53 protein-coding genes and 2 pseudogenes (2 of these 55 cut by a window edge) are annotated in these 57,671 nt (G+C 56.1%); 23 read left to right on the top strand and 32 right to left on the bottom strand.

Translation table 11 applies throughout. The annotated features are described in order from the left end of the window. The 4 genes from OKC43_RS03830 to OKC43_RS03845 form a co-directional block, all read left to right on the top strand. On the top strand, positions 1–8 hold the end of the coding sequence (locus tag OKC43_RS03830) for an efflux RND transporter permease subunit (protein WP_270803938.1). The gene continues 3,055 nt to the left of window position 1, outside the view; 8 of the gene's 3,063 nt are visible here — the last part of the coding sequence; its start codon lies beyond the left edge, outside the window; it ends in the stop codon at positions 6–8. A 15-nt stretch (positions 9–23) separates the two neighbouring features. Beyond that, positions 24–1,073, top strand: a complete 1,050-nt coding sequence (locus OKC43_RS03835) for an efflux RND transporter periplasmic adaptor subunit (protein ID WP_270803939.1) — start codon at positions 24–26, stop codon at positions 1,071–1,073. A 115-nt stretch (positions 1,074–1,188) separates the two neighbouring features. Then, positions 1,189–1,710 (top strand): crossover junction endodeoxyribonuclease RuvC, encoded by a 522-nt coding sequence (ruvC, locus tag OKC43_RS03840; protein ID WP_005334512.1) that lies wholly within the window; start codon positions 1,189–1,191, stop codon positions 1,708–1,710. Positions 1,711–2,025: 315 nt separating this feature from the next. After that, positions 2,026–2,634: a hypothetical protein gene (locus tag OKC43_RS03845; RefSeq protein ID WP_270803940.1), complete on the top strand. Its 609-nt coding sequence runs from the start codon at positions 2,026–2,028 to the stop codon at positions 2,632–2,634. Between the two features lie 53 nt (positions 2,635–2,687). On the opposite strand, the gene OKC43_RS03850 is transcribed toward OKC43_RS03845, so the two are convergent. Together OKC43_RS03850 and malX are read right to left on the bottom strand one after the other, a co-directional pair. Next, positions 2,688–3,878: a MalY/PatB family protein gene (locus OKC43_RS03850; RefSeq protein WP_270803941.1), complete on the bottom strand. Its 1,191-nt coding sequence runs from the start codon at positions 3,876–3,878 to the stop codon at positions 2,688–2,690. A gap of 87 nt (positions 3,879–3,965) precedes the next feature. Then, positions 3,966–5,537 (bottom strand): maltose/glucose-specific PTS transporter subunit IIBC, encoded by a 1,572-nt coding sequence (gene malX / locus OKC43_RS03855; RefSeq protein ID WP_065017917.1) that lies wholly within the window; start codon positions 5,535–5,537, stop codon positions 3,966–3,968. A gap of 291 nt (positions 5,538–5,828) precedes the next feature. Here malX and OKC43_RS03860 point away from each other — a divergent pair, with 291 nt between their 5' ends. From OKC43_RS03860 to OKC43_RS03935, 16 genes and pseudogenes are all read left to right on the top strand, one after another. Then, on the top strand, positions 5,829–6,866 hold the full coding sequence (locus OKC43_RS03860; RefSeq protein ID WP_005344074.1) for a Mal regulon transcriptional regulator MalI: 1,038 nt from the start codon (positions 5,829–5,831) through the stop codon (positions 6,864–6,866). A gap of 240 nt (positions 6,867–7,106) precedes the next feature. Further along, entirely contained in the window at positions 7,107–8,018 is a 912-nt protein-coding gene (locus tag OKC43_RS03865) for a BRCT domain-containing protein (protein WP_270803942.1), read from the top strand. Between the two features lie 166 nt (positions 8,019–8,184). Further along, positions 8,185–8,448 (top strand): hypothetical protein, encoded by a 264-nt coding sequence (locus OKC43_RS03870; protein ID WP_270803943.1) that lies wholly within the window; start codon positions 8,185–8,187, stop codon positions 8,446–8,448. Positions 8,449–8,831: 383 nt separating this feature from the next. After that, entirely contained in the window at positions 8,832–10,574 is a 1,743-nt protein-coding gene (locus OKC43_RS03875) for an AIPR family protein (RefSeq protein ID WP_270803944.1), read from the top strand. 711 nt (positions 10,575–11,285) lie between these two features. Further along, a pseudogene (locus OKC43_RS03880) lies at positions 11,286–13,197 on the top strand (PTS fructose transporter subunit IIABC). Positions 13,198–13,773: 576 nt separating this feature from the next. Next, positions 13,774–15,180: a hexose-6-phosphate:phosphate antiporter gene (gene uhpT, locus OKC43_RS03885; RefSeq protein ID WP_005334609.1), complete on the top strand. Its 1,407-nt coding sequence runs from the start codon at positions 13,774–13,776 to the stop codon at positions 15,178–15,180. 218 nt (positions 15,181–15,398) lie between these two features. Next, the gene (locus tag OKC43_RS03890; protein ID WP_005334611.1) at positions 15,399–15,704 is read left to right on the top strand and encodes a PTS fructose transporter subunit IIB; all 306 of its coding nucleotides are present in this window, start codon (positions 15,399–15,401) and stop codon (positions 15,702–15,704) included. Further along, positions 15,704–16,471, top strand: coding sequence for a PTS sugar transporter subunit IIA (locus OKC43_RS03895; RefSeq protein WP_270803945.1), 768 nt, complete (start codon positions 15,704–15,706; stop codon positions 16,469–16,471). The genes OKC43_RS03890 and OKC43_RS03895 overlap by 1 nt, the downstream gene beginning before the upstream one ends. A gap of 104 nt (positions 16,472–16,575) precedes the next feature. Continuing rightward, positions 16,576–17,499 carry a pseudouridine synthase gene (locus tag OKC43_RS03900; protein ID WP_270803946.1) on the top strand — a complete coding sequence of 308 codons (924 nt, stop codon included), beginning with the start codon at positions 16,576–16,578 and terminating at the stop codon, positions 17,497–17,499. Next, positions 17,499–17,990, top strand: coding sequence for an NUDIX hydrolase (locus OKC43_RS03905; protein ID WP_042082454.1), 492 nt, complete (start codon positions 17,499–17,501; stop codon positions 17,988–17,990). The genes OKC43_RS03900 and OKC43_RS03905 overlap by 1 nt, the downstream gene beginning before the upstream one ends. Before the next feature lie 157 nt (positions 17,991–18,147). Further along, on the top strand, positions 18,148–19,254 hold the full coding sequence (gene mnmA / locus OKC43_RS03910; protein WP_005353619.1) for a tRNA 2-thiouridine(34) synthase MnmA: 1,107 nt from the start codon (positions 18,148–18,150) through the stop codon (positions 19,252–19,254). A 23-nt stretch (positions 19,255–19,277) separates the two neighbouring features. Then, entirely contained in the window at positions 19,278–19,892 is a 615-nt protein-coding gene (hflD, locus tag OKC43_RS03915; protein WP_005334622.1) for a high frequency lysogenization protein HflD, read from the top strand. Positions 19,893–20,021: 129 nt separating this feature from the next. Then, positions 20,022–21,392 carry an adenylosuccinate lyase gene (purB, locus tag OKC43_RS03920; protein WP_047434256.1) on the top strand — a complete coding sequence of 457 codons (1,371 nt, stop codon included), beginning with the start codon at positions 20,022–20,024 and terminating at the stop codon, positions 21,390–21,392. Between the two features lie 56 nt (positions 21,393–21,448). Then, complete coding sequence (locus tag OKC43_RS03925) at positions 21,449–22,228, top strand: DUF2971 domain-containing protein (protein WP_216989187.1); 780 nt, start codon at positions 21,449–21,451, stop codon at positions 22,226–22,228. A gap of 2 nt (positions 22,229–22,230) precedes the next feature. Next, positions 22,231–23,361 carry a ribosomal protein uL16 3-hydroxylase gene (locus tag OKC43_RS03930; protein WP_005353621.1) on the top strand — a complete coding sequence of 377 codons (1,131 nt, stop codon included), beginning with the start codon at positions 22,231–22,233 and terminating at the stop codon, positions 23,359–23,361. Between the two features lie 183 nt (positions 23,362–23,544). Continuing rightward, on the top strand, positions 23,545–23,958 hold the full coding sequence (locus OKC43_RS03935) for a hypothetical protein (protein ID WP_270803947.1): 414 nt from the start codon (positions 23,545–23,547) through the stop codon (positions 23,956–23,958). Positions 23,959–24,055: 97 nt separating this feature from the next. Here the strand turns inward: OKC43_RS03935 and OKC43_RS03940 are convergent, their stop codons facing one another. From OKC43_RS03940 to OKC43_RS03960, 5 genes are all read right to left on the bottom strand, one after another. Next, positions 24,056–24,595: a GNAT family N-acetyltransferase gene (locus OKC43_RS03940; RefSeq protein ID WP_005344037.1), complete on the bottom strand. Its 540-nt coding sequence runs from the start codon at positions 24,593–24,595 to the stop codon at positions 24,056–24,058. Between the two features lie 6 nt (positions 24,596–24,601). Continuing rightward, the gene (locus OKC43_RS03945) at positions 24,602–26,242 is read right to left on the bottom strand and encodes a GNAT family N-acetyltransferase (protein ID WP_129503559.1); all 1,641 of its coding nucleotides are present in this window, start codon (positions 26,240–26,242) and stop codon (positions 24,602–24,604) included. Further along, positions 26,242–26,856 carry a glutathione S-transferase family protein gene (locus OKC43_RS03950; RefSeq protein ID WP_236358679.1) on the bottom strand — a complete coding sequence of 205 codons (615 nt, stop codon included), beginning with the start codon at positions 26,854–26,856 and terminating at the stop codon, positions 26,242–26,244. The genes OKC43_RS03945 and OKC43_RS03950 overlap by 1 nt, the downstream gene beginning before the upstream one ends. Before the next feature lie 36 nt (positions 26,857–26,892). Then, complete coding sequence (gene pdxH / locus OKC43_RS03955; RefSeq protein WP_270803948.1) at positions 26,893–27,531, bottom strand: pyridoxamine 5'-phosphate oxidase; 639 nt, start codon at positions 27,529–27,531, stop codon at positions 26,893–26,895. A 177-nt stretch (positions 27,532–27,708) separates the two neighbouring features. After that, the gene (locus OKC43_RS03960; RefSeq protein WP_333563047.1) at positions 27,709–29,682 is read right to left on the bottom strand and encodes a reprolysin-like metallopeptidase; all 1,974 of its coding nucleotides are present in this window, start codon (positions 29,680–29,682) and stop codon (positions 27,709–27,711) included. A gap of 163 nt (positions 29,683–29,845) precedes the next feature. Between OKC43_RS03960 and OKC43_RS03965 the strand changes: the two genes are divergently transcribed. Beyond that, positions 29,846–30,826, top strand: a complete 981-nt coding sequence (locus tag OKC43_RS03965) for an IS5-like element IS5 family transposase (protein WP_270803949.1) — start codon at positions 29,846–29,848, stop codon at positions 30,824–30,826. 587 nt (positions 30,827–31,413) lie between these two features. Here the strand turns inward: OKC43_RS03965 and OKC43_RS03970 are convergent. The 4 genes from OKC43_RS03970 to OKC43_RS03985 form a co-directional block, all read right to left on the bottom strand. Next, positions 31,414–31,752, bottom strand: coding sequence for a hypothetical protein (locus OKC43_RS03970; RefSeq protein ID WP_080768659.1), 339 nt, complete (start codon positions 31,750–31,752; stop codon positions 31,414–31,416). Further along, positions 31,731–33,695 (bottom strand): reprolysin-like metallopeptidase, encoded by a 1,965-nt coding sequence (locus tag OKC43_RS03975; protein WP_270803950.1) that lies wholly within the window; start codon positions 33,693–33,695, stop codon positions 31,731–31,733. Before OKC43_RS03975 ends, OKC43_RS03970 begins: the two co-directional genes overlap by 22 nt. A gap of 253 nt (positions 33,696–33,948) precedes the next feature. Further along, positions 33,949–34,278 (bottom strand): hypothetical protein, encoded by a 330-nt coding sequence (locus tag OKC43_RS03980; protein WP_005362007.1) that lies wholly within the window; start codon positions 34,276–34,278, stop codon positions 33,949–33,951. Beyond that, entirely contained in the window at positions 34,275–36,251 is a 1,977-nt protein-coding gene (locus OKC43_RS03985; protein WP_270803951.1) for a reprolysin-like metallopeptidase, read from the bottom strand. Before OKC43_RS03985 ends, OKC43_RS03980 begins: the two co-directional genes overlap by 4 nt. 215 nt (positions 36,252–36,466) lie before the next feature. Between OKC43_RS03985 and OKC43_RS03990 the strand changes: the two genes are divergently transcribed. Beyond that, positions 36,467–37,678, top strand: a complete 1,212-nt coding sequence (locus OKC43_RS03990) for an RsmB/NOP family class I SAM-dependent RNA methyltransferase (RefSeq protein WP_139398667.1) — start codon at positions 36,467–36,469, stop codon at positions 37,676–37,678. An 81-nt stretch (positions 37,679–37,759) separates the two neighbouring features. On the opposite strand, the gene OKC43_RS03995 is transcribed toward OKC43_RS03990, so the two are convergent. The 6 genes and pseudogenes from OKC43_RS03995 to OKC43_RS04025 all read right to left on the bottom strand — a co-directional run bounded on the left by OKC43_RS03995 (position 37,760) and on the right by OKC43_RS04025 (position 45,010). Continuing rightward, positions 37,760–38,143 carry a RidA family protein gene (locus OKC43_RS03995; RefSeq protein ID WP_270803953.1) on the bottom strand — a complete coding sequence of 128 codons (384 nt, stop codon included), beginning with the start codon at positions 38,141–38,143 and terminating at the stop codon, positions 37,760–37,762. Positions 38,144–38,212: 69 nt separating this feature from the next. Next, positions 38,213–40,507, bottom strand: coding sequence for a formate C-acetyltransferase (pflB, locus tag OKC43_RS04000; protein ID WP_270803954.1), 2,295 nt, complete (start codon positions 40,505–40,507; stop codon positions 38,213–38,215). Between the two features lie 44 nt (positions 40,508–40,551). After that, entirely contained in the window at positions 40,552–41,871 is a 1,320-nt protein-coding gene (tdcD, locus tag OKC43_RS04005) for a propionate kinase (protein ID WP_270803955.1), read from the bottom strand. 88 nt (positions 41,872–41,959) lie between these two features. Continuing rightward, a complete protein-coding gene (gene tdcC, locus OKC43_RS04010) occupies positions 41,960–43,291 on the bottom strand; it encodes a threonine/serine transporter TdcC (RefSeq protein WP_019444738.1) in 1,332 nt (443 codons plus the stop codon). An 11-nt stretch (positions 43,292–43,302) separates the two neighbouring features. Then, positions 43,303–44,306: pseudogene (gene tdcB / locus OKC43_RS21730) on the bottom strand (bifunctional threonine ammonia-lyase/L-serine ammonia-lyase TdcB). Positions 44,307–44,665: 359 nt separating this feature from the next. After that, entirely contained in the window at positions 44,666–45,010 is a 345-nt protein-coding gene (locus OKC43_RS04025) for a Grx4 family monothiol glutaredoxin (RefSeq protein WP_005353650.1), read from the bottom strand. Positions 45,011–45,298: 288 nt separating this feature from the next. Between OKC43_RS04025 and sodB the strand changes: the two genes are divergently transcribed. Further along, positions 45,299–45,883, top strand: a complete 585-nt coding sequence (gene sodB, locus OKC43_RS04030; protein ID WP_019444736.1) for a superoxide dismutase [Fe] — start codon at positions 45,299–45,301, stop codon at positions 45,881–45,883. 112 nt (positions 45,884–45,995) lie between these two features. Here the strand turns inward: sodB and OKC43_RS04035 are convergent, their stop codons facing one another. The 15 genes from OKC43_RS04035 to OKC43_RS04105 form a co-directional block, all read right to left on the bottom strand. Continuing rightward, positions 45,996–46,808 carry an MlaA family lipoprotein gene (locus tag OKC43_RS04035; RefSeq protein ID WP_005334673.1) on the bottom strand — a complete coding sequence of 271 codons (813 nt, stop codon included), beginning with the start codon at positions 46,806–46,808 and terminating at the stop codon, positions 45,996–45,998. Positions 46,809–46,893: 85 nt separating this feature from the next. Further along, positions 46,894–48,162: a c-type cytochrome biogenesis protein CcmI gene (gene ccmI, locus OKC43_RS04040; RefSeq protein ID WP_019444735.1), complete on the bottom strand. Its 1,269-nt coding sequence runs from the start codon at positions 48,160–48,162 to the stop codon at positions 46,894–46,896. Next, the gene (locus OKC43_RS04045) at positions 48,159–48,638 is read right to left on the bottom strand and encodes a cytochrome c-type biogenesis protein (protein WP_040065315.1); all 480 of its coding nucleotides are present in this window, start codon (positions 48,636–48,638) and stop codon (positions 48,159–48,161) included. The genes ccmI and OKC43_RS04045 overlap by 4 nt, the downstream gene beginning before the upstream one ends. 11 nt (positions 48,639–48,649) lie before the next feature. Beyond that, positions 48,650–49,180, bottom strand: a complete 531-nt coding sequence (locus OKC43_RS04050) for a DsbE family thiol:disulfide interchange protein (RefSeq protein WP_005362026.1) — start codon at positions 49,178–49,180, stop codon at positions 48,650–48,652. Next, a complete protein-coding gene (locus OKC43_RS04055; RefSeq protein ID WP_193860087.1) occupies positions 49,177–51,132 on the bottom strand; it encodes a heme lyase CcmF/NrfE family subunit in 1,956 nt (651 codons plus the stop codon). The genes OKC43_RS04050 and OKC43_RS04055 overlap by 4 nt, the downstream gene beginning before the upstream one ends. 82 nt (positions 51,133–51,214) lie before the next feature. After that, complete coding sequence (gene ccmE / locus OKC43_RS04060; protein WP_005334685.1) at positions 51,215–51,706, bottom strand: cytochrome c maturation protein CcmE; 492 nt, start codon at positions 51,704–51,706, stop codon at positions 51,215–51,217. Continuing rightward, positions 51,703–51,909, bottom strand: coding sequence for a heme exporter protein CcmD (ccmD, locus tag OKC43_RS04065; RefSeq protein WP_005353657.1), 207 nt, complete (start codon positions 51,907–51,909; stop codon positions 51,703–51,705). Before ccmD ends, ccmE begins: the two co-directional genes overlap by 4 nt. A gap of 2 nt (positions 51,910–51,911) precedes the next feature. Next, positions 51,912–52,652 (bottom strand): heme ABC transporter permease, encoded by a 741-nt coding sequence (locus OKC43_RS04070; protein ID WP_021229891.1) that lies wholly within the window; start codon positions 52,650–52,652, stop codon positions 51,912–51,914. A 170-nt stretch (positions 52,653–52,822) separates the two neighbouring features. Then, entirely contained in the window at positions 52,823–53,491 is a 669-nt protein-coding gene (gene ccmB, locus OKC43_RS04075; protein ID WP_150389464.1) for a heme exporter protein CcmB, read from the bottom strand. A gap of 4 nt (positions 53,492–53,495) precedes the next feature. Beyond that, a complete protein-coding gene (gene ccmA / locus OKC43_RS04080; protein ID WP_270803958.1) occupies positions 53,496–54,140 on the bottom strand; it encodes a cytochrome c biogenesis heme-transporting ATPase CcmA in 645 nt (214 codons plus the stop codon). Between the two features lie 198 nt (positions 54,141–54,338). Then, positions 54,339–54,716 carry a DUF2802 domain-containing protein gene (locus tag OKC43_RS04085; RefSeq protein WP_005334692.1) on the bottom strand — a complete coding sequence of 126 codons (378 nt, stop codon included), beginning with the start codon at positions 54,714–54,716 and terminating at the stop codon, positions 54,339–54,341. 28 nt (positions 54,717–54,744) lie between these two features. Next, complete coding sequence (locus OKC43_RS04090) at positions 54,745–55,233, bottom strand: chemotaxis protein CheW (RefSeq protein ID WP_005298836.1); 489 nt, start codon at positions 55,231–55,233, stop codon at positions 54,745–54,747. Between the two features lie 69 nt (positions 55,234–55,302). Continuing rightward, positions 55,303–56,175 carry a chemotaxis protein CheW gene (locus tag OKC43_RS04095; RefSeq protein ID WP_270803959.1) on the bottom strand — a complete coding sequence of 291 codons (873 nt, stop codon included), beginning with the start codon at positions 56,173–56,175 and terminating at the stop codon, positions 55,303–55,305. Beyond that, positions 56,172–56,966 (bottom strand): ParA family protein, encoded by a 795-nt coding sequence (locus OKC43_RS04100; RefSeq protein ID WP_005334696.1) that lies wholly within the window; start codon positions 56,964–56,966, stop codon positions 56,172–56,174. The genes OKC43_RS04095 and OKC43_RS04100 overlap by 4 nt, the downstream gene beginning before the upstream one ends. Positions 56,967–56,970: 4 nt before the next feature. Then, a protein-coding gene (locus OKC43_RS04105; protein WP_267511606.1) for a flagellar motor protein MotB crosses the window boundary here: on the bottom strand, positions 56,971–57,671 show its 3' portion. Its footprint extends 220 nt past the window's final position; 701 of the gene's 921 nt are visible here — the last part of the coding sequence; its start codon lies off the right edge, out of view; the stop codon is at positions 56,971–56,973.

The following is a 57,671-nucleotide window of genomic DNA, read 5'->3' on the forward strand; positions in this document are numbered from 1 at the left end:
GGGCCTGAGCAAGGAGCTCATCGATGACACATATGATTACCCGAATGTTGGCTGGCGCTGCGCTGATTGCAGGCAGTGCGCTACCGGTATTGGCCGATCAGGGCAAGATGGTGACCCTGGCGGATGTGACCCAAGGGGATGCGGCCGCCAATATCTGGGTCAGCGGCACGGTGGCGAGTCGCCAGCAAGCGGCGCTCAGCGCCGAAGTGAGCGGCCGGGTGGAGTGGATCGCCGAATTTGGCAGCCGGGTCAAAAAAGGAGATGAGCTGCTGCGCCTCGACAGTACGGCGCTGCGCCTCTCGCTGGAGCAGGCTCGCGCCGAGCAGGCGAAATGGCAGAGCAACCTGCGCTTCGCTCGCGCCGAATCCCAGCGGATCACCCGGCTGCACCAGCAAAAGAGCGCCTCCCAGAGCCAGTACGACAAGGCCAGCTACGATGTGGAGCAGGCCGCGCTGGCCGAGCGACTAGCCGCCATACAGGTGAACCAGATTGAAGAACAGCTGCGCCGCAGCCACATCTATGCCCCGTTCGACGGGGTGGTGAACAACCACTTCATCCAGCCCGGCGAGCATGTGGACGCGGGCGAGCAGGCGCTGGAGCTGGTCAACCCGGATCAGCCGGATATCCGCCTGCAAGCCCCCATTCTATGGGCCCAGCAGCTGGCACCACAAACCCGGCTGCGGGTGGAGGGGGAGCAGCTGAGCGGTCACGGCGTCTATTACCAGCGAGCCGCCAGCGCCGATCCCAAATCGCGGCTGATCGAGCTGCGCCTCAAACCGGAAGCGGGCACCTTCATCATCGGCTCGCCGGTACGGGTTGCCCTGCCGCTGGGGGATCAGCAGAGCATGCTGCTGCCCCGGGACGCTCTGGTGCTCGGCACCGATGGCAGCGTGGTCTATCAGGTGGCGCGAAGCGGCAAGGCGCTCAAGGTGAATAGGGTGCCGGTCACCGTGCTGTTTGGCGACAGCCAGCAGGTGGCGGTGAGCGGCGCCCTCAAGCAGGGGGATCGGGTGGTGGTGCGTGGCGCGGGCAGCCTGCAGGATGGCGACACCATAGAATTGTTCAAGGGCTAGCCAGGCCCGACGCAGGCTGTCCAATCTTTACCCGCTTGGCCCGGGACATACAGCCAAACGGGCCACAGTTTGCTATCTTGGCGGCCATCACTCGCGTTTAGAGCAATCAACACCCATGAGCATTATTTTGGGCATCGATCCGGGTTCGCGGATCACCGGCTACGGGGTTATCCGGGTCGTGGGCGGCAAGGCCGAATATCTTGGCTCTGGCTGCATCCGCACCGATTGCGGCGAGCTGCCGGAGCGCCTCAAGCAGGTCTATGACGGGGTATGCGAGATCATCACCCAGTTCAAACCCACCGAATTTGCCATCGAGCGGGTCTTTATGGCCCGCAACGCCGACTCGGCCCTGAAACTGGGGCAGGCCCGGGGCAGCGCCATCGTCGCCGCGGTCAACGCCTATCTGCCGGTGAGCGAATACTCTGCCACCCAGATCAAGCAGGCAGTGGTGGGCACCGGCGGCGCCGCCAAGGAGCAGGTGCAACATATGGTGACCCATCTGCTGAAACTCTCCGCCACCCCGCAGGCGGATGCAGCAGATGCCCTTGGCGTCGCGCTCTGCCACCTGCACACCCGCCAGAGCCTGATCAAGATGGCCGGCCGTGCCAGCAGCTCGGTACGTGGCCGCTATCGCTGAGCCCTTGTGTCGTCCACGACTCATCTCAGTATCGCTAAATAAAAAAACCGCCCCGGATCTCCGGGGCGGTTTTGTTTTGGGCGCGGAATAGAGAGCAATCCGGAGAGCAAGGTCATGCACGCCAGCTCCATCAAAAGTTGCAATCGAGCGACACGTGCGCCGACGTGACGAGCAACTCGATTATCATCGTAAACCCGTACCGTATTGCCATCAGACACAACGCGAAAGAGGCTTATAAATCACACTCTTGGCAATAGATACTTGCTTTCAATTAGTCGTGTCCGCAAACAATACAACCTCGAGTTACAAACTGATATGAATCATGCCAAGGAAGAATTAGATATGGAAAAAATCGGACTTTCCGCTATCGCCCTTCTGCTATGTGGTTGTTCTGCTGCTGGCGTCGTAAAAAGCAACGACCCTTGGCAAAATCTGGCCCAAGCAGATGTGCTGATTGAACATGGGCGGGCAACCGCTGCAGAAAAACTTATCGTCGAAGCCAGAAACCTTTGCAAGGAAGACGCGGTTTGCCATGCCATGGCAGATAGAGAATATGCCCTGCTACTCCTATCTTCTTCCGTTGGTTCTACTTGGGCAGAACACTATAAAGAACAAGGATTTATAGATCAGACAGTCAACCTGCAAAACAGGACAATCAAGGCTGCAGCATATCTGGATCAGGCCGCCACTCAGCTAAATACAACAACCGCTTACGACAAGCTGAGCAATGTGCAGCTACTAAAAGCCTCTGTCTATCAGGAACTGCAGGATCAAAAAAGTACTTGTTCATCCCTGGCTCAAGCGCTGACAGCCTACCAAGATAATCTGCGCCATAACCCAGGCGCAGCCCCGCAGGGGGTGGATGGTTACGCCTCGCTGGGAGACTATATCATCGCACGGCAGAAAGCCGTTCGCTGTATGTAAACAGGTATCTTATGGTTCAGTGCCCCTTGCCAGCATTGGCAAGGGGCACTGTGTTAAACCACCTCCCCCAGCGCGCCGATCAGGGCGTCGAGCCCCTGGTCAACCTTCGAGCGCGGGCAGCCGACGTTGAGGCGGATATAGCCTGTGCCTTCGGGGCCGTAGGTGTCGCCGCGCATGATGGCGACCCGGTATTTCTCCACCAGCAAGGTTTGCAGTGCATCCATCCGTTCGGTGGAGTCGATGCCAAGGCCGTTCAAATCAATCCAGGCGAGATAGGTTCCCTCGGGCACCCGATAGTCAATGGCGGGGAAAGCGGCGTTGAGCCGCGCCGCCACATGGGTGAGGTTGCCGTGCAAATAGGATTTGAGCGCATCGAGCCAGGCAGAGCCGTCCCGATAGGCGCTGATATGGGCCAGCACCCCGAGAATGGGCGGCGATGATAGGCCATGGGCCGCCTTGAGCCGCTGCAGATAGGCGGTCCGCGCCGCTGCGTTGGCAATAAAGGCGTAGGCGCCGCCAAGGGCGGGAATATTGAAGGATTTGGAGCCCGAGCTTACCAGCGCCCAGTGATCGTCCGGCGCTACTTCGCTCCACGGCAGGTAGCGGGCAAAACTCACATCCATATGGATGTCGTCCGAGATGACCTTGACCCCGTGGCGCTGGCAGATGGCGGCCATCCGGCCGAGTTCATCGCGCGTCCAGACCCGGCCGGTGGGGTTGTGGGGGCTGCAGAGCAGCAAAATCCGGCAATCGGGGCGAGCAGCCTGTTGCTCGAAGCAGGCCCAGTCGATCTGGTAACTCCCCTCCTCTTTTTTAAGCGGGCAGGGCAGCAGCACCCTGTCGTTGGCAACCAGCATATTGCCGAAGGCGTCGTAGGCGGGGGTATGCACCAGCACCCCCTCCCCCGGCGCCGACCAGAGGCTCACCAGCTGGGCAATCACATAGATGACCGAGGGGCCGTAGACCAGCGTCTCGGGGTCGAGGCTCGCCCCGTAACGGCTGGCAAACCAGTTGCTCACCGCCCCCTTGAAGTCGTCGTGATTCCAGCGGCTATAGCCAAATACCCCGTGCTCAAGGCGGGTTGCCAGGGTCTGGCGAATGCAGGGGGCGGTCTCGAAATCCATGTCGGAGATGGTAAAGGGGAGCAGGTCGGCATGGCCAAAACGGTCGGCTACATAGTCCCACTGGGTGCAGTAGGTGCCGTGGCGGTCGACCACGCGGTCGAAATCATAAATATCGTGCATGAAGTTTCTCCCTCCATAAACAGGAGACATATTGGGAGAGGCAAACAAGGGGGGCTTGCGCCCCCCGTTCGGATCTTATTGGCCGGTTCAGGCCCCCATCAGGCTCTGCAGCTGGTTTTTCACCAGATGCACCTGCGGGCCGATCACCACCTGCAGGTTGTGCTCATCGAGCTTGATCACCCCGATGGCACCGTTCGCTTTCAATACCTTGTCATCGACCCGGCTCATGTCCTGCACCGACATCCGCAGGCGGGTGATGCAGTTATCGAGCGCGAGGATGTTATCAGCGCCGCCCAGCGCATTGAGGATGATTTCACCGTTGTAACCGCTGTTGCCTGCCTTCTTGCCTGCGGGCTGGGCAGCCTCGCTGGTCTCGATTTCGCGACCCGGCGTTTTCAGGTTAAAGCGCACGATGGCGAAGCGGAACACGCTGTAGTAGATGGCAAACCAGATGGCGGCCGCGACCGGCACCAGATACCACTTGGTGGCGGTGCCCTGCAGCACGCCGAACACCAGAAAATCGATGAGGTTACCGTCAGTGTTGCCGATGGTAACGCCGAGCAGCCCCATGGTCATAAAGCCCAAACCGGTCAGGATGGCGTGAATGACGTAGAGCACCGGTGCCACGAACAGGAACAGGAACTCCAGTGGCTCTGTGATGCCGCCGATGACGCAGGCCACCACGCCGGAGACCAGCAGCGCCTTGATCTTGCCGCGATTTTCCGGGCGGGCGCAGTGATACATGGCGAGCGCCGCACCCGGCAGGCCGCCGAGGAAGGCAGGCATCTTGCCCTGAGAGAGGAAGGAGGTGGCAGAAACAGAGAAGCCGGTGGTGTCGGCGCAGGAGAGCTCGGCGTAGAAGATATTGAGGGCGCCGCTCACCTCGTGACCGCATACCAGCTGGGTGCCGCCCGCTTCGGTAAAGCGGATCAACGCCACCAGAATGTGGTGCAGGCCGAGCGGTAGCAGCAGACGCTCACCGGTACCGAACAGGAAGGGGCCGAAGGGACCAGCGTGGGAGATGAGCGCCCCGATACCGTTGATACCGGCCGCAAACCAGGGCCAGACGAACGGCACGACCAGACCGACCACACCCAGCACCAGCGCAGTGATGATGGGCACGAAGCGGGCACCGCCGAAGAAGGCGAGCGCATCGGGCATCTTGTAGGTGTAGAAACGGGCGTGGAGCTTCGCGACGATCACCCCGACGATGATAGCCCCCAGAATCCCGGTGTCGATGGAGCTGATGCCGAGGATCGATTTCACCCCGTAGGCCTTCTCCGCCGCCGCGTCACCGATGACGTTGGCCACGGTCAGGTAGAAGTTGATGGAGAGGTTGAGCGCCGCATAGCCGACGAAACCGGCAAAGGCTGCGACCCCCTTCTCTTCTCGCGCCAGCCCGAGCGGAATGGCCACCGCAAACATCACCGGCAGGTAGATAAAGGCCACCAGCCCCACCTTGGTCATCCAGAGGAACAGCAGTTGCAGCACGGTATTGTCGAGGAAGGGCATGCTCTGCTTGACCGCATCGCTGGTGAGCGAGCTGCCGACACCGAGCAGGATGCCCGAGAAGGCCAGCAGGGCGACCGGCAACATAAAGGTCTTGCCGAGGCTCTGCAGGAACTCCCAGATAGTGGATTTGGCTTGAGGCTTGGCCATGAAACGGCTCCTTGTGAATAGACAGCAATGTCTGCGGCTGCCCTTCCCCGCTCGAGGCAATCTCGAAGCAATCTCGAAGCAAAAGGCGCGGGTCAGCATCAGGTTTTGCTGGATGATAAAACGTTTTATCAACTTGCAAGTGCCGACAGGATCACAGAATAAGGGGGCTGGCTGGCAGCAGGATCCAAATTTGTGAACCGGATCGGCCCAATGGTGATGTAACGTTTCACTTGAGCATCTGAGCAGGTATGCTGGGGCCTCGCTTTCAACTGTCCGTCGTCCGTTCGCCCTATGTCGCCCAAATCCCTCTCTGCCAAAGCCACCAAGATCACCGATGTCGCCCAGCGGGCGGGAGTGTCGGTCACCACCGTCTCCATGGTGCTCAACGGCAAGGGGCGCATCTCCCCGGCCACCGCCGAGCGGGTGCAGCAGGCGATAAAAGAGCTCGACTACGTACCCAACAGCGCCGCCGCCAACCTGCGCAGCCAGCAGTCCAATCTGGTGGGGCTGATCCTGCGCGACATCACCGACCCCTTCTATACCGAGGTGACCGCCGGGGTGAGCGAGGTGCTGGAGCAGCAGGGCTATCTGCTGTTTCTGACCCAGTGCGGCCACAGCCCGGAGCGGCTGCAGCAGAGCATCCACTCCCTGTCACGGCAGGGGGTGGCGGGCATCATCTTCAATCCGGTGCGCGGCGCGGCGGCCAAAACCCTGGAGACCCTGCTCGACTCCGAGCTGCCGGTGGTGTGCGCCGCCCGCTCCTACTATCGCGATGACGTGGACTTTATCGGCCCCGACAACACCCACGCCGCCAAGCAGGCCACCACCTATCTTATCGAGCAGGGCCACCGCCATATCGCCTATGTCGGCGGGCGGGCCGACTCCCTCACCCGCGCCGAGCGCATCGGCGGTTACTGCGCCAGCCTGCTGCAATATGGCCTCCCCTTCAAACCTGAGTGGGTACTGGAGTGCGAGCGCACCCAGCGCAGCGCCGCCGATACCATCGCCCAGCTGCTGCACCAGCACCCCAAGGTGACCGCAGTGCTCTGCCACTACCCCGAGGTGGCGCTCGGCGCCATCTATGGCGTCGAGGCGAGCGGCCGCACCGTGGGCAAGGACAACTACATCGGCCAGCAGGTAGCCCTGCTCGGTTTTGACGACGTGGCGGAGGCCGAACTGACCTCCCCCGCTCTCACCTTTGTAAGCTCACCGGCCCGCGAAATCGGCCGTCAGGCGGCAAGACGGCTGCTGACCCGGATGCAGCAACCCGAGCTCGCCCCCAACCGCCATATCATCACCCCCAATCTACAAAAGCGGGAGTCGGCCTGAGTTCCCGCCATTTACTAGATGAACATGAGTTGGCCCGCCAACCGGCAAGCATGGACATTTCTCTCCAATCTGCTTGGGAACCATTTCTCGACAAAGCTCACATGCGTGACGAATGGCAGACAAGTCTTCTGGCCTGATTGAAGCCATCTTTTATATGATGAGGTCATTAGGTTCACCCGCAGCGAGCCATCTCTCTACGGGTAGTTCCCACTCTCTTTGTAACCAGCAAGGGATCATGCAATGGGTGAAATGAATCGTCATGGCCAGCCAGTCGCTAACTACAATGCCGCACGCAACCGCGACAAGCAGTTGAATAATCTGATGGGGATCCTGGATGGCATAGTCGCTGACAGTGTCATCGATGAGCAGGAGATCCTTTATCTGGATACTTGGCTCAAAGAGAGTGCCAGCCTCAACGGCTGGATCTTTCGTGAGCTACGAGAAATGGTCGCTAATGTGCTGCAAGACGGTAAGTTGTGTGAAGAAGAAAAAGTCCACCTTATGAGTGCGCTTCCCCGTCTGATGGAAACATATCGTCATCTACCGGGTGTCGACTTCTATTCAGAGGAATCAGACAAGCTATTACTCGAGGGGCTCTGTCAGGGGTTGATGGGAGATCAACAGCTGTCCGATGACGAGATCCATTACCTGAGTTGGTGGATGAAACAAAACAGCATGCTGAGGGCCCACTATCCCGGAAAACAGCTGTATCAGACGGTGGAGCGTATCCTTTTGGATGGCATTATTACTGCCGAAGAGAGAGAGGAGTTGCAGCAACAATTGATGTTGTTTATCGGCAATCCCTTCGAGCAGGGGGCTGTCACGGGTATGGCAACCAAGTTGGCCATCAGTGACTCCGAAATAGATACCCTATATGACTGTACTGTTTGCTTCACCGGCATGTTTCTTTCCGGTACACGCCGACAGTGCGAGGAAACAGCCTTGCTATTGGGGGCAACTCCCCAAGATTCTGTCACCCAGAAACTTGATTACCTCATCATCGGTGAGCTCAGTTCGCGGGATTGGCGCTTCTCCTCATACGGCAGAAAAATCGAAAAGGCCATGTTGTTGCAGGAGAAAGGACACTCGGTACGTATCGTCACCGAAGAAGCCTGGCTTGCCCATGCCAACACTCTGCACGAGTCGGCTTGAACCTTACATCACGGCGGGGGCTCACGCCCGCGCCTTGATAATTCACTCCTTCTGCTAGCCAACAGCACGCCAAAACGTGAGGCCGCTCACTGCGCCGGCAAGGAGAGATTGAGAGCCAAGTGAAGAGGAATATGATGGGCGCCTGCCTCACTTCACGAGCCCCTTTATGAACAACCCGCACGACCAGAACCCGCCGAGTGAAATCCATCGCTGTGACAAATGCAGGGAGCGTACCCGCCATATCGTGGTGCTGGTCGCACGCGATCACAGCCAGGACATCATGCCCAAGGACCCGCGCAAAGCCTTCTGGCAAGCCTTTACTTCCAGCAGCATCACCAACTGGGCGTTTGGTGAAACACTGGCCTACCAGACCACCCATGTAAAACATCTTATTTGTGAGCGGTGCGGGGAGAAGTTTCTGGAGTATTGAGTAGCGGTAGTACCCGACAAGAGGTGAAGCACAGCTTGCGGTCGCCGTGCCAAGTGGTCAGATAACACCCTCTTAGTGAGCAATTTATTGATCTCTGGCAGGTTTTTGCCCGACTGCGGTTTTACCCTGCCTCTATCTCGATTAATATGCCCCACTTGGCAACCACTCTTGCAGAGATAACCCTGTGCAGCCGTTTCGCCATCCACCACATCGCCGGATAACCGCAGCAGGCTGAGGGGAGTAACGTGCCAGCAAGTAATTGAAAATACGGGAATATGCATGCCATTGTTGCGCGGGTTAATACTCACTTATGACGATATTTAAATTTACATCCCGAACAGCATAAAAATTCGCCTTCATATTAACAAAAACAAGAGAGATATATGGCTATCAACCCAATAATAAGAGCTCAAATAAAAACATTTAGGGAAATGAATCCACATGAAGAAATGAATGATTCAGAGCTTTTTGAAGTAATGTCTATATTTTCAATTGAAAATGGAGTTCTCGGTGAAAATATTGATCCATTTAAAGCTCACCTAAAAGGTGATGAATTTGGGATTGATGGTGTTGCAATATCGATTCAAGGTAAGCTTTGTACTGATGTTGATGAAGCTGCAGAAATTCTCTCTATCGGTAAAAACCACTCTTCTGAATTCCATTTCTATCAGTCCAAAATATCAGACAACCTAGATTATGGTGAAATTTCAAAATTCCTTGATGCTGTTTATGATTTCTTTACTGAACAAAAGCTCATAAAAGGCGACCAAATAGAATGCCTGTTCGATGTAAAGGAAGAAATATATAATGCGGCAGCAAAAACCAGTCCAGCACTAAAATGCTACTACTGTACCACGGGTTCAGGCTCTATTTCTGAGTTAATCAATAGGCTAATTCAAACAAATAAAATTCGTCTAAATGAATTGAATATATTTAGTAGTGTACTTATTGAGTGTGTCGGAGCAAAAGTTATTCAGAATGGATTTCGCTCAGCGACAAACTCTACATCTGCAAGTATAAATTTCCAAAAAGCAATAACAATGCCTCTTCATGAAAGTGTAGATGAGGCATATATTGGCTATGTGCCCGCATCAGAAATTTTAAAAATAGCGCTTGGTGAGCCAGATCAAGACGGAATAAGACATATAAATCGTTCTATATTTTATGATAATGTAAGAGACTTCAATCCTGATTCTGATATCAATAAATCAATAATTGCAGAATTGGAAGCAGGAGGCCATGAATCTTTTGTTTTTAAAAATAATGGCATTACCGTCGTATCAAAAAGCATAGATAGAAAGGGTGATATTTTTAATCTTGAAGATTATCAGATCGTCAATGGATGCCAAACAACCAATATTCTTTCACATATCCACGATAACGTGGATAAGATATCTGTCCCCTTAGGATTAATCGGTTGCAGTAATACAGACTTTATTTCTAGCATTATTATTGGAACTAATCGTCAAAATGAAGTAAGAGAAGATCAATTTTGGGCACTACTACCATTCATGAAGGATTTGGAAGAATACTGTGCAGCTCAAAGTGGCGAAGATAGAATATTTATAGAAAGAAGAGACAATCAATATCGTGATATTTCTGTTGAGCGCACAAGGATTCTTCGCCCTTCTGACTTGATGAAAGTAGCTGCAGCGATGTTCTTCTTCCAACCACATAGAGCAGCAAGAGACCACAGAGGTATTAGAAAAGAGTTTAGATATAAAATCTTCTCTAAAAGCCATAACGTTGAATTATATCACGTTGCCGCCTTGGCGTTATATAAATTCGATTTTCTTTTAAGAACATCTAAGATTGAACGGTCACGCGGGATTTTTAGATTTTATATATTATATGCATTAGTAAGAAAACATTGGGATCAACCAACTTTACTTGAAGCTCCCCCCAAAAGTCAAAGAGCATTAAAAGATAAAGTATCTGCTGTTTTAAATGATAATGAAAAGTTTGTAGAGCATATTGAAGAGGTGGCAATTAAACTTGAGAGTATATTATCAAGGTATAGTGTAAGTACTCGAGAAAAAATTCGAGACTTTATCAGAACTGAAACTATGGTTGACGAATTTAACAAAGGCTTGCTAAATAAAAAACGTAAGAGTCAACCCGCATAAACAAATTTTATAATAAACATATAAGGAGTCTTTCTGACTCCTTATATGTTGGCAATTAAGAACGTCAAATTTCAATATTATTTTCATAGGTTCGAATAGCGGAGCGTATTCGGACGTTCGCGTTATCACCTCTATCTTTTCAGCCATCCCCGCTCTTCCCCCCTGCCTGTACAAACAGGCGGTGCAATTCACTTTGTTCATTGCACCCTACGGTGCGTCTATGGCTGTGGTTTTTCTTGCCCGTTGTGGTGAGCTGTCTGGCACCGATGGTGCAACCCATTTATCCAGCTTGTTCTGCTCACGCCTCCCCTGCGCCCCCTCTCGCTTCCCGCCAGCGGGGCCATTTCTGTGCGTTGGCTCACATCCAGCAGCCGTTTTTCACCTCACAAATTTACAGAAAGAGCACTCCCATCCGCTGAGTAAAAACTCACCGCACGGCCAAAGCGCTGAACCACAAATAAACACAACCAATTGATTTTAATCATTAATAAAAATATGAGCGATTCAATCCGCCCCCATTTCAGCAGCTGTTCAGCTTTGCGATCAGGGTCACACTCAAGGTAATAGCGCACAAAAATCCAGTTATTCGCACATTTGTCCGATAGGGTGACCTCTCCCCCGGCGCGATAATAGTCGGGTCAATTTTGTCTGCATGCCGGCCTGCAAGGGCGGCATGCCAACAGGCTCCGGCAACGGAGCGGGGAGAGCGCCATGATAACCACCTTGATCAATGAACATCTGATCAACCTCGATTTGAAAGCGACGCGTAAGGAAGAGGTCTTCACCGAGATGGCCCGCCTGCTGGCGTCGCAAGGCAAAGTCAGCAACGAGCAGGCCTTTATCAAGGATCTGTGGGCCCGCGAAGAGCTGGGTAACACCGGCTTTGAAGAGGGCGTGGCCCTGCCCCACGCCAAGAGTGCGGCTGTGTGCAATCCGGCGGTCGCCATCGGCATCAGCCGCAACGGCATCGAGTACGGCGCCGAAGATGGCAAGCCGTCCCACATTTTCTTTATGATCGCCTCCCCCGATGGCGGCGCCAACCACCATATCGAAGTGCTGGCCGAGCTCTCCGGCAAGCTGATTGAAGAGGGCTTTATCGATGCCCTGCTGGCAGCCAAAACCCCGGCCGATGCGCTGGCACTGCTGCTGGCCAAGAAAGAGGAAGCGGCTGCCGCTCCTGCGGCCAACAAGGGGCTGATCATCGGTGTCACCGGCTGCCCGGCCGGTATCGCCCACACCTATCTGGCGGCCGAGTCGCTGGAGCGCGCCGCCAAGGAGCTGGGTTATGAGGTGAAGGTGGAGACCAACGGCTCCATCGGCGTCAAGAACAGCCCGACTGCGGACGAGATCGCCCGCGCCACCGCCATCGTGGTGGCCTGTGACAAGCAGGTGGACATGGCCCGCTTTGCCGGCAAACCCCTCATCAAGACCGGCGTAAAAGCCCCCATCAAGGATGGCAAGGGTCTGATTGAGCAGGCGCTGAAAGCCCCCGCCTATGTGGCAGACAAGGATGAGAAGAAGGGTGACGAGAAGCGCGCCAGCGGCGGCAGCTCGGATCTCTATCGCTACCTGATGAACGGCGTATCGCACATGATCCCGTTCGTGGTGACCGGTGGTCTGCTGATCGCCCTGTCACTGGCCATCGGCGGCAACCCGACCCCAAGCGGCATGCAGATCCCGGAAGGAAGCATGTGGAACCAGATCCTCAATGTGGGCGTGGCCGCCTTCACCCTGATGATCCCCATTCTGGCGGGCTATATCGCCTACGCCATCGGTGACCGTCCGGCACTGGCACCGGGCTTTATCGGCGGCTGGATCGCCAACAACGGCAGCTTCTACGGCGCTGACGCCGGTACCGGCTTTATCGGGGCCATCATTGCGGGCCTGTTGGTCGGCTATCTGGTGCGCTGGATTGTCACCCGTCAGTACCACAAGATGGTGCAACCGCTGGTGCCGATCCTGATCGCCCCCATCGTCGGGTCGCTCTTTATCGCTGCGGTATTCATCTTCATCATCGGCGCCCCCATTGCCGACATGATGACTGGCCTCAACGCCATGCTGCTCTCCATGAGTGGTGGCAGTCTGGTGCTGCTGGGTATCGTGCTGGGTGGTATGGCCGGCTTTGATATGGGTGGCCCGGTCAACAAAGTGGCCTTCCTCTTCTCCGTCGGCATGATCGCCTCCGGCCAGACCCAGTTTATGGGTGCCATGGCCTGCGCCATCCCGGCTGCGCCCCTTGGCATGTCGCTGGCTACTGTGCTCGGTCGCAAGCTCGGCATCTTTGACGAGTCCGAGATCGAAGCAGGCAAAGCCGCCGGTGCCATGGGTCTGGTGGGTATCTCCGAAGGTGCGATTCCGTTCGCCGCCCGTGACCCGCTGGCCGTCATTCCGGCCAACGTGCTGGGCAGCATGACCGCAGCTGTGATGGCCTTCCTGCTGGGCATCACCAACAGCGTTGCCCACGGTGGCCCTATCGTGGCCCTGCTGGGTGCCGTCAACAAGCCGCTGCTGGCCCTGCTCTGCATGATCTGCGGTGCCATCGTCACCGGCGTGGTCGCGGTTGCCCTGAAAAAGCTGCGGGTAAAAAAAGAGTGACGAGGTGACCCTGGCCAAGGCGGCCTGAGAGCCCCTCGCCATCGCGGCTCGTAGAGCATAAAAGAGGCCACCCCACGGGGTGGCCTCTTGTTTTTGGGATGGCTGGCGAGCCGTATTTCCCAATATCGCCCCCCGAGAAATAGTGGTCGATAAGCACTCTTCCTCGTCTCTCCCTTCACCTCTCTCCTTGCCTTTCCCTTGCTCCCTTCTGGCCTATCCATCCCATCAGCCCAGCACTCACACAGAGCGCCAAACTGGCTGAAATGGCAGCAATCCGGCGTCAGCGGTGTGATGTTTCTCACGCTTTGTCCGCGAAAGCGCAAAAACTAGGAAAATTTCCTAGCCCCACTAGGGATGGCTCTCAAGCCATTTTTTGCCCCTCTTATTAGAGTCACCTCACCTGATGTCGTGACCCGCACCGCGACGGGCAATGTGCCCCGTCATCCCGTGCCGGGCCCGGGTTTATATGGATGGAGCGTCGAGCGCAGCAACGGCTGACAGCCCCGACGTTCCGTTCCCCCTTCCGTGGCGTGACCTCGAACAACCTATCTACAAATGAGGGGCGCGGCGGAAATACCGTCTATCTCGCAGAGGATGAACGAAGATGTTGAAATTGCTCCAACAGGTCCGGGTCCCCACCCTCGACCTGCCGGTCGAAGCCCGGCGCAAGCTCTGGTTCAAGCCGTTTATGCAATCTTATCTGGTTGTATTTATTGGCTATTTGACCATGTATCTGATCCGCAAGAACTTCAACATTGCGCAAAATGACATGATCCAGGAGTACGGTCTCTCCATGACCGAGCTTGGCATGATCGGTCTTGGCTTCTCCATCACCTACGGGGTGGGCAAGACCATCGTCTCCTACTATGCCGATGGCAAGAACACCAAGCAGTTCCTGCCGCTGATGCTGATCCTCTCCGCTCTGTGCATGCTGGGCTTCAGTGCCAGCATGGGCGGCACAGGTTTCAGCCTCTACTTCATGATCTTCTTCTATGCCCTGAGCGGTTTCTTCCAGAGCTGTGGCGGTTCGTGCAGCTACTCCACCATCACCAAGTGGACCCCTCGCAACAAGCGCGGCACCTATCTGGGCATGTGGAACCTCTCCCACAACGTGGGCGGGGCTGGTGCGGCCGGTGTGGCGCTGTTCGGTGCCAACTACCTGTTTGATGGCAACGTGCTCGGCATGTTTATCTTCCCCTCCATCATCGCGCTGATCGTCGGCTTTATCGGCCTGCGCTTTGGTAGCGATTCACCGGAAGCCTATGGTCTTGGCAAGGTGGAAGAGCTGTTTGACGAAGTGGCGAGCGAAGAAGATATCGCCACCGAAGAGCAGAAGCTGACCAAGTGGCAGATCTTCGTGAAGTATGTGCTGCTCAACAAGGTGATCTGGCTGCTCTGCTTTGCCAACATCTTCCTCTACGTGGTGCGTATCGGTATCGACCAGTGGTCTACCGTCTATGCCCACCAGGAGCTGGGCTTCTCCAAAGACGTAGCTATTCAGGGCTTTACCTTCTTCGAAGTGGGCGCACTGGTCGGCACCCTGATGTGGGGTTACCTCTCCGATCTGGCCAATGGCCGTCGTGGTCTGGTGGCTTGCGTGGCGCTGGCGCTGATCATCGCGACCCTGGGTCTCTACCAGCATGCGACTACCCAGTTTATGTTCCTGGGTTCCCTGTTCACCCTGGGCTTCCTGGTGTTTGGTCCGCAACTGCTGATCGGTGTCGCCGCCGTGGGCTTCGTCCCCAAGCAGGGCATCAGCGTAGCCGATGGCGTCAAGGGCACCTTTGCTTACCTCATCGGTGACAGCTTCGCCAAACTGGGTCTGGGCATGATTGCCGATGGCACCCCCATCTTCGGTCTGACCGGCTGGACCGGCACCTTCGCGGCGCTGGATATCGCAGCCGCCGCCTGTCTGGTGCTGATGGGCTGTGTCGCGGTCGCCGAGGAGCGCAAGATCCGCCGCATCAAGCGCGAACTGAAAGCCGCCGAGCTGGCTGCCCAGACCGCCTGATAGCCATAACAACAGACGCAGATTGTTCAGGGCCACCCACAGAGGTGGCCCTTGTTGTTTGAGGCAATCCCACTCCCGGCTGGCCCATATCAGCCTGCACTGCCGTTCAAGGGACGGGCATATCCCCATCAAGATCCCACTTTTCATATGGACTTTTGGTAAAAGCCCCCCACTGACGCTATCTTGTTGCTCCCCCTTGTCAGCATCACAGAGAGCAGATGAAGATCGTTGCCGTCACCGCTTGCCCGACCGGTATTGCCCATACCTATATGGCTGCCGATGCCCTGCAAAAAGCCGCCACTGGGCTGGGACTCAAGATCAAGGTCGAGACTCAGGGCGCCATGGGCATGGAGAACATGCTGACCGCCCGCGATATTGCCAGCGCCGACCTGGTGCTGATTGCCTCCGATATCGAGATTGAGCAGAAAGAGCGCTTCCTCGGCTGCACCATCCATCAAGTGAGACTGGAAACTGTGTTGCTGGATGCCAACGCCGTACTCAAGGCCCTGCCGATCCCGGCCTGATGCTGACCCGCGAAATCACCTTCTACTGCCAGCAGGGGTTGAGCATCACCCAGGCCAAGCAGTTGAACCGGCTGGCGGGGATGTTCAAATCCACCATCCGCTGCGCCAACCTCACCCGGCGCCAGACCGTTGCCGCCAGCAACCAGCTCTCCCTGTTGACCCTCGCCACCCAGCCCGGCGATCTCTGCCAGTTGCAGATTGAAGGGTGCGATGCCGAGCTCGCCCACATGGCCTTCACCTGCTGGTGCGGGGAACTGGGTCAACCGCTGGTGCGCCCGCGCACCGCCGCGCTGGCGGAGTTGCGACTGGCCAACGCCCTGCCCGACTACCATTTTGCCCTGCGCCAGCTGGCCCACAGCCCCGAACCGCTGACCAAAGCCGAAGCGCTCGAGCATCTGATCGATCTGCTGCCCACCGAGCTGATCACCGACCGCGCCACACTGACCGCCGCAGTGGAGCGGCGCGAGCAGGTCTCGGCCACCATCATCCGCCCCGGCCTTGCCATGCCTCATGTATTGAGCGAAGGGATCAGCCAGCCAACGCTGGCCCTGCTTAGCTGCAAGGAGCCCATCGAGTGGGGCTCTCAAATCGGGCCGGTGCAGACCATTATTCTGCTGGCGGTGCCGGTTGGTAGCGGACGGGAGACCCTGCGCCCCCTCACCCGACTGGCGCAGGCGATGATCGACGATGTGGTCAGCCACGCCCTGCTGTTGGCGGGCTCGACCCCCGCCCGTCAGGCTATCGTCATCGAGAGCCTGCTAAGCTAGGCGAATTGGCTCTGGGCACTGCTTGTTGAAACGCCAGCCATTCATCCAGCCCTCAGCACCCTGTGGTACACTCGCTGCCATCGTCTGTCTGAAGTGTGTATCCGATGAAATCTCCCCGCTCCCGTCTCTCTGTCAGCCGCGCGCCGCGCGATAACGCCCCGCGCACGGCGGCCAAACCAGCAGCACCCCGCCATGCATCCCCCTGCAAACCGGAGCTGGCCCCAGAGGATCGCAAATTGCTCCTGCTGAACAAGCCCTACATGGTGCTCTGCCAGTTCACCGACGAGGCGGGCCGCGAGACCCTCAAGGATTACATCAAAGAGCCCGGCATCTATGCCGCAGGGCGGCTCGATCGCGACAGCGAAGGGCTGTTGCTGCTCACCAACGATGGCAAGCTACAGGCGCGCCTCACCCAGCCGGGGGAGAAGACCCCCAAGACCTACTGGGTGCAGGTGGAAGGGATCCCGAGCGAGGAGCAACTGGCTGCCCTGCGCGCTGGAGTGGAACTCAACGACGGCATGACCCTGCCTGCAGGGGCACGCATCATGGATGAGCCTGCGGTGTGGCCGCGCAATCCACCCATTCGCGAGCGCAAGGAGATCCCCACCTGCTGGCTGGAGATCAAGATAGTGGAGGGGCGCAATCGGCAAGTACGGCGAATGACCGCCCATATCGGCCACCCCACCCTGCGCCTTATTCGCTACGCCATCGGTGACTGGACCCTGGATGGACTGGCACCCGGCGAGAGCCGCAGCCTACCCGCCCCCGAGCTGGCGCCGAGCTCCAGCCGCAGCCCGCGTCCCTCCTCATCCCGTTCAGGCGCTCATACCGCCAAACCGGCCAAACCGGCAGGGGATGCGCCACAGCGGGCCAGCCAGCCGAGACGGGACGAACGCCCCCGCAGCACTCACCCAACCGAGCGTTCAACTTCAAACCCGACCGGCGGCAAACCCCGCAGCAGTGGTCGAGGAACGGCACGCCGACCGGCCCGAGCGGGCAATCCCGATAGCAACGACAAGGAGTCATGATGAGCAATCAGGCAGAGCAATCGACCACCAGCCACGCCCGCATGGAGGCGCGCCTGACGGTCGCCGCCCTGGTGCAGTGGCAGGGCCGCTTTCTGGTGGTGGAAGAGGAGATAAAAGGCCAGCGCCGTTTCAACCAACCCGCCGGCCATGTGGAGCCGGGGGAAAACCTGCTTGAAGCGGCTTGCCGCGAGCTGAAAGAGGAGACGGGTCTGACCGCCACACCGACCGCCTGGCTTGGTACCTATCTGTTCAAACCGGCCGACAGCGAGGCCACCTATGTGCGCACCGCCATCATCTTCGACCTTGAAAAAGCGCCGGGTCAGCACCATCCAGAGGATCCTGACGGTGATGTGCTGGCTTGCCACTGGCTCACTCTGGAAGAAATAGCGGAATGCAAACCGGCCCTGCGCAGCCCCTTGGTGTGGCAGTGCATTCAGGATTATCTGGCGGGGACACGGCTGCCACTCTCGGCCCTCAAGGCCTTTATCTGAGGCCATTTGACACTCTTTTTCGGTGACAAAGGCCAACAACAGAAAAACGATTTCCTGCTATCAGGCTCCTGATGGGAACTGCGGCATGGATATGTGACCGGGGGCGCAAAACTCTGGTAGAATACGCCCCGTTTAAACGAACTGGTAACTTCGACTAATGACAGACAACAGCCAAATCAAGGTGATCGTCGGCATGTCCGGCGGCGTGGATTCTTCCGTCTCGGCCTACCTGCTCCAGCAGCAGGGCTATCAGGTCGAAGGCTTGTTCATGAAGAACTGGGAAGAAGACGACACGGACGAGTACTGCTCTGCCGCCCAGGATTTGGCTGATGCCAAGGCCGTCTGCGACAAGCTGGGGATGAAACTCCACACTATCAACTTCGCGGCCGAGTACTGGGACAATGTGTTCGAGCACTTCCTCGAAGAGTACAAGGCTGGCCGCACGCCGAACCCCGATATCCTGTGCAACAAGGAGATCAAGTTCAAGGCGTTCCTCGAATTTGCCGCCGAAGAGCTGGGTGCCACCTACATCGCCACCGGCCACTATGTGCGCCGTGACGACAGCACCGGCCGCCCGCGCCTGCTGCGCGGTCTCGATACCAACAAGGATCAGAGCTACTTCCTCTATACCCTGAGCGAGAAGCAAGTGGGTCAGAGCCTGTTCCCGGTTGGCGATCTGGAGAAGCCGGAGGTGCGCCGCATCGCCGAGCAGCTGGATCTCATCACCGCCAAGAAGAAAGACTCCACCGGCATCTGCTTTATCGGCGAGCGCAAGTTCAAGGACTTCCTGGCCAAGTTCCTGCCCGCCCAGCCCGGTAAAATCGAGACCGTGGATGGCAAGGTGATCGGCGAGCATCAGGGGCTGATGTATCACACCCTGGGCCAGCGCAAGGGGCTCGGCATCGGTGGTCGCAAAGATGCCACCGAAGAGGCCTGGTACGTGGTCGACAAAGAGGTCGAGCGCAACGTGCTGGTGGTGGCGCAGGGCGAGCATCCCCGTCTCTACTCCGATGGCCTGATTGCAAGCCAGTTGCACTGGGTGGATCGCACTCCCATTCGCGAACCGCGTCGCTGCACCGTCAAGACCCGCTACCGTCAGCAGGATATCCCCTGCCTGATCCAGCCCATCGACGACGAGACCATCCGGGTCATCTTCGACGAGAAACAGGCTGCGGTGACCCCGGGCCAGTCCGCCGTCTTCTACGACGGAGAAGTGTGTCTGGGCGGCGGCATCATCGAACAACGTTTCAGCCATCCGGTTTGAATCCTTAACAGAAGGCAGCAGACGTGAGCGATAAATTCCAAGACAGAACAATGGCCTTTGCCGGCATCTGCCAGGCCGCGTATCTGGTGCAGAAGGTGGCCCGAGACGGCAGCTGTGACGAGGCCGCCCTGCGCGAGAGCCTCTCCAGCATTCTGGTGACCAACCCGAGCCAGCCGCTCGAGGTGTTCAACAACACCCATCTGGCCATTCGCGACGGCTACCGCGCGCTGGTCGAGCAGCTGGGTGCCGACGGCAGCCAGAAGAATGCCGAGCTGACCCGCTACGTGGTGAGCCTGATTGCGCTGGAGCGCAAGCTGGCCAAGCGCAAGGACATTCTCAATATGCTGGGTGAGCGGATCAGCCAGATTGGCCGCCAGCAACAGCACTTCGATCTGCTCGACGAGCAGATTTTGGCCAACATGGCGAGCATCTACAGCGATCTTATCAGCCCCATCGGGCCGCGCATTCAGGTGGCAGGCACCCCGCTGTTCCTGCAGCAACCGCTGGTGCAGCACAAAGTGCGCGCCCTGCTGCTGGCTGGCATTCGTGCCTGCGTGCTGTGGCGTCAGCTCGGTGGCAGCCGCACCCAGATCATCTTCGCTCGCAAGAAGATGGTGGAACTGGCCAAACGTTACTAATCATCGGCTCGCGCGCGGGCAACCGAGGTCGACATCAGGGTGAACAGCCGCACATCCGCCCTGACGACGACTCAGCCCCACGCGCGAGTGGATACGGATCCCCCACACAAATCATCAGGAGTTCACCCCATGGAGCTGTCCGCGCTGACTGCTGTTTCCCCGATTGACGGTCGTTATGGCGACAAGGCCGATGCCCTGCGCCCTATCTTCTCCGAATTCGGCCTGCTGCGTTTTCGCGTTGAAGTCGAGGTGCGCTGGTTGCAGAAACTGGCCAGCCACGCCGGGATCCCGGAAGTCCCAGCCCTGAGCGCGGCCGCCAACGCCCTGCTCGACGGCATCGTCAGCAACTTCAACGAGAGTGACGCCGCCCGTATCAAACAGATCGAGCGCACCACCAACCATGATGTGAAAGCGGTGGAGTACTTCCTCAAAGAGAAAGTCGAAGTGAACCCGGAGCTGGCGGCGGTCAGCGAGTTCATCCACTTCGCCTGTACCTCGGAAGACATCAACAACAACTCCCACGGTCTGATGCTGAAAACCGCTCGCGAAGAGGTCATCAAGCCTTATTGCGAAAAGCTGATCAGCGAGCTCAAGCGTCTGGCTCACGAGTACCGTGACATGCCGCTGCTCTCCCGTACCCACGGCCAGCCGGCCACCCCGAGCACCATGGGCAAGGAGATGGCCAACGTCGCCTACCGTCTGGAGCGCCAGTTCAAGCAGATCATGGCGGTGGAGATCCTCGGCAAAATCAACGGTGCGGTCGGCAACTACAACGCCCACCTTAGCGCCTACCCGAATGTGGACTGGCACCAGTTCTCCGAGGAGTTTGTGACTTCCCTCGGCCTGACCTGGAACCCCTATACCACCCAGATCGAGCCGCACGACTATATCGCCGAGCTGTTCGACGCCATGGCCCGCTTCAACACCATCCTGATCGACTTCGACCGCGATGTGTGGGGCTACATCTCTCTGGGTCACTTCAAGCAGCGCACCATCGCCGGTGAAATTGGCTCCTCCACCATGCCGCACAAGGTCAACCCCATCGACTTCGAGAACTCCGAAGGCAATCTGGGTCTGGCCAACGCCGTGTTCCAGCATCTGGCGAGCAAGCTGCCTATCTCTCGCTGGCAGCGTGATCTCACCGACTCGACCGTGCTGCGCAATCTGGGTGTGGCGGTGGGTTACTCCCTGATTGCCTATCAGGCGACCCTCAAGGGCATCTCCAAGCTGGAAGCCAACGACGCCGCCATGGCCGCCGATCTGGATGCCAACTGGGAAGTGCTGGCCGAGCCGATCCAGACCGTGATGCGCCGCTACGGTATCGAGAAGCCCTACGAGAAGCTCAAAGAGCTGACCCGTGGCCGCCGCGTCGATGCCGAAGGGATGCGTACCTTTATCGACACTCTGGAGTTGCCGGAAGCGGTCAAGGTTGAGCTGAAGAAGCTGACCCCGGCCAACTATATCGGTGACGCCCAGCGTCTGGTTGATCTGCTGAAGTAAATACCAAAAGAAGAAAGGCTAAAAGCCTTTCTTCTTTTATTTTATGAGAAAGTATTATGATTCTTCACCATTATACTAGCGGTACTGGTTTACTTGGGATTATTAATTCTTCTTCCATATGGTCTACCAACATTCACTTTATGAATGATAGTCAAGAATTTATACATGGTCTTGATATGGCGAGGTCGGAAATTATTTCTCTGCGTCAATCATCTACTAGTCTCAGAGAAATTAGCACATATGATAATATAATCAGTACGATTGACAACGCTTCTCAGCTATCAGTTTATGTTGCTTGTTTTTCAGAAAAAGGGGACTCTTTAAGTCAATGGCGTGGATATTGCCCCAGTGGTTTTGGATATAACATTGGTTTTAATAAAAGCCTTCTATGTGAATGTGCATCACTGCAGGGGTTTTATTTGAAAAAATGCATTTACAATCCACAGGAAAAGAAAAAGACTATACAGAATTGGGGGGGGCGTGTTGCATCCTCAATAAAAGAAAATATCGATAATATTGATGAGCTAATAAAGCAATTATTTTTGATAGCTCCATTTTTTAAACATGAGTCTTTCATAGAAGAGAGTGAGTGGCGTTTAATCTCATTTATTAACCTTGATGATATTAGGATTAACCTTCGACCAGGAAAATCAACTCTCATACCTTACGTCCCCTTGGACTTAAAGCTTAATGAAAAAAACGAACTAATTTGGAACATTTGTATAGGTCCAACACCTAATATAGACCTAGCATTTAGAGCGTTACCAACCTTATTTAATAAGTTAAATATTGTAAACGGTATTATACATACTCAAATACCATATCGAGACTGGTGAACATGTACGAATTAAATCTGGATATCGCTCACTTCCTTGAGCACTACTGGCAGAAGCGCCCGCTCCTTATCAAGGGTGGCTTCAAGGACTTTCAGGATCCCATCAGCCCGGACGAGCTGGCCGGTCTGGCCATGGAAGAGGTGGTCGAGTCCCGCCTCGTCACCCGTTTCGACGGCAAGTGGGATGCCGCCCACGGCCCCTTCGAATCCTACGACCATCTGGGCGAAGAGAACTGGACCATTCTGGTACAGGCTTGCAACCACTGGGCTCCCGAGGTGAACGAGCTGGCGGTACCGTTCCAGTTCATTCCGGGCTGGCGCTTTGACGATGTGATGGTGAGCTTCTCCACCCCCCATGCGGGTGTCGGCCCCCACATCGACAATTACGATGTGTTTATCACCCAGGGGCTGGGCAAACGCCACTGGCGGGTTGGCGATGCCAAGCCGCTCAACGAGTTCGCCGCTCACGCCGCCCTGCTGCACTGCGAGCCGTTCGAGGCGATCATCGACGTCATCATGGAGCCGGGCGACATCCTCTACATTCCGCCCGGATTCCCCCACGAAGGCTACGCCATCGAGCCCTCCATGAACTTCTCGGTGGGTTTCCGCGCACCGGATGCCAAGGCGCTTATCTCCTCCTTTGCCGATCACCTGATCGACAACGAGGTGCGTACCGAGCGTTACGGCGACGCCGACCTCAAACCCCGTGCCCGTCACGGCGAGATCCAGCCCCACGAGCTGCACCGTCTGCGCGAGCTGATGCAGCAGGCCCTCGATGACGAGACCCTGTTCAAGGAGTGGTTCGGCACCATGATCTCCGAGGCCAAGCACGATCTCGACGTCAATCCGGTCGAGCCGGACTATAGCGCCGAGGAGGTTGCCGACCTGCTAACCCAGGGCGAGCCCGCCATCAAGGTACCAGGCCTGCGCACCGTCTGGTTTAGCGGCGAGAGCCAGCAGTGCTTCATCGATGGCGAAGCCTGGACCCTGCAGAGCGAAGACGCGGCAGCCATTTCGCTCTTGTGTGACAAGGACATCATCACTCAGGCCGATATGGTGGAGCTGGCCGATCAGGCTGGTTTCCTGCAACTGCTGACCCGTCTGGTCAACCGTGGTTACTGGTTCTTTAACTGATCCGGCGGTAACCGAAGGATAAAAAGGCGCCTTATGGCGCCTTTTTTGTCACTCAGAGGCGGTTCAATTAACAATCGATACGCGAAACTGAACCTACTCTTGATGAACCGACAAGTGGTGATTTATTGAGCTAACATGGATGGGTATCATGCGTCCGTCCCTGTTCAAAAGAGAAGCGCCACCATGCAAATCACCTCCCGGCCCATGCCGCTGCCTGATTACGGCAAATACCCCTCCTCTCCGGCTGTAACACCCGAGCAGGTCAGTCAGGCCCGTAACGAAGCACTGACCAAGAAGGATGAATTGCAGGCACAGAGCGAAGAGAAAGCAACGGCTCGCAGAACCCTGGCGGTCTCTTATACGGCTAACCAGCAAGAGAAAGCCGTGGTGGAGCGCTACCTGGAGGCCAGCGGTCAGGAGAGCGACAGCAAGTCGGGCCTGAACACAGCTGAACTCTATCAGGCGGCCAATCGCTACCAGCGCCAGCAGAATTTGAGTGACTACATGCAATTCCAGCAGAGCACGCTCGCCCAGCAGATGGGTGACATGGTGGGCGAAGATAATCGCAAGGGCACCCAGCTCGACATCATTGCCTGAGCCAATTTGCTCGAATAAGCCCGGCAGGGACTGATATAAACTGAAAAAGCCCTCGATGAGGGCTTTTTCAGTTATGGCTTGTCGCTGCGACGTCTCGCTATAAATGGGACACTTCTGCCTGCGCGTCCGGCAGCTCGTCGGGGAGTTCATCAAACAGGGGGTGATAAAGCACCTCACCCTGCACACCCGCAAAACCGCGCTCCTGCAGCTCCATCGCCATAAAGCAGTCAGCAGGCACCTCATAGATGCAGTGCAGGCCAAACTCGCTGGCCGGGCGGAAACCGAAACGGCTGTAATAGGCCGGATCCCCGAGTACTACCACCCCTTTCCAGTCCATCTCGAGCGCCGTATCAAGCCCTTCACGGATAAGATCCGAGCCAATCCCCTGGCCTTGCCAGTCGGGATGAACCGCAACCGGCGCCAGACCAAGCCAGGGCCCTTCCATGCCGTTAATGGTGATCGGGCTTAGCATCAGGTGCCCCATGAACTCGTACTCTTCCTCTTCGACCATGGTCACCACGGCAGCACCACATTCGCGCAGGCGGTTGACCAGTTCGGCCTCATCGGAACGACCGAAGGCGGCACTCAGCAGCTCATAGACCGGCAGCATGTCACCGGGGCGCTCGGTTCTCAACATCAGGTATTACTCCTCGTACAGCAGAGCGGGCATTATTCCACACAACGGCTGGTCATTCTGAGTACCTTTGTCCAAAAATGGGAGGGTGCACTCAGGAAAACGAGCAGCAAACTGCAGCTGCAAGGCGGTTAGCGTAGCCGGGGTGACCCTGTTCATCGCCTCGCGGTAGGCCAGCCAGAGGGCGGGTGCCTCCCGCGCCAACCGCTCAAAGGTCAGTTCTGGCGTTTGATGCCAACAGCCATCCAGCTCATCGACCAGCTCCGGCAGTTCCACCAGCAGCCGTAACTGCTGATAGCGTATCTGCGGCGAGTCACCGTTGCCACCTAGCGCCTGCGCCATCAATTGGTTGAACCAGTGGCGCCGTGATGCGCGCTCCTCGCGGCTGAGCAGCGCTGGCCCCTGCCGCTGCAGCGCGGCCAGTTGCAGCAGCCACGCCAGCCCCTGTTCATCCCTGTCTTTCAGCAAGACGCCGCCAAGATGGGACAACTGCTCCGGTTCGGCCTGCTCCAGCAGTTCGACGGGGTAACAGTGCAGCGCCAGCAACCTCTCAAGATGCGGTGGGCAGCGCAGAAAACAGGGCTTCTCCCCCGCGCCCCTCTCATCCACAAAGAGCGAGATGGCCAGCTTGCCGTTGGCACTCTGCCGATCCAACGTTACAGGATCCCACAGGATCACCACGGCGATCCGCTCATCAGCAAGCCAGCAGGCAATCTCCTCGGCCAAGGGATTGGGTAAAGAGTGAGCGCGATCCAGCCGCCAGTAGCTCACCTCGCATGGCTGACGACCGCTGATATGGCGCCGCCCGCGATAGTGCATCCCCAGTTTTGCCATCACCCGGCCGGAGGCTAAATTGTCTGGCATATGGCGAGCCGTCAGCGCAGGCAGTTGCAGTTGGTCAAAGGCAAACGCCTTGACCAAGCTGGCGGCCCGAGTCGCCAGACCGCGATTCTGCCAGGGCACGCCCACCCACCAGGCGAGCTCGCCATTCCAGTGCAGGGAGATCACCCCAAGCAACGCCGCACCTTGCTCCTCTGGCAAGGTGATGACCCAGCTCCAGCCAAGGCCAAGCGCCGCCTTGCGCCAGCTGAGCGCCAGCCAGTCGCGGGCCCCCTCCGGCGGATAGGGGTGAGGAATATTGAGGGTGTAGCGCGCCAGCGCCTCGTCGCTGCAGTAGCGCACTATCTCGCGCTCATCGTCGGCCTGCAGTGGTCGCAGCACGACGCCTGATAGCGAATGCCCCTCAGCCAGGGTCGGCACCGTCACGCGGCGCACCAGCAGGCGATTGAGCACGGCGCCCAAATCGGCCTCGGGGGTGAGCGGCAGATCGGCCCCCACAGGGCCAAGGGTGAGCAGTCCCTGCTCCTTGGCGAGGGTCAATAGCGAGGTAGAGGCACTGATCAGAACCTGGCGGCTGGGATCAACATGAAAATCCGCCAGCAGATCCCCATCGAGCCAGGCAGCCAGCAGGGCCCCCGGGCAGAGCACCCCGTCAGGAGGACTGCTCGCCCAGGGTGCATCGGTTTGATCGAGGGCGGCGGCCGCCTCTTTGCCCAGTAGCAGCTGCCAGCGATGACCCTGCAACTGCCAGACCTGCAACAGCGCAGTCCACTGCGGTTGCCACAGACTGGCCTCGATCAGCAGTTCCATCAGCTGGCCTGACAGGCCGCTGGCAGCGTCAGATGGCGGGGATGGGCTTCGATACGGGCGATCCAGCTACGGATAGCGGGCCACCCCTGCAGGGAGAAGATCCCCTCCTCTGCCACGTGGGTGTAGGCATAAAGGGCGATATCGGCGATGGTCAGCGCATCACCGCACAGGTAGGGGCTCTGTTTCAGCTGCTGCTCCATTACTGCCAGCGCCTTCTCGCCACCGACTTTCAGCCCGTCGAGCCGCGCCTCCTGGGACTCGGGGCGGCCGAGATAGTGAACGATAAAGCGGGCCACCGCGATGTAGGGCTCATGGCTGTACTGCTCGAAGAACATCCACTTGAGCACCTCGGCCTGCTGGCGCGGATCGGTTGGCCACAAAGACGAGCACTGCGCCAGATAGAAGAGGATGGCATTTGATTCCGCCAGTGTATCGCCCTGGCCAATCTCCAGCACCGGGATCTTGCCGTTGGGGTTCATGGCCAAAAATGCGGGGGTACGGGTATCCCCCGCCTGAATATCGACCTCTACCCACTCAAGGGGCAGCTCCAGCCAGCGAGCCAGCAGCCACACCTTGTAACAGTTGCCGGAACGCAGATCACCATACAGACGCATACACACTCCTTGTGAAAACAGAATTGAACAGCGCGATCAGGGAGCCAGGCGCTCAATGTGCCAGCCATCCCCTTCGCGGGTGTAGTAGAAGCGGTCGTGCAGCCGGTGCTCGCCCCCCTGCCAGAACTCCACCGTCTCGATCACCACCCGGAATCCGCCCCAGAAGCTCGGCAGCGGCACTTCGCCATTGGCAAACTTCTGCTTGAGCTCGAGGAACTTGGCCTCCAGCACGCCGCGGGCCGAGATGCGGGTCGACTGTTTGGAGACCCAGGCAGCGATCTGGCTATCCTTGGGACGGCTGTGGAAATACTTCATCACCTCGAAGGTGCTCATCTTCTCCACCCGACCGGTCACATGCACCTGTCTGTCCAGCGTGTGCCAGGGGAAGAGCAGGCTGATACGAGGATTGCCTTCAAGCTGCTGCGCCTTGCGGCTGCCCATGTTGGTGTAAAAGACCATCCCCAGGGCATCGTAGTGCTTGAGCAGCACAGTGCGCTGCCAGGGCTGACCATCGGCATCCACCGTCGCTACCACCATGGCGGTGGGATCGGTCAGTTTGGCCTCACAAGCCTGCGCCAACCACTTCTCGAACAGCGCCAGCGGCTCGGCCGGCAGATCGGCCCGGTGCAGCCCGCCACGGGTATACTCACGGCGCAGATCAGCAACATCCATCATCTTGATTTTCCTTCAAATAAATAATGGTTCCACGACCATCAAGAGAGTGACGCAGGCATTGTGCGCTCGATAAAGCGACCTTGTAAACCATACAAAAAAAGCGAAGAGGCTCACGCCTCTTCGCTTGGTTTATCAATTTACCAAAGATGGGTAATCTCACCCTTGGGTTATCTTGGTTTAGTAGCTCATGATCTCACGACGACGCAGTAGCGCAGCGATACCAAGGCCCAGCAGCGCGAACAGACCGGTCGAACCGCCGCCACCGCCGCCGCCATTGCTTTCAGGCTGGGGAGCCGGTGTATCGCTGCTCTTGGTCGCCAGTTTTGGCGTAATGGCATAGAAGATATTGTCGCTACAGGCCAGCTTGAGGCGAACAGCGCTGCCAGCATTGGCCGGAATGGTTACCTCATGAGCGCCATTGTTGCTCACGCCATTGACCAGCGGCTGCCAGCTCTTGCCTTCATCGTTGCTATAACTGATATCGACCCGCTGGCAGTTGATACGGCCACCATCGGTTCCAGCTACTTGCCAATTCACTGTGGTCGGGCTGCCAACCAGAATACGCTGGTCAGGGGCTGGCAATATCTTGAAGGTTTGTGAACCTGTATCAACCACTTCGACCGAGGTCTCATCATAGGCACCACCGCCTTTTCCATCACGGACCACCAAACGGAAATTCAGAGTACGCGGTACATTGACCCATGGATCGCCCTTCTCTTCATCTTTTATTAGCTCAGGCTGTTGCAACATAAATCGTTCATATCCCCTTAGCTGAGTAGCCAAAGAAGGAAAGTGACGTTCAGGAGACGTTGCAGGCGCTACAAAACGATATAAGGGTCCATCGTTCAATTTCCCATAGTAAATATCAGATGCACTCTCTGTCGCTCGACCAAGATCAACCTGTTCCCAGGTAAAAGTCATTCCATCTTCACCAGAACCAATCCCTGTGAGTGAAAATGCAGTTCTAACAGGAATAACTTTTGATTGCGATGCTGGTGAGATATTCACATCAATATCTTGCTTGATCATAGGCTCAACAACGCCACAATTATCTGGCCGGCTGACTAGCACAGCAAGCATCTGCTCAATGGACTTGCTATGAAAATAACCCGTCGTTTTAGATTGCAGATTTTGTGACCCCATGCCAACTCTGCCCGGATAACCCATGATGGTCGCACCGCTACCAACCTCCCAAGCGGAATTAGCTACACGTCCGCCTTGGTCGACATTAAAGATATGCTCTGCACCGAGCTGATGACCCACTTCATGGGCAAAGGTATCGACAAACATCGCATCGATCTCTGCGATTCCCGCTCCCGAGCTGCCATTACCGGCTCCACTCATTGCATTAGATCGCAAGTTTCGACCAGGGGACTTATTCCCGAAATAATCCAGATTTGGAGCTGCGCACAGCGTCCCCCATGCCAAGCCAGAATAATTGGTCGTCATCAGCACGTGGCCAATATCAAACTCACCTAACTTTTTCGCAGGATCGGCTTCTCTTTGAGCCAACAGTTGAACAAGCTCATTGCGATGTGCATCATCACGGTCTATTGTAGGCGTGGTAAATGTGCGGTCTTTATTAGTTCCATTAAAAAAAAGATCTGTGTCCGGATCGTCAAAAATAATATTATCATTACCATCAGCCAAGATAAATTTTATACCGAGATCACGCTCATATATCTCATTGACTCGAGCCAGCAATGTTACAATAGATGACAACGCACCTATTTTATCATGAAATGAGGTGGTATACTCTCCAGTGGTAGATATCGCGATCCGATATGTTTTTATTCCAGGAAAGTTATATTTTTGTGCTGCTTGCTTAGTTGCACTATCTAACAATGAGCGCTTTTTTTCACTTTCATGCTCACTTGTATTATTCTGCATCAGCTCTTCATGATACCCATTTTTTCGCGGCTTTACATTTTTTTTGTAATAAACGGAATAAAGACCGCTACGTTGAACATCAATAAACACCTGCTCCCCTTGGTGCATAAACATGCCATTAAAACCACGTGGGGAAATATCAAAACTGCCGGTATTATTTTCATTGCCCACTTCATGGCCTTTAAAGGTCATGATATCCGGATACTTGGCGGCCAATGCAGGTGGCAACACCGACGAGGGCTGCACTTCAAATTGCACCATTCCACCATTTGGTAATGGCAAAGTAATCAGCGTATCGCCAGCACGCAGATTTTGAATAAACTCTTCATCGACCTTAAAGCTGGTATAGGCACTAGGGAAGGTGCGAACAAGTCCCTGATATGAGATCATGTTTGTCATCTGGAGCCATGAAAAAGGGTTCATCATGAGTCATCAGCTCACCTTCGCCGACAGTGAATTCAGCAGTAAGCGCCGTCAGACCAGAAAAGAGATTTTCTTGTCCCGCATGGAGCAGATTCTGCCATGGCAAAACATGGTGGAAGTCATCGAGCCGTTTTATCCCAAGGCTGGTAATGGCCGGCGACCTTATCCGCTGGAAACCATGCTACGCATTCACTGCATGCAGCATTGGTACAACCTGAGCGATGGCGCGATGGAAGATGCTCTGTACGAAATCGCCTCCATGCGTCTGTTTGCCCGGTTATCCCTGGATAGCGCCTTGCCGGACCGCACCACCATCATGAATTTCCGCCACCTGCTGGAGCAGCATCAACTGGCCCGCCAATTGTTCAAGACCATCAATCGCTGGCTGGCCGAAGCAGGCGTCATGATGACTCAAGGCACCTTGGTCGATGCCACCATCATTGAGGCTCCCAGCTCGACCAAGAACAAAGAGCAGCAACGCGATCCGGAGATGCATCAGACCAAGAAAGGCAATCAGTGGCACTTTGGCATGAAGGCCCACATTGGTGTCGATGCCAAGAGTGGCTTGACCCACAGCCTAGTCACCACCGCGGCCAACGAGCATGACCTCAATCAGCTGGGTAATCTGCTGCATGGAGAGGAGCAATTTGTCTCAGCCGATGCCGGCTACCAAGGGGCGCCACAGCGCGAGGAGCTGGCCGAGGTGGATGTGGACTGGCTGATCGCCGAGCGCCCCGGCAAGGTAAGAACCTTGAAACAGCATCCACGCAAGAACAAAACGGCCATCAACATCGAATACATGAAAGCCAGCATCCGGGCCAAGGTGGAGCACCCGTTTCGCATCATCAAGCGCCAGTTCGGCTTCGTGAAAGCCAGATACAAGGGGTTACTGAAAAACGATAACCAACTGGCGATGTTATTCACCCTGGCCAACCTGTTTCGGGTGGACCAGATTATACGTCAGTGGGAGAGATCTCACTAAAAACTGGGAATAAGGCCTGAAACGGCGAAGAAACGGCGAAAAAACAGTCTAAATAGGCTGATTCAAGGCATTTACGGGAGAAAAAATCGGCTCAAACAGGAAAAAATGAAATGACTGAGTCAGCCGAGAAGAATTTCCCGGCCTATTCGCACCTTCCCTAGTTGTGACTGTATCAGCCGCCTGCCTATTGTGTGCTTCGACCATATGCCATGGGGATGCCAGCGCGATATTGGCTGACATTGCGATGACAACTGAGATTGCATTTATTGTGAACTTCATCATTATTAATCACCTGACTGAACAGCCGGCGAGAATAACGTGACACAAATCACAATTCAACTTTTTCAATAAAAATTAAATGAATTTTATTTCATTTAAAATCATGCAGTTAGTGAGTTATAGTTTATAAATAGCTCATTTTGTTAGCATTTTCAGCAGTTCTTTTTAATAGAGTTAAAGCTCCAAAAAAATTATATGGAGGCTCATATGTGAGTCATCGAATCATTCCCATGAGGCTATCACTATGTTTGGAATATTAGAGTTATAACTCCAATCATGCCGATTTACACGCCGTTGTTGAACAGCCACTACGGCCTTGAAATCGCCTCCGGCATGCACCTTTCCAGCATCTGTCGGTTATATCGGGTGGCATAGTCAATCCGTTGCTCAAACTCAGACTCCTTGCCCATCTCAATTACATCACCGAACCCTTTCAGATAACGGACTCCGCACCGGGTTCTCGCTTCTGCTTGCAGTGACTCCACAACCCCCGGGGCCATACCACCGCGTCCGCCGCGCACGATGAGCCGATAATCCTGAGCAGCAAGACTTTCATCTATTGCCTCGGTCAGTGATGCGGCCACAACAGGCGCTGCGCAGATATATAGAAACAGCAAACTGACGGCTAACCGTAATACCTGCGCCATCCGGCTGCCCCTCCCATCAGGAGGATCACGATAAGATTCACTGCACCACCACCACCGCCGCCACCCACATTGTTGTCGGTAATGACAGTTGCACTTTCCGTAGCGGCAGACGCATTACCTCTTATCCCATTGATAGAGAAAAAAATATTATTGCTGCATGCCAGCTTCAGCCTGGCCGTGCTGGTCAACGGTGCAGGCAACACCACACTGGCCGACCCGTTATTGGCAAGCCCGCTTGCCAGCGCAGTCCAAGTAGAACCGCCATTCTGTGTCAGTGCCAAATCCACACTGGGACAATTGATAGGAGGCTGATCGGTCCCGGCAACATTCCATGTCACTAGCTGAGTGCTACCCGCCACCATGGCGCCGATCTGCGGAGCTGTGATGGCAAATGCCGCGCCGGTATTGATCACCTGAACCACCATTTCATCACTGCTCACCGCCCCCTGACCATCACGTACGGTAAGGCGGAACTGGAGATTGCGATTGGTCGCAGGCCACGCCTCTCCTTTGGCCAAGACACCCGATATCAGAGAGCTCATGGCGGGCAATGTTCTGCGGGGATCCGATGTCGGTGAAGCAAAGCGAAACAGCGGGCGGGTTCCATCATCCACCATGGTTGCCACGCTGTAGGATGCATTGCCAAGATCAACCTGCTCCCAGGTGTAACTGAGGGGATGACCATCCAGATCCAGCGCACTACCGACAAGAGTGAAAGGCGTATTGGCGGGGATCACCCTATCGCCCCCCGCATCCACAACCGGCGCGTTATTGGCAAGCGCTAGGTCGGTGCCACAGGAGGGCAGAGAGGCCATCAGAGCCCGCATCTGCTCGATCGACTTGCTGTGAAAGAAAGGAGTGCTGTTAACCTGCAGATTCTCCTCACCACAGATCCCGGCATAAGCCATGATGGTCGAGCCACTGCCCGGTTCCCAGGCTGAGCTAGCCTTGCGACCCGTGGCACAACTGTCGGCCATGCCATTGAAGGAGTGCTCGGCCCCCAGCTGGTGCCCCAATTCGTGAGCCACATAATCAATAAAAAATGCATCACCGATAGGCTGTGAGCCTCCGGTCATGCCCCGTGAACGGCTGAAAGGGTTGCATAAAGATCTCAGGGTCGCCACCCCGCCGCCTGATGTCGCCAGCAGATGGCCCAGATCAAAAGAAGGATTGAGCAACACCCCCTGTTGGGTCTGGTTGATGGCGATATCCTGGGTCGAGTTGGTGAAAGGATCCGTCGCCGGATCAGTGAAAATCACCTTGTCTGTATCGGCTGCAAGCTGAAACTCGGCCCCCACATCACGGCGATAGACTTCATTGACCCGATTAAGCAGTGTTGCAATGGCCGAGAGTGCTGCAACCTTGGTACCACCGTGATACTGGGTATATTCCCCGGTTGCCGAGATGGCGATGGTGTAGCGCTTGCGCAAATTGCCATCGACCAGCACAGCTCGCTCACGCTCGATACCATGAGGATCAATCACCTGATCCACATCCTGTCGCCGCCAGGCATCTTGCTGTTCATAAACAGCATAAGAGAAACCGTCCTGAAGCGGATCGACATAAAAGGTACGCCCCTGATGGGTAAACATACCGTGAAAACCATGTATGGTGACATCGAATCGGCCTGTATCCGCCGCCCGATCGATAGCCTTCCCACTGTAAGTATTGATAGAAGGGTAGCGCTGGGCCAAAGGCTCCGGGAGCAAGGCATTGGGATGAACATCAAACTGCACCGTAGTGCCATCCGGCAATGGCAAGGTCAATACACTGGCGAGATGCCCGGGTTCAAAAGGCTTGTCAGGAACCACCACTCTGACCTTTTCAGCTCGCACATCATAGATCCCTCCCCTTTCCAAGTTTTCATCCATGAAGGTCCACTGTGGTTCTGCTGCAACCTGAACAGACAAACTGGTGATAATCACCGCAATGCCATGCTTCATAGAGCCTCCTTGCCCTACCTTGGTGACAACAAGTATGGTGCAGCGTCAATTGACGATCTGCGTGACAGACAGAAAAGAAAATTCGCACAAAACTTCTGTCACGCTGAAAAATCGTGCTACACCCGCGCTCCCCATCTCAGGCAATACAGACTGGCCCCATTCAACAACGGAAAAAAGTGAAGGCGCCATTGGCGCCTTCACGGATAGATAGGGGGATGAGTATCCCCTCCATTTGGATTGGTTCGTTGGTGTATTACTGCTTGCCAGCGCCCGATGCTATTGGGCAATGAATCACCATACGCTGGTTATACTCGCTGGCGTAAGCACTCAACTTGGCATGTATCTCTTGCTGACCGGGCCTTATCACATCGCCCAATCCATCCAGATAACGCTTGCCACAGCGCGCCTTGGCCTCTGCCTGCTGCTCGGCTGCAATACCGGGGGCGAACTCTCCCCGCCCGGCTATCACTATCAGGCGGTAATCCTGCCTGGCGAGGTTTGCACTCAGCTCCTGTTCCAGCGTGCTGGCATCGGCCTGACAGCCGCCGAGCATGGCAAGCAGTAACAGAGGGACTCCCTTCATGTACGCCTCCGTTGCCAGCCGAGCAGCGCCAGAGCCAGCGTCCACAATCCGAGCGCGCCGCCACCACCGCCGCCACCTGAAGTCGAGCCACCTTGCACCAGAGGCAATTTGAGGGGACTGATGGCAAAGAAGATATTGTCGCTGCATGCCACTTTCAGCCTGACGCTGCTGGTGAGATCGGCAGGCAACGTTACCGTTGCTGCGCCGTTATTGGGTTGTCCGGCGGCAAGCATTGTCCAGCTTGCGCCCTCATCCTGAGTCACCGAGATGTCCACCTTGCTGCAACTGATCGGCGCCACAGTTGTGCCCGCCACATCCCATGCTACGGCCTGACTGGCCCCCGGAGTGAGAGTCACCCCGTAAAACGGGTTGGTGATGCGAAATGCCGCGCCGGTATTGATCACTTGCACTTTCATGTCATCACTGGCAACGCCACCCTGACCATCACGCACCGTCAGTCTGAAATTGAGATCCCGGTTGGTAGTCGGCCAGGCCTCTCCTTTGGCAAGCGTGCCGGAGAGCAGGGATGGCAAACTCGGCAGGATCCGCTCCGGCGATGCCGTGGGAGAGACAAAACGAAACAGCGGCCGGGAGCCATCGTCAATCATGGTGGCGGCACTGCTCGATTCAGTACCCAGATCGATCTGCTCCCAGTTGTAGAGCAGAGAATCATTATCCAGATCTCCACCAGCCCCTTTTAACATAAAGGCCGTATTGGCAGGGATCACATAGTCCCCCCCTGCAGCTGCCTGCGGGGCATTATTGCTCAACGCGAGTGTGGTTCCACAAGTCGATACGGTCGCCATGTGTGCACGCATCTGCTCGATGGACTTGCTATGAAAATAGGGGTCGCTGTGAGTCTGGATATTCTCATCACCACAAATACCGGCATAGGCCATGATGGAGCTGCCACTACCAGGCTCATAGGCTTGACTCGCAACCCGGGTACCAGCACCGCAACTCCCGGTAGTGCCGTTGAAGGTATGATCAGCACCAAACTGGTGGCCAATTTCATGAGCCACATAGTCAACGAAGAAGGCATCTCCAACCGGTGTGGGTGAACCCGACATCCCACCAGACTTCTGATTGGTGCAGAGCACTGCCAATCCGGCCAGACCGCCGCCATTGGTATTCAGGACATGGCCGATATCAAAATTACCGAGCTGCATATTGGTAAAGTAATAAGCCTGTACCCCGATATTGGTCTGCGCATCCGAATTATCATTGGCAAACAAGTCGCTGGCCGGATCGGTAAAGATCAGGTTGTCATTGCCACTGGCCAGCACGAATTCGGCGCCCACATCCCGTTGATAGACCTGATTGACGCGGTTGAGCAAGGTCGCAATCGCCGCCATGGTAAGCGCTTTGGAGCCACCGTGGTATTGGGTAAATTCTCCTGTCGCCGAAATGGCAATGACGTAGCGCTTGCGAACATTGCCATCCACTTGCACCTTGCGCACCAGTTTGCTGAGCTTGGGCCCTATCACCTCATCTGCAGCCTCTTCCAATCGACTATGGGCATCCTGCTGGTAATAGATGGCGTAGCCTTCGGCATTGCGCAGCGGATCGACAAACACCATCCTGCCCTGATGGCTGAACATGGCGTGGAAACCTTGCGGCCCCAGATCGAAGCGCCCCGTCTCTATCGGATGCACCGGGTTGTACCCCTTGAAGGTGCGGATCTGCGGATACTTGGCGGCAAGATCTGCTGGCAGCAAGTCGTAGGCTTCCAGAGCAAAGGTGACCTCCCCCCCATCGGGCAGCGGCAGGGTCAGCTCACTCGCCCCGGCTTGCAGCCCGGCAAAATAGTCGAGCGGCACCTTGGCCACCCGAAACTGATTGGCCCGCACCTCATAACCTTGCTCCGCAGTCGCTCTGGCGGCTACCGTGCGCCACTCGCTGGCCATCAGGCTGGTTGACCCCAACAAACTGGCCACCACCAGGGCCAACGAACACTTACTGGTCACATGCATCTTTGTCATCCTTGTAGTCATGCACTTTTTTGAACCATTACCGGCATCATTATCCCGCCGAATCAAGAAGCCCGGCGCCACTGTTTCAGCCACTCACCCATGGGGAGTGTTGCGCCAACCCCGTCTAACCCCTATCATTGCGCGGATTTGTCAATTTTAGAACTGCCCCTCTTCACAAAGGTGCGGTTCATCTTTATCTGGCCAAGGTTAATCTCATGCTCAAATCCCCACTGTTGCCCCGTTTCGGGGATCTGGTCGTTGCCATTGTTGACGATGTGCTCGGTCAGGGTCTTACCCTCGACCGCGCTTATGCCCGTCACTTCTCCGGCATCGAACTCAAACCGCAAGAACAGGCAAGGATTGCCCTGGTCACCGGCGACCTGCTGCGCCGTCTCAGCCTATATTGCTTTCTCACCGGCATTCAGGTGCGTCAGGCCGAGAAGAATGTCTGGCCGCTGTTGCACAGCTGGCACGCCTTCCACAAAATTGCCCAGCCCAACAACCCGACCCTGGATCGCTTCAATGAAGAGGCGTTCCGCCGCCGTCTGACCGAGGCGAAGAAGAACCCGGTATTGATGGATGGTTGCCCGAGCTGGCTGGAGAAACTGGGCAGCGAGCAGCTGGGTGAAGCCTGGCCTGCCGAGCGTGCCGCCCTGGCCTGGATGCCCAAGCGCTACCTGCGGGTCAACACCCTCAAGTGTACCCGTGATGAGCTGCAAGCCATTCTGGCCAAAGAGCATGTCACCACCATTCCGGTTGAAGGTGTGGAGACAGCCCTGCAGGTCACCTCCGACGCAGCCCTGTTCCGCACCAAGGCCTTTGCCGATGGTTGCTTCGAACAGCAGGACGCAGGCTCCCAGCTGGTTGCTGCTGCGCTGGAAGTTACCCCGGGCATGCGCGTTATCGACGCCTGCGCCGGTGCCGGTGGCAAGACCCTCCATATCGCCGCCATGATGCAGGGCAAAGGCCGTCTGCTGGCAATGGATGTGGAAGAGTGGAAACTGGAGAACCTCAAGCAGCGCGCCCGTCGCGCCGGTGCCCACAACGTGGAGACCCGGGTCATCACCAGCAGCAAGACCGTCAAGCGCCTCAAAGAGAGCGCCGACCGTGTACTGCTGGACGTGCCCTGCTCAGGTCTTGGCGTACTCAAGCGCAATCCGGATGCCAAGTGGCGTGATACCGCCGAGCGTCTGCCGGTGCTGGTCGCGCTGCAAGAAGAGATCCTGCAGCGTTACAGCCAGATGGTGAAAGTGGGTGGTCTGCTGGTCTATGCAACCTGCTCCATCCTGCCCGAGGAGAACCGCCAGCAGGTGGACAAGTTCCTCGCCGCCAACGAAAACTTCCGTCTGCGTGACGATCACACCGTGAGCCCGTCCGAGACCGGCTTCGACGGCTTCTACATGGCTCGTATCGAACGGATCGCCTGATCTGCCCGATGACCATATAGACAAAAGCGGCTGCCATTGGCAGCCGCTCTGTTTTGGCTTGCTGACACACTCCCGATGGGGTTACAGCGCAGCAATCGCCTCTATCTCGATCTTCACATCCTTCGGTAACCGAGCAACTTCTACGCAGGAGCGAGCCGGATACATGGCATCGTGCTCGGTGAAGAAGTCGTTGTAGACCCGGTTGACCGTAGCAAAGTCGTTCAGATCCGAGACAAACACCGTGGTCTTGAAGATGTTGCGCACCTCACCGCCTGCCGCCTCGACAATCGCCTGTACGTTTTGCAGGGAGCGCAGGGTCTGCGCTTCGATCCCCTCCGCAACGTCGCCGCTCACCGGGTCCAGCGGGATCTGACCGGAGGTGTAGAGGATGTTGCCAATCCGGGTGGCCTGCACATAGGGGCCGATGGCACCCGGCGCCGCCTTGGTAGTGATAACCTGTCGCATCTGTTACTTCCTCGTGCTGACAAACAAAAAGTAGGCCCGGAGCAAGCCTGCTCACCCCGGGCATGAGAGTTACATCATGTTGGTGAAGGTTCTGGAGATGACGTCCTGCTGCTGCTCGCGGGTCAGGGCGTTGAAGCGCACCGCATAGCCGGAGACCCGGATGGTCAGGCTGGGGTACTTGTCCGGATTGTCGATGGCATCCAGCAGCATCTCGCGGTTCATCACGTTGACGTTGAGGTGCTGACCCCCTTCCACATCCCGCTCGTGATGGAAGTAGCCATCCATCAGCCCCACCAGATTGTTCTCGCGATTGGCCGGTTCCTTGCCGAGCGCCCCTGGCACGATGGAGAAGGTGTAGGAGATCCCGTCCTTGGCGTATTTGAACGGCAGCTTGGCCACCGAGGCCAGCGAAGCGACCGCCCCCTTGCGATCCCGACCGTGCATCGGGTTGGCCCCTGGGGCAAACGGGGCACCGGCGCGGCGGCCATCCGGGGTGTTGCCGGTCTTCTGGCCATACACCACGTTGGAGGTGATGGTCAGGATCGACTGGGTCGGCACCGCATTGCGGTAGGTCGGCAGCGCCTGGATCTTCTTCATGAAGCGCTCGACCAGATCGCAGGCGATGGAGTCGGCCCGCTCGTCGTTGTTGCCGTACTGGGGATACTCCCCCTCAATCACGAAATCGACCGCCAGCCCATCCGCATCGCGCACCGGCTTGACCCGGGCGTACTTGATGGCTGCCAGCGAATCGACCGCTACCGATAGACCGGCGATACCGCAGGCCATGGTGCGATAGACGTCACGGTCGTGCAGTGCCATCAGGGAAGCCTCGTAGCTGTATTTGTCATGCATATAGTGAATAAGGTTGAGCGCGCTGATGTACTGCACCGCCAGCCAATCCATAAAGCTGTCGAGGCTGGCCATGACGGTGTCGTAATCCAGCACCTCGTCCATGATAGGCGCCACTTTCGGGCCGACCTGGATCTTCAGCTTCTCGTCCACCCCGCCGTTGATGCAATAGAGCAGGGTCTTGGCGAGGTTGGCGCGGGCACCGAAGAACTGCATCTGCTTGCCGATCACCATGGGACTCACGCAGCAGGCGATGGCGTAATCATCGCTCTCGAAGTCGGTGCGCATCAGATCATCGTTCTCATACTGCAGGGATGAGGTATCGATGGAGACGCGGGCCGCATAGGTCTTGAAGGCCCGCGGCAGTCCTTCCGCCCAGAGGATGGTGAGGTTGGGCTCGGGCGCCGGCCCCATGGTCTTGAGGGTGTGGAGGTAGCGGAAGGAGTTCTTGGTCACCAGGGTGCGACCATCCAGCCCCATGCCGCCGATCACCTCGGTCGCCCAGATGGGATCGCCGGAGAAGAGGGAATCAAACTCGGGAGTACGCAGGAAACGCACCATGCGGATCTTCATGATGAAGTGATCGACCAGCTCCTGGGCATCCTGCTCGCTGATTAGCCCCGCCTTCAGATCCCGCTCGATATAGATGTCGAGGAAGGTGGCGGTACGACCGAGGGACATGGCCCCGCCATTTTGCGACTTCACCGCCGCCAGATAGGCAAAGTAGAGCCACTGCACTGCCTGCAGGGCAGTGCGTGCCGGCCCGGAGATGTCAAAGCCGTAGCTGGCCGCCATCTGCTTGATCTGCACCAGTGCCCGCTTGTGCTCGGCCAGCTCCTCGCGCTGGCGGATCACCTGCTCCAGCTGCTCTCCCCGTTCAAGCGCCGGTTGCAGATCGGCAAACTGCAGCTCCCGCTCACGGATTAGATAATCTATGCCATAGAGCGCGACCCGACGATAATCTCCGATAATGCGACCACGGCCGTAACCATCCGGCAAACCGGTCAAAATTCCCGATTTTCGGCAGCGCAACATCTCGGGAGAGTAGACGTCGAACACCCCCTGATTATGGGTTTTGCGCAATTCGCTGAAGGTATATTCAAATTCGGGATCCATCTCCCGGCCATACGCTTCAAAAGAACTGCGGATCATATTTACGCCGCCAAACGGATGCAGTGCTCTTTTAAGGGGCTTGTCGGTTTGCAGGCCAACGATTTTTTCCAGCCCCTGCTCGATATAGCCCGGCCCGTGGGCAGTAATGGTCGTGGCAATATTGGTATCAAAATCGACTGGCGCGTGGGTGGCATTCTCGATGCGGATCCCCTCCATCACCTTGTTCCACAAGGTGGTGGTCGCTTCGGTCGCATCTGCTAAAAACTGTTCGTCACCTTCATAGGGGGTGTAGTTCTGCTGGATAAAATCACGGACGTTGATCTCGTGCTTCCAGTTTTCACCGGCAAACCCTTGCCATGCCTGACGGAATTTATCCTGATCCAATTGCATATCAACTTTCATCAAATAAACCTCATTCACTACTCATGACACTACAGTGGAAGATGTCAGACGCACTCGGCCTGACGAACCTGCTGCCCCAGACGAATGGCATCCAGCGCGATCATTTTCTCTTCATTGGTGGGAATAACTGCCGCCATCACCATGGACTCTGCCGCCGAAATTACCCGGCAGCCCTCGCTATTGGGACGCTGGTTAAACGGCTCGCTGATCGCTACGCCAAATACCTGAAGCCGTTCGCATACCAGCTTTCTGATAAAGGCCGAGTTCTCGCCGATCCCGCCGGTGAAAATAACGGCATCCAGCCGGCGCAATGAGGTGGCATGGCCGCCGATATGGCGGGCAATTCGATGGACAAAAGCGTGAATGGCCAATTTTGCCCCGGAATGTCCTTCATGATAGGCAGCTTCCAATACCCGCATATCGGAGGAGAGCCCCGAAATACCCAGCAGGCCGGACTGCTTGTTCAATACCCGCTCGATATCCTCGATGGATTGCCCCGTCTTGCTGGCGATATAGGCCAGCGCGCCAAAATCGATATCGCCGCTGCGGCTGCCCATGATCAGCCCCTCCAGCGGCGTCATCCCCATTGAGGTATCGACGCTCTTGCCATCCTGCACCGCGCAAATAGAGGCGCCATTGCCCAGATGAGCGATGACCAGACCGGCATGTTGCTCATCCAGCCCCATAAATACGCAAGCCTGCTCGGCAACATAGCGATGGGAGGTGCCATGGAAACCATAGCGACGTACGCCGTAATCCTGCAAATATTGGTAAGGCAGCCCATAGATATAGGCTTCCGGCTTCAGGGTCTGGTGAAAACCGGTATCAAATACCGCAATTTGGGGTTGTGTGGGAAATAGCTGACGAGCCGCCATCACACCACTCAAATTGGCGTGATTGTGCAGGGGAGCCAAAGGTGACACCTGCTTGATTTTGGCCAATACATGTTCATCAATGATCACGGCTTCACTAAATTCACTACCACCATGAGCAATTCGATGACCAACCAGTGCAATGGCATCCAGCAGATCCCGTTTTTTCAATTCAGCCGCAATGGCAGCCAATGCACAGGTGTGGTTATTTTCAGGTAATGACATAGCGGGCTCTTTACCCACTTGCAATTGGGGATGGGCTGTATCAATACCATCAGCCATACCGGATATCACCACCTCACAGGATTGACTCTCCAGTACCGAGAATTTGACCGACGAAGAGCCGCAATTGATAACCAGAACCAACGAATCAAACTTCATTACATCGCCTCGATATTTATGATGTCGAGTCACTGCAATCAGGGCATTTCGCCATAAACAGAAAGTCAAAAAACGGCAAGCCTTACCCAGGGCCCACATAATTGTGGCCAACGAAGAACCGGTTATTGCTCATGTCTGACTGCACCATCCAGACCCCGCCAGGGGAGCCTGAATGGTTGATGACTTGCAGAAAAGGTTTTTAGAACAGCTTGGAAACTATATTCAGGATGGTCAGCACACCGATGATGGTGACAAACAGGTTGCTGGCCTGACCTTTATATTTTGCAAGTGCCGGTGTCTTGCTCACCGCATACATCGGCAGCAGACAGAGCAGGGAAGCGATGATTGGCGCCCCCATTGCCTCAATCAGGTCGAGGATGTTGGGGTTCACATAAGCGACCAGCCAGGTCGAACCCATGATGAACAACATACTGACCATATTGAGTTTTTTACTGGAAACCTTGCTCTTGTCGCCCTGGTAGCCAAAGCGGAGGATAAGGCCATTCAACCCTTCCAACGTCCCCAGATAGTGACCGAAGAAGGATTTGAAGATAGCAACCAGTGCGATAATGGACGCCGCATACTCCAGGGTGGTGGCAAACGCAGACTTGCTGCCCGTCATTGAGGAGAAGTGGTTAGCCAGATAGGAGAGCACCGGAATATTCTGGGCTTTGGCTTCCGCCATATTTTGCGGTGACAGGGTAAAGAGGCAGCTGAAGGCAAAGAACATCACCACGGCCACCATCAGCATGCTGGCACCGGAGATAATCTTCGAGCAGCGCTTTTCGGTAAAATCACGACCGAACTCCTGCTCATACTCTTCCCGTTTGGAGACAATGAAAGAAGAGACTATCGGCGAGAAGTTGAAGGAGAAGACCATGATGGAGATCCCCAGCCAGACGGTAACCAGAATACCATCGTGACCAAACATCGATATCTCGCTCAGATTGACCTGATCAAAGACGGCACTGTTCCAGTACGGGACGAGGGAGAGAGAGATAACGATCAGACTGGCAATAAAGGGAAAGACCAGATAGCTCATCACCTTGACCATCAGATCTTTACCGAAGTAGATCACGAATGCCATCAACATCAACAATGCCAGTGCAACCACACCTCGATTAAGCGGAACCAACTGTAGTTGATGCTCCCAAAATGCCATAAAGGTATTGGTGATCGTCACACCATATATCCACAGCAGTGGGCAGATGGCAAAGAAATAGAGGAAGGTAATTACCACTCCACCCATCTTGCCAAAATGTTCTTCAACGGTCTCGGTAATATTTGCCGATGGATTACTGCCAGAAAGACATAATCTGGCCAACGCCCTGTGGCAATAAAATGCAATGGGGTAAGCCAGCACCAGCATGATTAATATTGGGATCAGGCCACCATATCCGGCCCGGATTGGAAAGAACAAGACCCCCGCCCCGATAGCAGTACCGAACAGACCTAATCCCCATGTGGTATCCGATTTACGCCATGCACGCGTATTCTCTTTACTGCCGGTGACAACACTGTCTAATATCATGACTGCATTCCTTACAGGCTAAATTGACGAATATTGTTCTGTTCGATAATTTCGGCGATCCGGGTCAGATCAATATTGCCACCCGAAATAATGCTGACGGTCTTTTTACCTTCGACATAATGTTTCAGCTTGCCACTGAGCAGCGCTGCCGAGGCCAGAGCTCCCGCCCCTTCGGTAATCACCTTGTTGCGCTGAATAAGGTCAACCATGCTATGACGAATATCATCCTCGGTGACCAGTACAATATCATCCACCAATTGTTTGACGATTTCTAAGGTCAGTGAACCAGGTCTTGCCACATCACAGCCATCGGCAAGCGTGCTGCTGGTTCTATGATTGGTCATGGTACCGGCATAGAAAGAGGCCGCCATACCGTGCACATTCTCGGATTGCACACCAATCACCTTGATGGTCGGATTAATAGATTTGATAGCCATGGCAACACCGGCAATCAAACCACCGCCACCGATCGGTACTATGATGTTATCGACATCATACAAATCTTCGATAATTTCCAGGCCAATGGTGCCCTGGCCGGCAATCACTTTTGCATCGTCGAAGGGGGGATAAATACGCGGCCTTCCATCTCCACGATTTCGCTGACTTTGGCAATGGTGTCATTGAAGCTATTTCCATGGAGGATCACTTTGGCTGAATAGTCACTGGTTGCAGCAATTTTTGATTTGGGGGCGCAGCAAGGCATGACCACCTTGGCATCAATTCCCAGCATAGCACTGGAGAGTGATACACCTTGGGCATGATTACCCGCCGAGCAGGCGACAACACCTTTTTGTCGGTCTTCCAGACTTAATGAACTGAGCTTGTTGAAGGCGCCACGAATTTTAAAAGATCCTGTACGTTGCATGTTTTCAAGTTTGAGGTAAACCTCGCCATGACAACGTTCGCTGATGTAGTTAGAGGGTAGTTGCGCGGTCTTGTATATATGATTGGTCAGTCTTTTTTTGGCTTCAGTAATATCATGAAGACCAATGGGCAGATTGCTATACATCTTCATCGCAAATCTCTTTTTATTTATTAATTTGTAGGGTTTTATTTCACAGGGCGAAGCGATACTAGGTTCTATCACTTGCAATTAATGTGAGCATAAACACAAAAAAATCTACAAAGAGACTGCGTTACGGTGAAATTATCAAAAAATGTGATGACAGCAACACTTGAATCTCAACGGATTAAAAAAAGTAATCACATATTGGCGAAGAATATAATTAACAACTCCAAAACAAAGCCGTAAAGATTAGATTTTTCAGGGCAATTGCGTTGCTTTTTGCAACCGGCAATCAGTTGCTTGCCTGCCAGAACCGGGACAATAAAAAAGGGAGCCTATAAGGCTCCCTCTCGACAACACAGAACCGATTACTCGGCTGCAGCATCATCTTTCTTGTACTTGGCAGCAGTCTCTTTGATCAGAGCCTGCAACTCGCCAGCCTGGAACATCTCGATCATGATGTCACAGCCACCGATCAGCTCACCCTCAACCCACAGTTGGGGGAAGGTCGGCCAGTTGGCGAATTTTGGCAATTCGGCGCGGATATCCGGATTTTGCAGGATATCAACGTAGGCAAACGGCTCGCCGCAGGACATCAGAGCCTGGGAGGCCTGGGCAGAGAAGCCACAGCTGGGTAGCTTGGGGGAGCCCTTCATGTAGATGATGATGGGGTTGTCAGCCAGCTGCTGCTTAATCTTTTCAATAGTTTCCATAGGTGCCTCACTAGAGCGATTTCGGCGGCCATTCTACTGCAATCTTGCCCGAGCACAAACTGACAAAGGGGTGGCCCGGCTCGAATTGTGCAAAGAACCCACACAGGATTGATCGTGATCATGGCGCCAATCAAGAGTTGTTAGGCCATCTTTGATACTGCTACAATCCCTTGGCTTTGGGCTACCCAGCCCCATCATTTTAAAAACAACTCTTTTCACATATAGAAAAGAGTACGCAATGTCTTGCAACCGTCGCCTTCGCACGGTCCAGCCAATGGAGAGTAGAAAATGGCATTCGAACTTCCCGCTCTGCCCTATGCAATCAACGCTCTGGAACCGCACATCTCCCAGGAAACTCTGGAATATCACCACGGCAAGCACCACAACACCTACGTGGTCAACCTGAACAATCTGGTGCCGGGTACAGAGTTTGAAGGCAAGTCTCTGGAAGAGATCATCAAGACCTCCAACGGCGGCATCTTCAACAACGCCGCCCAGATCTGGAACCACACCTTCTACTGGCACTGCCTCTCCCCGAATGGCGGTGGCGAGCCGACTGGCGCCCTGGCTGAGGCCATCAACAAGGCATTCGGCTCCTTCGCCGAGTTCAAAGATGCCTTCACCAAATCTGCCATCGGCAACTTCGGTTCCAGCTGGACTTGGCTGGTGAAGAAAGCTGACGGCTCTCTGGCTATCGTCAACACCTCCAACGCTGGCTGCCCGCTGACTGAAGCCGGTACCACCCCGCTGCTGACCGTTGACCTGTGGGAGCACGCCTACTACATCGACTTCCGCAACCTGCGTCCGAAGTACATGGAAACCTTCTGGGCTCTGGTTAACTGGGAATTCGTGGCCAAGAATCTGGCTGCCTAATCAGCCTCGCTTGCCAAAACGCCCCGCACTGCGGGGCGTTTTTTTATCTCGATATGGCTGCGAAAGTGAATAAGGCGCCCGCAGGCGCCTTTTACATATCGAGATGACCCGCTTACTGGTCCAGCTCGTCCATGTATTCATCCAGATTGGCATCGTCAGCCTGCTCTTGCTGAGACGCTTTCAGCTCGGTCTGCTTGCCCGTCACCTTGCCCTGGTTATATTGCAGGTAGAAGTCCTTGGTCAGCGCATAGGGGTCGAGGGAGTTGTCGATGATCCGCTCCTGATCGATCAGCTTGGCACGTGTGCCCAAGCCATCCAGCGCCCAGTGTGCGACCTTCATCGGGAAGGTCAACAGGGCATAGGGGAAGTAGAAGCTGTCAATCGCATCACCAACCAGCTCCCGGGTGGTGGTCGGGCCGTAGACAGGCACCATGATGTAAGCACCATTACCGATATCGGCCCTGCCCAGCACTGTGTCCATCTCCAGCTTGTTGCGCTCGAGGCCGGCATGTTTGGCCACATCGAAGATACCCAGCAGACCGACCGTGGTGTTGAGGGTAAAGCGCCCCAGGTTGGTGCCTGCCCCTTTCAAATCACCGGTGATCAGATGGTTCACCATGCTGCTTGGCTCATCAAAGTTGGCAACAAAGTTGGCAATGCCATCCTTCACCCCTACCGGAATGTAGCGGGCATAGGCATGTACCACAGGACGTGCCACATAGGGCTCCAGCACATCATAGTTGACCGCCCACATGGCCCGGTTGGCCCCCTGGAAGGGATCGCGCGGATCGGCCGCCGTACTGGTGGCACCCGGATTATTCATGCCGGGATTGAGATCCAGACTCTCTGGGCCAGGCTTGGGTGGGCCACCGGCACAGCCAGCCAGCAAGAGGGCTGCCAGTATGGCCCCTGAACGAAGATACATATGATTGTCCTGACGTTTTATTTTGATTTATCAGAAGTATAGATAACCCGGCTCCTATCCAGGGGCCGGGTTATCCAAAGGCATATTAGAGGGCGTGATCTATGCGGATGTCAATCGGAGCAGCAGGGATCTCGGCCGTCTTGACCGGCACGGATACCCCTTCGAAGGCTCCTTCCTTGTTCATCACATTGCCACCGCGCGAGAGACGTGCCTTGAACTGCAGCTCCGGATAGGCCGCCAGTTTGCTACCTTCCATCATGGCATCGCCATCCCCGAGTGAAAGGGTAACAGGCAGGGTTGGCCCTGCAATACGCTTCACGGCGATGGGCATGGGCGGCCCGTTGGGCACCACGGCAAAGACGAAGAGATGGGCATCTTCCGGCATCTGAATGCCCGCCGCCAACGTGACGTGGATGGGGAATTCCCCCTCCTTCACCGCCAGCGGTTGTCCCTCAACTGCGCCCGCTTTGGCTGCGCCTGAATTCGTCACCTCGATGCCGCGCTGCTTGAGCTGCGCGCGGGCGTACTCCATGGAGCGCTCGACCATCACGTAACGGGGGGTACCTTTCTCCATCAGTGGCAACATCGCCTGCCAGCGAGCCAGCGCGGTCTGGAAGTCCTCTTTTTGCAGCGCCATAAAGGCATAGACGGAACGCGCTTCAATATTGTCCGGATCCTGCGCGATAGCAGCCTGCAACAGGGCATCCGCTTGCGCCTCATCCCCCGTCATCATCAGCGCCTGCGCATAGGGCACCGCCACCAGCGATTTCTGGGGGGCAAGCGTGTAGGCCCGCTCCAGCGCCTCGCTGGCCATCTCGGGATCATTGCCATCCAGCGCCAAGCGTCCCAGCAGCAGCCAGCCGCGGTAGTCGTTCGGTTCATCCTTGAGGCGGGTACGCAGTGCCAGCGTGAAATCCAGCAGATCCTGCTCGGTCACCTGGGCATCGCGTTCCACCAGAATGCGGTTGCTCAGCTCGCCAAGACGGCTGCTGGCATCTTGCCAGCGACTCACCTCTTGCCAGGAGCCCAACTTGTAGTAGAGCCCCAGACTCACCACCAATAGCACCAGCACACCCGGGATCCAGATCAAACTCTTGCCACTGCGGGCAGTCTGCTCCACATCAGGGATATCATCCAAGAGACTTCGTTGCAGCTCGACCAGCGAGTCGGACTCCTCAGCCAGGACACCCTGCTCGCGCTCTTCGCCAATCTCCAGCAGCCGCTGGCGATAGAGCTGTTTGTTGAGCGCCGAGCGACTGATGCTCTGTTTGCCTTCACCACGCCACAGCGGCACGACGAGCGCCAGACTCACCAGCACCAGCAAGCCCGCAATCACTATCCAAAAAGCGGTCATTGTTTCTCTTCCTCTTTGAGCAGCTCGGCCAGTCGGCGCTGCTCCTCCTCGCTCAGGGCGTTATCCAGTTGTATTTTCACCGCAGGGGGCCGGCGGCTGCGCATCACGACCACGGCGCCACCGATCAGGATCACCAGCAGCGGGCCGAGCCAGAGGATCAGGGTGGAGGCCATCAGGGGCGGGTTATAGAGGATAAAGTTGCCGTAGCGGGCCACCATGTAATCCACGATCTCCTCTTTATCCTTGCCCTCGCGCACCATCTGGTAGGTCTTGTCGCGCAAGTCCTTGGCCAGCCCCGCATTGGAGTCGGCGATATCCTGGTTCTGACACTTGGGGCAACGCAGCTCCTTGGTCAGTTCGCGAAAGACCTGCTCCTGATTGTCGTTGTCGAAGGTGTAGACATCGATAGCGGCCATGGCCGGCGCTTGCACCACCCATCCCAGCAACAGCAGCAGGGAAGCAATAAATACTCTCATCAAGACTCCCCTCACTTCATGGCATCAAAGATGGGTTTGAGGGTCGACGCCCAGTTCTCGGGGTTGATATCCCCCACGTGGCGATACCGGATGATCCCCTTGCTGTCGATAAAGAAGGTCTCCGGCGCGCCGTATACCCCGAGATCCAGCCCCAGCATGCCGTCCGGATCATAGAGGTTGACCTGATAGGGGTTGCCCAGCTCAGCCAACCATTTGATCGCCTTGTCGCGCTCATCCTTGTAGTTCATGCCGATGATGGGAATGCCCTGCCCTGCCAGCTGTTTGAGGTAGGTGTGCTCGCCGTAGCAGGTGGGGCACCAGGTGGCCCAAACGTTGAGCAACATGGGGCGACCGGTCAGGATACTGCGATCGTGCTGTTTGTTCAGATCGTAAATGTCCTGCAGGGTGAACACCGGCACCTCTTTGCCCACCATCACAGACTCAAGCTTGGTGGGATCGGAGCCAAGTCCCTTAAGAAGAAAACCAAGCATTAATAAAAACAAAATAAAGGGGATTAAAAACAACCAGGTCTTTTTGTTCATGCCTTGGCCTCCTCCTCACGACGGCCGAAACGGTAACGCTTGTCCAGCATCGCCAGCACGCCACCAATGGCCATAAAGACGCCGCCGAACCAGATCCAGCGCACGAACGGCTTGTAGTAGATCCGCACCGCCCAGGCACCGTTGTCGAGCTGTTCCCCCAGCGCCGCATAGAGATCGCGGGTGATACCGGCATCGATGGCCGCCTCGGTCATCGGCATCCGGCTCACCTTGTACATCCGCTTCTCGGGCTTGAGCAGGGCGACCTGCTTGCCATTGCGGTGCACTTCCAGCACGCCCTTGAAGCCATCGTAATTGGGACCGTTCTTCTCCTTGATCCCGGCAAAGACGAACTCGTAATCGGCAAAGTGCACCCGATCACCCGCCTGCATCCGCAGATCCTTCTCGATGCTGTAATTCTGGGTGCAGGCGATACCTATGATGCTGACTGCCAGCCCCACATGGCCGAGGATCATGGCCCAGTGGCTGTTGCCAAGCTTGCGCACACCGACTGCAAAGCTGTGCTTGTGGGTAGCCCGCGCCCAGGTCTCCTGCACGCTGGTGACGATGATCCAGGCCCCCAGACCAATCCCTACCGCCGCCCACGGCTTGAAGGTTTCGGCAAAGAGCAGCGGCAACAGCAAGGCTGCGGCCAGACTCAGCACCAGTGCCACAACCACCTTGCTTTTGAGTTCCCCCAGCTCCTGACGACGCCAGCGAAACAGCGGGCCAATCCCCAGCAGCAGGGCAAACGGGATGATCAGCCAGCTGTAGATGTGGTTGAAGAAGGGAGTACCGATAGAGATGCTCCCCAGCCCCAGCTCCTTGTGCACCAGCGGCAGCAAGGTACCGAGCAGCACGGTCAGCAGACCCGCCACCAGCATGATGTTGTTGCAAAGCAGCAGGGTCTCGCGGCTCCACAACTCGTGTTTGCCGTGGCTCTTCACCTGCGAGCCTTTGAAGGCAAACAGCAGCAAGGATGAGCCGATCACCGCCAGCAGGAAGCCGAGAATAAACAGACCGCGGGTCGGATCGGAGGCAAACGCATGGACCGACACCAACACGCCGGAGCGCACCAGGAAGGTACCCAGCAGGCTCAACGAGAAGGCGGAGAGGGCCAGCAGCACGGTCCACGCCTTGAAAGTGGCGCGCTTCTCGCTCACCGCCAGCGAGTGCAGCAGAGCGGTACCCGCCAGCCAGGGCATAAACGAGGCGTTTTCTACCGGATCCCAGAACCACCAGCCGCCCCAACCGAGTTCGTAATAGGCCCACCAGGAGCCGAGCACTATGCCGAGGGTCAGGAATACCCAGGCAGCCATGGTCCAGGGACGAGACCAGCGGGCCCAGGTCGCATCGAGACGACCGGTCATCAGCGAAGCAATGGCAAAGGCAAACGCTACCGAGAAGCCCACATAACCCATGTAGAGCATCGGCGGATGGAAGATAAGACCCGGATCCTGCAGCAGCGGATTGAGGTCACGACCATCTACCGGGAAATAGGGCAAGGTGCGGGTGAAGGGATCGGAGGTGAACAACACGAAGGCAGTGAAGCCGACCGAGATCAGCCCCAACACGCCGAGTACCCGCGCGACAGCATCGAGCGGCAGACGGCGGCTGAACATGGCTACCGCCGCGGTCCAGCCACCCAGGGTCAGTACCCACAGCAGCAGGGAGCCTTCGTGGGCGCCCCATACGGCGGAAATGCGATATGCTAGCGGCAGCAGGCTGTTGGAGTTAGTGGCCACATACTGCACGGTGAAGTCGTTATCGATAAAGGCCCAGGTCAGGCAGAGAAACGACAGCAGCAGCAGCAAGAACTGGGCATAGGCGAGCGGACGGGCCGCCGACATCATGCCAAGACGCCCCCAACTGGCGCCCAGCAGCGGGTAGCTACCCAGCAGCAGGGCGGTGGCAAAGGCCAGGATCAGCGCAAACTGACCTAATTCCGGGATCATGAAGGCATTCCTTTCAATTGAACGGTGACAACAGCCGCACCACGCACGGCAGGCAAAGCGGAAAAGGCAAACACCACAGGGATCACTGCTTGGCTCCCTTCAACTGCGCCTCGGTATACTCCGGCTTGAAGTGCATGCCGTTGGTGGCATCGGCCACTTCCGGCGGCATGTAGTTCTCATCGTGCTTGGCCAGCACCTCGAACGCCTCTACGGTCGTGGCATCCTTGAGGGTGCCCTGGGCAACAATCCCCTGCCCTTCACGGAACAGATCCGGCAGGATGCCGTCAAACTCGACCTTCACCAGATGACCGCCATTATCCACCAGCTTGAAGGCAACCTTGAGGCTCTGGGGATCCCGCTGTACCGATCCCGGCACGACCAATCCACCGATGCGCAGGCGCTGCCCCTCTTCCGGCTTGATCTTGTCCGGCCCCTTCCCCTCCACCAGCTCGCTCGGGGTGTAGAAGAGGTCGATATTCTGACTGAGTGCGTAGAGCACCAGCCCGCTGACGGTCGCCAGACCCAGGGTAATGGCCAGAATGATAGTGAGGCGTTTTTTGCGTCTCGGGTTCATAGGGTGTTCTCCATCTGCTGGGCCGCCTTGCGACGGGCCTCACGTGCCTGTTTGCTGCGCAACTCGGCGAGCAGGCTGCGGGTTTTCATGCGGGTAGAAATGATGATGCCGACCAGACACACCAGCGTCAGGCCAAATGAGAGCCAGACATAGAAGGCGTAACCGCCCATCGCCATAAAATCACTGAAAGAGGCAAAGTGCATGCTTACTTCTCCTGCTCTGCAATCTCTTTGACCCAGGGGCGATGCCACTCCCGCATCAGGAGTTCATTACGAAAACGCATCAGGGTCAGGGCCCCGAGAAACGCGGCAAACGCCAGGATCATGATCAACAGCGGCCAGAGCATCTCGGGTGAAATGGAGGGTTTGTCAAATTTGGTGATGGTAGCCCCCTGATGCAAGGTGTTCCACCACTCCACCGAGTAGTGAATGATGGGCAGGTTGATCACCCCAACCAGTGCCAGAATGCCGGCCGCACGGCCAGCGACCACCTTGTCGCTGAAGGCGTTGTAGAGAGCAATCACGCCGAGGTAGAGAAACAGCAGGATCAGTTCAGAGGTGAGCCGCGCATCCCACACCCACCAGGTTCCCCACATCGGCTTGCCCCAGGCGGCACCGGTAAAGAGGGCAATAAAGGTAAATACGGCGCCGACCGGCGCAATGGCTGCAACCGTCATGTCCGCCATCCGCAATTGCCACACCAGGCCGATAAAGGCGGCCACCGCCATGGTGGAGTAGGCTCCCATGGAGAGAATGGCGGAAGGCACGTGGATATAGATGATCCGGAACGAATCTCCCTGCTGGTAATCCGCTGGCGCAAACGCGAGGCCCCAGACAGTACCGATCACAAACGAGAGCAGACTAATCACCACAAACCAGGGCAACAGCGTGCCTGCCAGCTGATAGGCACGCTCCGGTTTGGCATAAGGGTGCAACCATTTCCACATAGCTCACAAAACCTTTTTGTTATTAATCGTTTGGCGAGGCCTACCATACCGACCGCAGGGCAGCATCAAATACCCCGAAAGCAATAAGCGGCACTCTCCTTGATCCATCGCAACATTATTTTTTGTAAAAAGACTCCGTTCGGAGCCAAATCCGGTTCAGCTCACGGCCATCAGTTGAGGCTGACCCGCAACGCCGCCGACACAGCCAGCGGCGTCAGTGTCAAAGCCCCCACCAGCATGGCGGCCAGAATGGCAAGCTGCCCGCCATAGGGCAAGCTCATCCCCGCGGCATCGATGGCTGAGGTGGCAAAAATCAGTACCGGAATATAGAGCGGCAGGATCAGCAGACTGAGCAGCACCCCGCCTTTGCGCAGTCCCACCGTCAACGCGACCCCGACCGCGCCGAGCAGACTCAATACCGGAGTGCCAAGTGCCAGCGTCGAGACGACAGCCAGATAGGTGTTCATATCCAGCGACAGCAAAATCGCCAGCAAGGGAGAGATCAGCAGCAGCGGCAAGCCGGTCAGCAGCCAGTGAGCGACCACTTTCGCCAGCGCCAGCAAGCCCAGCGGGTGCGGCATCAGCATCATCTGCTCCAGCGCGCCATCGGCAAAGTCGTCGCGAAACAGTCGCTCCAGCGACAGCATGGCCGCCAATAGCGCCGCCACCCAGATGATCCCCGGGGCAATACGTGACAGCAGTTTGGGCTCAGGGCCAATGCCTAACGGAAACAGGGTGATGACGATGAGGAAAAACCAGAGCGGGTTGAGAATATCGGAACGCTGGCGCAGAGCCATCAGCAGTTCACGGTGAATAAGGTGCATAACAGCGCGCAACATGGCGTTACTCCTGCAATGTCGAGGCGAAGGGGATCAACGAGATAGTCTTCAGCCGTCCCTGCATCAGGGTCAGATCCTGATGGGTGGTGAGGATCACCATGCCGCCCCGCTCAGCGTGGGCCAGAAAAAGCTGCTCGAGCACCTTGACCCCCTGCTTGTCGATGGCGGTAAAGGGCTCATCGAGGATCCAGAGTGCCGGTTTCTGTGACAGCCAGAGTCTGGCCAGAGCCACCCGGCGTTGCTGGCCTGCAGAGAGTTGCCCGGTCGGGTTCTCTTCAAATCCGGCCAGCCCTACCCGGGCCAATATCTGCCACAAGTCAGTCTCTGTTTGCTGCGGGTAATGCAACTGCTGGTAGAACTTCAGGTTTTCAAAAGGGGTCAGCGCCGCTTTGACACCGGGCTGATGGCCGAGATAGAGCAGATTGGCATGATACTCATCACGACAGTGACGAATATTCTCCCCATTCCAGCACACCTCACCGGCAAACGGCTGCGACAGCCCGGTCAACAATCGCAACAGGCTGGTCTTGCCGACCCCGTTGGGCCCTTCAATTTGCACCAGATCGCCGGGCGCAACAGAGAAAGAGAGGTGTTCAAACAGAGTGCGATCTTCGCGCACGCAGCTCAGATTGTTAACTTGAAGCAGCATGGGGATTATTTCAGAGAAAATGAAGCGGTCTGCATCTTAACACAGTATTCGAATACGTCTTTTCAAAGATGCAACAATTGAACTGACTGGCGACCGGGATCACAAAGAAAATACGGTAGAAACTACTCGCTCAACGCTGCTGGGGGAAAAGCGGCTGCACGCCATAAAATTCAGGAAGGCAATTGCCTTCCTGAATCATCAAGAGCGACCTTTTCGCAACGATATCAAGAGCTCAGCCTCTGCCTTTGGCAACTCGCACTCACTCATGACTTCATCAAGATCGGCGCCCAGTTCGACCATCTTTGCCGCTCGGCTGTAGAGCCTGCGTTCGGGATCCTGCATGGTCAGCTCTTGCTGGCGCTCATTGACCTGCTGCATCGCCCCTTCCACCGACTGCAGACGCTGCCCCATGCCAATAGCGCCGGTATGGAGTTCCATCATCTGCTTGCGCAAGCTTTCCAACTGACCTTGCAGGGTTGCCACACTGGCCTCGGACTCCTGCTTGCTGCGCTTGCTCTTGAACCAAATATAAGAGGCAAACGCCAAGGCAATCAGGGACATCCCCAAGGCAACCATCTCGATTATCAAAACATCACCTTATTTATCAGAGGGAACCGATATCTTCCCACTCTTCATCGGAGAGCAGCTTGTTCAAGTCAACCAGGATCAGCAGTTGCCCATCGCGGTTGCTCACCCCCTGAATAAACTTGGCGCTCTCTTCAGTACCGACCGCAGGTGCCGCATCGATTTCGGAAGAACGCAGATAAACCACCTCAGCCACGCTGTCGACCATGATGCCGATCACCTGCTTCTCGGCCTCGATGATCACAATCCGGGAGTTTTCACTCACATCACCGGAAGGCAGACCGAAGCGGGAACGGGTATCGATGACAGTCACCACATTGCCACGCAGGTTGATGATCCCCAGTACGTACTCAGGCGCACCCGGCACCGGTGCAATTTCGGTGTAGCGCAACACCTCCTGAACCTGCATCACATTGATGCCATAGGTTTCGTTCTCCAGTTGGAAGGTTACCCATTGCAGCACTTCATCTTCGGCCAGATTCTGTGCAATATTGCGCTTTTCTGTCATGTTTTTATTCCTTTTATGAAAACGTCTACTGCTAAAACTAGCAATAAAACAGCTCGATTGCAGAAGTTATCAGCGACCTTCTATGTTAACCCCACGCTCCAGCAACAGGAGCAGTTCGCGGACGTGTAACAGGGCACACATTTTTTCTTTGACCATGCCAGCCAACCAGGGGCGCTTGCCCTCCTGATGGCGCCATTTCACCTGGTCACGGTGTAACAATTCAGTCCCTTTGAGATGATGGCAGGCTAATCCCCACGGAGATTCACCAAGCATAATCAAATACTTGTAATCATCCATCTCGAGATGCTGACCCGGCATGACCCACTGGGCAGTATCGACCACATTCATCTTCTGCTCGCGGGAGGTCATGATCCCCTTGTACCAGCTAGGCTGGCCAAACAGGGAGGTGATCTCGCCCAACTGATGAATACCACCCAGCTCGGTCAACGGCACCGCAAACGTCACGCCCGCGACTTCAAAGAAAAGGGCCTGAAACTCTTTACCGGTATCGATATTTTCCCAGGTAACAGGTTCACTGGCCTCGACCGGAGCAACCTCCAGCGCTGTCTCGGTCAGGATAGTAGTATGGGGCTCCGCAACCTCGGGGAGCAGCACCTCCGCAGGCCACTCAGGCTCCACCGGCAGCAGTGATTCCTCTGCCACAATCTCCAGCGGTGCGGTGAGTGTTATCTCCTGGGTGAAGGCATCATTTTCGAACTGGACTTGTCCCACCTGAGCCAATAGCTCACCGAGCTGGGCAAGCCGTGGATCGCTTTCGAGGTATGGTGCGGCGACTACCTCGGGGACGCTTTGGGGCTGACGTTGCAACTGTAAAACAGGGGCAGATTGAACCTCTTCCACTTCATCCAGCACCAGTGGCTCATCGAGCAACAGGGAGTGGAAATAGTCATCCATCGCCCGAACTTGAATGGTATCTCTCATGCCGTCACCTCATGAACCCGTTGCCGCTCAAGGGCATCAAGATGGTTGAGCAGCGTTTCATATGCATAGGTTCCACGACTCCCGGGAGAATAGATAGACGGGGGGATATGCAGCAAGCTGGCATCCCGAAACTTGGTATCAATAGGGATTACCGCATTCCACACTGAATCCCCATATTGATCCTTGATCGACTTCAAGGTCATCAGAGAGGCACGAGTGCGCTTGTCGAACATGGTCGGGATCACGGTATAACGGAACTTGTCACGCTTGGAACGCTGCATGATCTCGAATGTTTTCATCATCCGCTCCAACCCCTTGAGGGCCAGAAATTCGGTCTGGACAGGCACCAGAATGCGATCGCAGGCAGCCAACGCGTTGACCATCATCACCCCCAGCACTGGCGGGCAATCGATCAACACGTAATCATATTGATCCTGGATGCGCAGCAGTGCCCGCTTCAGTACCAGTCCCATCCCCTCACGATTGCCCATCACCCGATCAAGGGTCGCCAAGGTAATAGATGCTGGCAGTAAGTTGATATTTTCGAACTTGGTCTTGAGCGTCAGTTTATTGACAAGCTCGGCTGTGGGTTTGACAGCTTGAAACAACTCATAGAGGGTTCCATCCAGGCGATCTGAATCAAAATCAAGATATGCAGTCAGCGAAGCATGGGGATCGGTATCAATCAACAGCACCCGCTGGCCACGCTGGGCCAGGATCCCCGCAAGCGAGACCACTGTGGTGGTTTTACCCACACCACCTTTCTGGTTGGCAACCGTCCAAACAATCACTGTATCAATCCTGCCTTGTTGTTATGCGTATGCCACCACCGGGCAAGGTGATCACCTTTATCTCTCCTGCATCCACCGCCTGTTGTACAGCAGGAACCGGTTCGGCAACTACCGTAGGCGTTGCAACCACAGGTGCCGGCGGCACCCAGGCAAATTTGGAGATAGCGACCACAACCTTGCGATTCTGCAGTCTGCCCTGCTCGCTGCCGTTGTCAGCAAAGGGGGAAAACTCGCCATATGCCTCGAACGCCAGACGCTGGGGGGCGATCCCATCGGCAATCAAACCATTGAGTACCGCCTCGGCCCGAGCAGCAGAAAGCGCCCAGTTAGAACGATAAATTTCATTATTTATCTGTTGGTTATCGGTATAACCCCGAACCCTTACATAGTTATCGACCGGTTTGAGAATACTTGAAAGAGTATTAATGACCGGTGCAGCGTTTGGTCCCAAAAAGGCACTGCCGCTGCCAAACAACAAGCCTGAACTGAGTTCAACCGTCAGCCAGTTCTCATCTTGTGTCAGTTTGACGATACCGGCATCCACTAGCGAGCCCATACTCTGTTGCAACTGCATATCAAGTTTCGCAAGTGTCGTGCCATCTTGCAGTACTGGCACTGCAGAAATGGGAGCAAGTGAAGGAGAGGGGGATGCTGGGCTTTCCAACAACGATGGAGAGGCAGATACCGCGTTATCCAGCAGGGAAT

This window comes from Aeromonas sp. Y289-2, assembly GCF_027705925.1.
Classification (GTDB): domain Bacteria; phylum Pseudomonadota; class Gammaproteobacteria; order Enterobacterales; family Aeromonadaceae; genus Aeromonas; species Aeromonas veronii.

What these genes read in the sequence shown, in the direction of transcription:
- OKC43_RS03850 (WP_270803941.1), bottom strand. Translation starts at nt 3,878, where the DNA reads ATGCACGATATTTATGATTTCGACCGCGTGGTCGACCGCCACGGCACC.
- OKC43_RS03900 (WP_270803946.1), top strand. Translation starts at nt 16,576, where the DNA reads ATGAAATCTCCCCGCTCCCGTCTCTCTGTCAGCCGCGCGCCGCGCGAT.
- uhpT (WP_005334609.1), top strand. Translation starts at nt 13,774, where the DNA reads ATGTTGAAATTGCTCCAACAGGTCCGGGTCCCCACCCTCGACCTGCCG.
- OKC43_RS04090 (WP_005298836.1), bottom strand. Translation starts at nt 55,233, where the DNA reads ATGACAGAAAAGCGCAATATTGCACAGAATCTGGCCGAAGATGAAGTG.
- mnmA (WP_005353619.1), top strand. Translation starts at nt 18,148, where the DNA reads ATGACAGACAACAGCCAAATCAAGGTGATCGTCGGCATGTCCGGCGGC.
- ccmE (WP_005334685.1), bottom strand. Translation starts at nt 51,706, where the DNA reads ATGAACCCGAGACGCAAAAAACGCCTCACTATCATTCTGGCCATTACC.
- OKC43_RS03975 (WP_270803950.1), bottom strand. Translation starts at nt 33,695, where the DNA reads ATGAAGCATGGCATTGCGGTGATTATCACCAGTTTGTCTGTTCAGGTT.
- ccmD (WP_005353657.1), bottom strand. Translation starts at nt 51,909, where the DNA reads ATGCACTTTGCCTCTTTCAGTGATTTTATGGCGATGGGCGGTTACGCC.
- malX (WP_065017917.1), bottom strand. Translation starts at nt 5,537, where the DNA reads ATGGCCAAGCCTCAAGCCAAATCCACTATCTGGGAGTTCCTGCAGAGC.
- sodB (WP_019444736.1), top strand. Translation starts at nt 45,299, where the DNA reads ATGGCATTCGAACTTCCCGCTCTGCCCTATGCAATCAACGCTCTGGAA.
- OKC43_RS03960 (WP_333563047.1), bottom strand. Translation starts at nt 29,682, where the DNA reads ATGGTGCAATTTGAAGTGCAGCCCTCGTCGGTGTTGCCACCTGCATTG.
- ccmI (WP_019444735.1), bottom strand. Translation starts at nt 48,162, where the DNA reads ATGACCGCTTTTTGGATAGTGATTGCGGGCTTGCTGGTGCTGGTGAGT.
- OKC43_RS03980 (WP_005362007.1), bottom strand. Translation starts at nt 34,278, where the DNA reads ATGAAGGGAGTCCCTCTGTTACTGCTTGCCATGCTCGGCGGCTGTCAG.
- OKC43_RS04070 (WP_021229891.1), bottom strand. Translation starts at nt 52,652, where the DNA reads ATGTGGAAATGGTTGCACCCTTATGCCAAACCGGAGCGTGCCTATCAG.
- ruvC (WP_005334512.1), top strand. Translation starts at nt 1,189, where the DNA reads ATGAGCATTATTTTGGGCATCGATCCGGGTTCGCGGATCACCGGCTAC.
- OKC43_RS03895 (WP_270803945.1), top strand. Translation starts at nt 15,704, where the DNA reads ATGCTGACCCGCGAAATCACCTTCTACTGCCAGCAGGGGTTGAGCATC.
- OKC43_RS04095 (WP_270803959.1), bottom strand. Translation starts at nt 56,175, where the DNA reads ATGAGAGATACCATTCAAGTTCGGGCGATGGATGACTATTTCCACTCC.
- tdcC (WP_019444738.1), bottom strand. Translation starts at nt 43,291, where the DNA reads ATGATATTAGACAGTGTTGTCACCGGCAGTAAAGAGAATACGCGTGCA.
- OKC43_RS03865 (WP_270803942.1), top strand. Translation starts at nt 7,107, where the DNA reads ATGGGTGAAATGAATCGTCATGGCCAGCCAGTCGCTAACTACAATGCC.
- OKC43_RS03990 (WP_139398667.1), top strand. Translation starts at nt 36,467, where the DNA reads ATGCTCAAATCCCCACTGTTGCCCCGTTTCGGGGATCTGGTCGTTGCC.
- OKC43_RS03970 (WP_080768659.1), bottom strand. Translation starts at nt 31,752, where the DNA reads ATGGCGCAGGTATTACGGTTAGCCGTCAGTTTGCTGTTTCTATATATC.
- purB (WP_047434256.1), top strand. Translation starts at nt 20,022, where the DNA reads ATGGAGCTGTCCGCGCTGACTGCTGTTTCCCCGATTGACGGTCGTTAT.
- pdxH (WP_270803948.1), bottom strand. Translation starts at nt 27,531, where the DNA reads ATGATGGATGTTGCTGATCTGCGCCGTGAGTATACCCGTGGCGGGCTG.
- OKC43_RS03950 (WP_236358679.1), bottom strand. Translation starts at nt 26,856, where the DNA reads ATGCGTCTGTATGGTGATCTGCGTTCCGGCAACTGTTACAAGGTGTGG.
- pflB (WP_270803954.1), bottom strand. Translation starts at nt 40,507, where the DNA reads ATGAAAGTTGATATGCAATTGGATCAGGATAAATTCCGTCAGGCATGG.
- OKC43_RS04050 (WP_005362026.1), bottom strand. Translation starts at nt 49,180, where the DNA reads ATGAACAAAAAGACCTGGTTGTTTTTAATCCCCTTTATTTTGTTTTTA.
- OKC43_RS03985 (WP_270803951.1), bottom strand. Translation starts at nt 36,251, where the DNA reads ATGCATGTGACCAGTAAGTGTTCGTTGGCCCTGGTGGTGGCCAGTTTG.
- OKC43_RS03995 (WP_270803953.1), bottom strand. Translation starts at nt 38,143, where the DNA reads ATGCGACAGGTTATCACTACCAAGGCGGCGCCGGGTGCCATCGGCCCC.
- OKC43_RS03930 (WP_005353621.1), top strand. Translation starts at nt 22,231, where the DNA reads ATGTACGAATTAAATCTGGATATCGCTCACTTCCTTGAGCACTACTGG.
- OKC43_RS04045 (WP_040065315.1), bottom strand. Translation starts at nt 48,638, where the DNA reads ATGAGAGTATTTATTGCTTCCCTGCTGCTGTTGCTGGGATGGGTGGTG.
- OKC43_RS04035 (WP_005334673.1), bottom strand. Translation starts at nt 46,808, where the DNA reads ATGTATCTTCGTTCAGGGGCCATACTGGCAGCCCTCTTGCTGGCTGGC.
- OKC43_RS03860 (WP_005344074.1), top strand. Translation starts at nt 5,829, where the DNA reads ATGTCGCCCAAATCCCTCTCTGCCAAAGCCACCAAGATCACCGATGTC.
- OKC43_RS03905 (WP_042082454.1), top strand. Translation starts at nt 17,499, where the DNA reads ATGAGCAATCAGGCAGAGCAATCGACCACCAGCCACGCCCGCATGGAG.
- OKC43_RS04055 (WP_193860087.1), bottom strand. Translation starts at nt 51,132, where the DNA reads ATGATCCCGGAATTAGGTCAGTTTGCGCTGATCCTGGCCTTTGCCACC.
- OKC43_RS03945 (WP_129503559.1), bottom strand. Translation starts at nt 26,242, where the DNA reads ATGGAACTGCTGATCGAGGCCAGTCTGTGGCAACCGCAGTGGACTGCG.
- OKC43_RS03965 (WP_270803949.1), top strand. Translation starts at nt 29,846, where the DNA reads ATGAGTCATCAGCTCACCTTCGCCGACAGTGAATTCAGCAGTAAGCGC.
- OKC43_RS03935 (WP_270803947.1), top strand. Translation starts at nt 23,545, where the DNA reads ATGCAAATCACCTCCCGGCCCATGCCGCTGCCTGATTACGGCAAATAC.
- OKC43_RS03925 (WP_216989187.1), top strand. Translation starts at nt 21,449, where the DNA reads ATGATTCTTCACCATTATACTAGCGGTACTGGTTTACTTGGGATTATT.
- OKC43_RS03875 (WP_270803944.1), top strand. Translation starts at nt 8,832, where the DNA reads ATGGCTATCAACCCAATAATAAGAGCTCAAATAAAAACATTTAGGGAA.
- ccmA (WP_270803958.1), bottom strand. Translation starts at nt 54,140, where the DNA reads ATGCTGCTTCAAGTTAACAATCTGAGCTGCGTGCGCGAAGATCGCACT.
- OKC43_RS03940 (WP_005344037.1), bottom strand. Translation starts at nt 24,595, where the DNA reads ATGTTGAGAACCGAGCGCCCCGGTGACATGCTGCCGGTCTATGAGCTG.
- OKC43_RS04025 (WP_005353650.1), bottom strand. Translation starts at nt 45,010, where the DNA reads ATGGAAACTATTGAAAAGATTAAGCAGCAGCTGGCTGACAACCCCATC.
- OKC43_RS03845 (WP_270803940.1), top strand. Translation starts at nt 2,026, where the DNA reads ATGAATCATGCCAAGGAAGAATTAGATATGGAAAAAATCGGACTTTCC.
- OKC43_RS03890 (WP_005334611.1), top strand. Translation starts at nt 15,399, where the DNA reads ATGAAGATCGTTGCCGTCACCGCTTGCCCGACCGGTATTGCCCATACC.
- OKC43_RS03835 (WP_270803939.1), top strand. Translation starts at nt 24, where the DNA reads ATGACACATATGATTACCCGAATGTTGGCTGGCGCTGCGCTGATTGCA.
- OKC43_RS03870 (WP_270803943.1), top strand. Translation starts at nt 8,185, where the DNA reads ATGAACAACCCGCACGACCAGAACCCGCCGAGTGAAATCCATCGCTGT.
- OKC43_RS04085 (WP_005334692.1), bottom strand. Translation starts at nt 54,716, where the DNA reads ATGGTTGCCTTGGGGATGTCCCTGATTGCCTTGGCGTTTGCCTCTTAT.
- ccmB (WP_150389464.1), bottom strand. Translation starts at nt 53,491, where the DNA reads ATGTTGCGCGCTGTTATGCACCTTATTCACCGTGAACTGCTGATGGCT.